The sequence below is a fragment of the Flavobacterium sp. KH_035 genome (assembly GCF_057839565.1).
The window spans coordinates 575,509-633,179 of sequence record NZ_CM174492.1; the positions used below are offsets into that span (position 1 = coordinate 575,509).

The following is a 57,671-nucleotide window of genomic DNA, read 5'->3' on the forward strand; positions in this document are numbered from 1 at the left end:
GTGTGTTTATTCCAATCTGTACCAAAAATGTTTTTCTAAAATATTTTGACGGAAATACTACAGGTAAATGGACAGCAGAAGATATTATAGCTTATAGAACAGAAATAGAAAATACTTTACAAAAGTTTCTTCCAACAAAAAATTTGACAAAATGAACAAGTATAATTTAATAAACTTACTTTCAGATGCAATTGAGATAAGCGAGGGAGAAACAATAAAAAAAGTAAAACTTGACGGAATAAAAATCCCTATAATTCAACGTGATTATGCTCAAGGACGAAAAAATGAAAATATCATTAGAAATCGTTTTTTAGAAGCTCTCTTCGATGCTTTAGAAAACAACAAAGAACTTGAGTTAGACTTCGTTTACGGCTCTATAATAATAAATAACAATGATGAAAATGTATTTCTTCCTTTAGACGGTCAACAAAGACTAACAACACTTTACCTCTTATATTGGTTTGTTGGAAATAAGGAATTGAAAGATCAAGAATTAACAAATCTTAGAAAAAAATTATTAGGATTTACTTATGCAACAAGAACAACTGCAACCGCTTTTTGTGAAAAACTAGCTGAAATTACTTTTAACGAAGATCCATCAAAAGAAATAAAAAAATCTTATTGGTTCCATAAAAGGTTTGAAAAAGATCCAACCGTTATTGCCATGCTTAATATGCTAGATGCTATTAAAATGAAGTATGAAAAAATTAACAACCCCCTTTTTAATAATCTTAATAAACTTTGCTTCTATATACTTCCTCTAGATGGCTTTGAACTAACAGATGAGTTATATATAAAAATGAATGCTCGTGGAAAACAATTAACCGATTTTGAAAATCTCAAAGCAGATTTAAATAATTGGATGATTAGTGATTCAAATAAAATGAAAGAGAACTTTCAAAAAGAAATTACTTATAATAATCTTTCAATTCCTTATTACCTTGTTTTACTCTCTAAAATTGATAATACCTGGACGAATATATTCTGGAATCAACTTTTAAAAGTAAAAGAAACAATTAAGGAAAAAGAGAACAGAAATAAGCTGAAGATGGTTATTGATCCATTCTTTATGAATTTCATATCTCGTTATATTATTAATACACATATTTTAGGAAGCACAAAAACAAATTTAGAAATTGAACTTTCGATAATATTTAGATTCTTTTATAATGAGGCGGGTAATCCAAAATATAATTCCTTTGAGTTATATGAGGAGGTCTTTAAGCAAGATAACGTTATTGAAAATTTAGAAAAAATATTAGATACATTAGCTCAGAATTATGAAGAAATAGCAGAAATCATTAAGCCTATTTGGAATAAAGGACCAAATTGGTCACTTACAGACGAAAGAATTAATCAACAACAAAGAATATTGTTTTGCGGAATATGTTTATACCTTGAAAAAAACACCTTTGAACCAACGTACTTTGCTAATTGGATAAGGGTTGTATGGAATTTAGCTATTGATCCTGATATCAGAAGTATTAGCCCGATGATCAATACAATGAAATTAATTAAAGACTTGTCAATCGGAAGTGAAAATATTTATGCCTACTTTGCTACTCAAGAATTTCAAGATATTATAAATAATAGAAAAGATTTTTTCAAAACGCAACTTGAAGAAGAAAAGATTAAAGCTTCATTAATAATAAACCCTAACTGGGAAGAATATATTCTTAAAGGTGAATCGCATCCCTTATTCCTTGGAAACATTGGTTTTTTAATTAATGATAATCCTGATATAGATTTATTTAAAAAAAGAATTGAAAATGCATTTCTGTTATTTGACTATTCTGGGTCAAACAAAAGTTTTAGTAAGCAACACGATTTGTTTAGATACTTGATAAGTAAATTTTCGACTTGGAATCAAATTGAAAATTTTATCTATAGTGATTCTGAAAATAATTGGAGATTAATTTTACGTCGTGATACTGATTATAAAAACAAACACTACATTAAAGAAATCTGTTCTTTTAAATCAATTGATAAAATAAAAGAGCATATTACAGCAGCTTTATTAATTGAATCTTCGGCTACTGGTTGGAATGCTAATTCCCTTTTTAAGGTAAGAAAAGCACATACCAATCTTTACTTTTATGCTGATTTTTGTTGTTGGATGCAAAAAACTGGTGCAAATAAAATAAAATGGCTTCAAGAGCATATATATATAGTACGCCCAGGTGCTTGGTATGACAAAGTAATGATAGATTGTTCTAGAAATGAATTGGTAACTCTTGCCTTGGTTGAATTTAAATTAAACTCTGAGGGTAAACAGTGCGGCAATAGTATGTTTTTCAAAGAAGAAAATATAAAATTTACAAAACATATTGGTGAGCGTCTATTTGTAATAATTTTTGGAGCAACTGGATATTTTACAATTAAAGAAAAAGTTGAAGAAGCTTGGATAGAAATAATTTCTGAAGACTATACCCAAATCAATACTATTGATGAATTGAGAATTTTCATGAATAATTATAAAAATAAATTAGAAACTAATGTTGATAAAGAACTACTTAGATTATTTGAATAAATGATAGATATAGATTACTTTAACCTAAAGCTTTTGTTGTTGAATGTGGTTTATTAAAAATAAGTTGTATTTTTGCTTAATAAAAAAGGATTATAATGTTCTTTAAAACTCAAGAAGTTTCTTGCAGAAGCTTTTTTTAAGATATTGTGAAAAAATGATAATTGTGGCAGATTCATGGCACAGCTATTTTCTAAAAATAAAAAGACGGTATTATTGCGGGTTTCGTCCAATAGGTTCGAACCCCTCATCGCCCACTAAAAAAACTCCTTAAGAAATTAAGGAGTTTTTTTTTTGCGCCAATTTTTCTTCAAAAATTGTATTTACACAATTTCCTCTACAGCCTTGATAAGCAAATCAACTTCTTCAAAAGTATTGTAATAATGCGGAGATACCCTAATAGCCCACTCCACCCCTTTTTCATCAAAATCGATAACTGCAAAATTTCGAAAACTCGGAACAACATTAATCTTTCTTTTAAGTAATTCATCAACGATAAATTTTGGTTGAGAATCTTTAACGGTAAAAGTAACCAATCCACCTAATTCAGGTCCTTTATCCAAAACCCTAACCTTAGGATTTTTTGACAATTCATTTCTCATATATTTCGACAACACTTGTATCTGCTGCCAAATTCTATCCTCACCTATATTCAAACAATATTCAATAGCCACTTTACTTCCAAGAACAAGCGCATAAGCAAACTCCCAATCCTCAAAACGTCTCGCATCGGGTTGTTGCTTATATTCATCCTTTTCAACCCAATCAGCACCTCTCATATCAATAAACAATGGCTCAAGTCCAAATTTTAAAGCTCTGTCCGAAATATAGAGAAAACCAGTACCACGAGGCCCTCTTAAAAATTTTCTGATTGTTATACTCAAAAAATCACATCCTAATTCTTTAACATCCAACTTCATCTGACCTGCAGACTGGCAAGCATCGAGAATATACCAGGTTTTATCACTATATTCTTTTGTATAACGATTGTATATATCACCTACGCTTTTAACAGACTGAACCAATCCCGAATTCGTAGGAATATGCGTTATAGCCAGTAATTTTGGTTTAAGAGTAAATAACTTTTCTTCTAAATCATGCAGATCTACTCCGCCGATTTCAGCATTTTTAATCCGTACTATTTTTACTCCAAATCGTTTTTGACATGAAATAAACTGAATTTGGTTCGAAATAAAATCATCATTATCCGTCAATATAATATCACCAGAACAAAACGGAATGGAAGACAATGCTCGCGTATAAGAATCTGTAGCACTTGCAGTAAAAGCAATATTCGACGGATTACAATTAATCAATTTTCCAGCCTGAATGTAAAACTGCAGTATTTCATCTTTTTTTAATGCAGCCGCCTCGTAACCCCCAATTTCAGATTCTAATTTTATATGTTTCAAAATAGACTGAGTCACCACATCCGGCATAAGACTTGCCCCCGCATTATTGAGATGGATCACAGTATCACATCCCACAGTTTCACTTCTAAACTTTTCAATCTCACCGATTGAAAAAACACTTTGCATTTCTTCCATTTGTATCATTTATTAGCATTCAAAATCATTTTTAAACTCTGTGACACATTCTACTTTGACTAGAAGACCACAAGACAAAACTACTCAAATACAGCTGCTTTATTTCTGCAAATCAATACGATAAATGATTGATTTAAGTTAATTTTACAAGAAAATCAGGCAAAAAATGCAATCACTAGACGAATACGATAAAAAACTTTTACAACTGGTGCAAGAAAATAATAAAATGACCTCACAAGAACTTGGAGACTTAGTAAATCTAAGCAGTTCGGCGGTACAAAGAAGACTAACCAGATTGAGAGAAAACAAAATAATAGAAGCAGATGTCTCAATTATATCACCAAGTGTTATAGGCTTAACAATTACCTGTGTCGTAGATATTATTCTAGAGGACGGAAATTCAAAAGCCTTAGAAAAATTCAAGGCCTCAATGCGAAAATGCAACGAAGTGATGCAATGTTATTTTGTAACCGGCACTTACGATTTTGTCATTATTGTAAATGCAGAAAACATGCAGCATTATGAATCGTTTGCTAAAAAATGGCTTATGGATAACCCAAATGTTAAGCATTTCTACACTCATGTAATAATGGACAAAGTAAAAGTAGGCTACAATGTGACTATTTAAACCGATATAGTTTTATAAAAAAAAACTCATCAACACAAAAGCAACCAAAAGGTTCAAAAAAATACAATCATGTAAAATAGAAGATTTGAGACACTTTTTTACTCCACACAACACAAAGATCATTATAGCACACAAAACTAAAATCTGAGCAATAAATCAATCAAAAACAACAACTCCATTATAACAACTTAAAAAACTAAAATTGACTATATTTTAACAAAAACGGAGTTCATAAAAATAAGTATGGCGTTTCCCTTCGGGTCGGGCTGTACGCTAAATCTTTTGCGATAGAAGTTTTAACTGATTTAAGAAAATGTTTGCTAAACTTTTCTTTTGCTCTCCAAGTCACAAAGACGCGAAGTTCATTTCAATCAGATGCTGTTAAACTTTTTAAAGTAACTCCGCTAGGAGTCTAATATTGGTAACCACAGGTAACACTCACAACCTGCCCATCATAAAGGTGTCCCGTAGGGACTACACTATCAAGTAGCATAAAAAAAACCTCAAGGAATCTCTCAAAATACATAAAACAAAAAACCCTATCCGATTTGGATAGGGTTTTTAAAAGAAAGGCGACGACATACTCTCCCACATAACTGCAGTACCATCTGCGCAGGCGGGCTTAACTACTCTGTTCGGGATGGGAAGAGGTGAGCCCCGCCGCAATAACCACCTTAAGAAGTTATAATTGCTTTGGGCAATTTTTTTTAATTAATAATTGATAATTCACAATTCATAATTAAAATAATATCTTAACATACTGAGATAAAGAAAAGTACTTTTATTTACTATTTTAGAAAGTTTCTTCTCTCCCGATTTGCATCGGGAGAGAAAAGGGTGTACATAAGCTTACGGATTATTAGTACTACTCGACTATGACATTACTGCCTTTACATCTATAGCCTATCAACGTGGTCATCTTCCACGATCCTTAAAAGAAATCTCATCTTGTGGTGGGTTTCGCGCTTATATGCTTTCAGCGCTTATCCCTTCCAAACGTAGCTACTCTGCGGTGCCCCTGGCGGGACAACAGATACACTAGAGGTTTGTCCAATTCGGTCCTCTCGTACTAGAATCAGATCCACTCAAATTTCTAACGCCCACAGTAGATAGAGACCGAACTGTCTCACGACGTTCTGAACCCAGCTCGCGTGCCACTTTAATGGGCGAACAGCCCAACCCTTGGGACCTTCTCCAGCCCCAGGATGTGACGAGCCGACATCGAGGTGCCAAACCCCCCCGTCGATATGAGCTCTTGGGGGAGATCAGCCTGTTATCCCCGGCGTACCTTTTATCCTTTGAGCGATGGCCCTTCCATGCGGAACCACCGGATCACTATGCTCTACTTTCGTACCTGATCGACCTGTATGTCTCTCAGTCAAGCTCCCTTATGCCATTGCACTCTACGCACGGTTACCAAGCGTACTGAGGGAACCTTTAGAAGCCTCCGTTACTCTTTTGGAGGCGACCACCCCAGTCAAACTACCCACCAAGCAATGTCCCCCACAACGCGGGGTTAGGCTTCAGATAAACAAAGGGTTGTATTTCAACAATGACTCCACAACGCCTGGCGACGCCACTTCACAGTCTCCAACCTATCCTACACATCATTTATCCAAAGTCAATACTAAGCTATAGTAAAGGTGCACAGGGTCTTTTCGTCCCACTGCGGGTAAACGGCATCTTCACCGTTACTACAATTTCACCGAGCTCATGGCTGAGACAGTGTCCAGATCGTTACACCATTCGTGCAGGTCGGAACTTACCCGACAAGGAATTTCGCTACCTTAGGACCGTTATAGTTACGGCCGCCGTTTACTGGGGCTTCAATTCAATGCTTCTCCGAAGATAACATCTCCTCTTAACCTTCCAGCACCGGGCAGGTGTCAGGCCCTATACTTCATCTTACGATTTTGCAGAGCCCTGTGTTTTTGATAAACAGTCGCCTGGACCTCTTCACTGCGGCCCTGTATTACTACAGGGCGACCCTTCTCCCGAAGTTACGGGTCTATTTTGCCTAATTCCTTAGCCATGAATCTCTCGAGCACCTTAGGATTCTCTCCTCAACTACCTGTGTCGGTTTACGGTACTGGTACTAATTACCTGAAGTTTAGAGGTTTTTCTTGGAAGCCCTTAGGCGCACTATCTCTTTGTCCGAAGACGCCGAGTACTATCGTATTTCCCCAAGCCGTGTGGATTTGCCTGCACAGCTTATAGGTAGGTACTTCAACGAACTATTCCGTCAGTTCGCGGCGCTTTCATCACTCCGTCACCCCATCACAGTAATTAGTAGTACGGGAATATTAACCCGTTAGCCATCGACTGTCCCTTTCGGGTTCGCCTTAGGACCAGACTAACCCACAGCTGATTAGCATAGCTGTGGAAACCTTAGTTTTTCGGTGTGCGGGTTTCTCGCCCGCATTATCGTTACTTATGCCTACATTTTCTTTTCTAACCAGTCCAGCATACCTGACGATACACCTTCAACCCTGTTAGAATGCTCCCCTACCACTTAGAGTAAACTCTAAATCCATAGCTTCGGTAATACACTTATGCCCGATTATTATCCATGCTCGTCCGCTCGACTAGTGAGCTGTTACGCACTCTTTAAATGAATGGCTGCTTCCAAGCCAACATCCTAGCTGTCTGGGCAGACAAACCTCGTTCTTTCAACTTAGCGTATATTTGGGGACCTTAGCTGATGGTCTGGGTTCTTTCCCTCTCGGACTTGGACCTTAGCACCCAAGCCCTCACTGCTGAGAAACATTATATAGCATTCGGAGTTTGTCAGGAATTGGTAGGCGGTGAAGCCCCCGCATCCAATCAGTAGCTCTACCTCTATATAACTTTACGCTCAGCGCTGCACCTAAATGCATTTCGGGGAGTACGAGCTATTTCCGAGTTTGATTGGCCTTTCACCCCTACCCACAGGTCATCCGAAGACTTTTCAACGTCAACCGGTTCGGTCCTCCACTGTGTGTTACCACAGCTTCAACCTGCCCATGGGTAGATCACACGGTTTCGCGTCTAACACTACTGACTAAAGCGCCCTATTCAGACTCGCTTTCGCTACGGATCCGTGGCTTAACCACTTAACCTTGCCAGCAACGTTAACTCGTAGGCTCATTATGCAAAAGGCACGCCGTCACCCCACGAAAGGGCTCCGACCGCTTGTAAGCGTATGGTTTCAGGATCTATTTCACTCCGTTATTCACGGTTCTTTTCACCTTTCCCTCACGGTACTGGTTCACTATCGGTCTCTCAGGAGTATTTAGCCTTAGCGGATGGTCCCGCCAAATTCAGACAGGGTTTCACGTGCCCCGCCCTACTCAGGATACCACTATCTATTATACTCGTTACCCATACGGGGCTATCACCCTCTTTGGCTCGACTTTCCAGTCAATTCCGGTTCCTTGTACATAAAATATCGTGGTCCTACAACCCCAACATTGCCGTAACAACATTGGTTTGGGCTAATCCGCGTTCGCTCGCCACTACTTACGGAATCACTTTTGTTTTCTTCTCCTCCGCCTACTTAGATGTTTCAGTTCAGCGGGTTTGCCCACCTATCGGTGTACTATGTCTTCAACATAGTGGGTTGCCCCATTCAGGTATCTACGGATCAATCGGTGTGTGCCCGTCCCCGTAGCTTTTCGCAGCTTATCACGCCTTTCATCGCCTCTGAGAGCCTAGGCATCCCCCATACGCCCTTATTTTGCTTATTGTACCAATCTTGTTACTTAAAACAAGACCGTTTTTTTTTGTCTTTTACAATAAATTGTAAAAAACGCTTTCTACTTTTTATTATTTTCTTATCTCAATATGTCAATGAACTTTAACAATTAATAATTATCAATTGATAATTGTCAATTATTTCGTGGAGAATAACGGAGTCGAACCGTTGACCTCCTGCGTGCAAGGCAGGCGCTCTAGCCAGCTGAGCTAATCCCCCATTTCTTAAATCTTAGATTGTAGAATTCAGATTTTAGATTTCTTTTTTCTTCTCTAATTTCTTTTGGTGAATTCCAACTTCCAGAATTTCCTTTTTTAAGCTAACAGTCTTTTTTATTTCCTTAATCTTTAAATAGTTTAATACTTAAAGCTTTCAATCTTTAAAAAGTAGTCCCGGGCAGACTCGAACTGCCGACCCCTACATTATCAGTGTAGTACTCTAACCAGCTGAGCTACGAGACTCTGTTTTACTTAATTTTCATTATTTTTTAAATTAACAGCAAGAGTAAGTGAATGTTGTGATTCAGAACCTTCTAAATTAACATCTTTTTTCCTCAACGTGTGTTTCCACTAACATTTGAGGCTCTAGAAAGGAGGTGTTCCAGCCGCACCTTCCGGTACGGCTACCTTGTTACGACTTAGCCCTAGTTACCAGTTTTACCCTAGGCAGCTCCTTGCGGTCACCGACTTCAGGCACCCCCAGCTTCCATGGCTTGACGGGCGGTGTGTACAAGGCCCGGGAACGTATTCACCGGATCATGGCTGATATCCGATTACTAGCGATTCCAGCTTCACGGAGTCGAGTTGCAGACTCCGATCCGAACTGTGACCGGTTTTATAGATTCGCTCCTGGTCGCCCAGTGGCTGCTCTCTGTACCGGCCATTGTAGCACGTGTGTAGCCCAAGGCGTAAGGGCCGTGATGATTTGACGTCATCCCCACCTTCCTCACAGTTTGCACTGGCAGTCTTGTTAGAGTTCCCGACATGACTCGCTGGCAACTAACAACAGGGGTTGCGCTCGTTATAGGACTTAACCTGACACCTCACGGCACGAGCTGACGACAACCATGCAGCACCTTGTAAATTGTCTTGCGAAAGATCTGTTTCCAAACCGGTCAATCTACATTTAAGCCTTGGTAAGGTTCCTCGCGTATCATCGAATTAAACCACATGCTCCACCGCTTGTGCGGGCCCCCGTCAATTCCTTTGAGTTTCATTCTTGCGAACGTACTCCCCAGGTGGGATACTTATCACTTTCGCTTAGCCACTGAAATTGCTTCCAACAGCTAGTATCCATCGTTTACGGCGTGGACTACCAGGGTATCTAATCCTGTTCGCTACCCACGCTTTCGTCCATCAGCGTCAATCCATTAGTAGTAACCTGCCTTCGCAATTGGTATTCCATGTAATCTCTAAGCATTTCACCGCTACACTACATATTCTAGTTACTTCCTAATAATTCAAGTTTAACAGTATCAATGGCCGTTCCACCGTTGAGCGATGGGCTTTCACCACTGACTTATTAAACCGCCTACGGACCCTTTAAACCCAATGATTCCGGATAACGCTTGGATCCTCCGTATTACCGCGGCTGCTGGCACGGAGTTAGCCGATCCTTATTCTTACGATACCGTCAAGCTGCTTCACGAAGCAGTGTTTCTTCTCGTATAAAAGCAGTTTACAATCCATAGGACCGTCATCCTGCACGCGGCATGGCTGGATCAGGCTTGCGCCCATTGTCCAATATTCCTCACTGCTGCCTCCCGTAGGAGTCTGGTCCGTGTCTCAGTACCAGTGTGGGGGATCTCCCTCTCAGGACCCCTACCCATCGTAGCCTTGGTAAGCCGTTACCTTACCAACTAGCTAATGGGACGCATGCTCATCTTTTACCGTTGTGACTTTAATAGTGATCTCATGCGAGACTGCTATGCTATGAGGTATTAATCCAAATTTCTCTGGGCTATCCCTCTGTAAAAGGTAGATTGCATACGCGTTACGCACCCGTGCGCCGGTCTCAAGTTCCGAAGAACTCTACCCCTCGACTTGCATGTGTTAAGCCTGCCGCTAGCGTTCATCCTGAGCCAGGATCAAACTCTTCATCGTATATTTTTTATATTATATTGCGATGCTTTATCTATCGGTTCTTTTCAAATCTCTCGATTCATTTACTCTTATTCTTTTGTTTTAACATCTCTGTTAAAACGGCTGTCAATTCAATATGTCTACGAACGTGTATTTCTTTTTATTGTCTCGCCTGTATCTCAAAGCGGGTGCAAAAGTAAAAAACTTATTTCTAAATGGCAAGAGTTTTTTGAAGTTTTTTTTAAGAAAATTTAATTTCCTTTTTCCTTCTTTCTCCTTCCAATCTCTCAATGAGCTTCCCGTGTTTTGCGGGGTGCAAATGTAATATCCATTTTCAAATCTCACAAGCTTTTTCGAATCTTTTTTTGAAAATCTCTTTTCGCTTTTATTCCTTTGCTTGTCAGTATTTCAGTGAACGTCTATCGCTGTTGCGGGTGCAAAAGTAGACACTTTATTGAGTTCTACAAGCTTTTTACCAAACTATTTTTGATCTTTTTTTAAACTTTATCTTAACACTCTGATAACACCTCTTTTACAAATTAAACTATTTTCAGCTTTGAAAGGTTTTTCCTTAGTGGATTAGATTCAGCACAATTCCATCTTTCCAAACACCCCGATTTTACTAGTCTCGCAACTTTCCTTAACACTCATATCAAATCATTTCATTTTACCCTCCCAACTATTATACTTCTCTTTCATCCTCTATTCCTCCTTTTCCACCTCTTATTCTTCAGATCAAAACATATTGTTGTAGAGAAATATTAAAACCCACATATGTTACACCTTCCAATTACACACAAATACACAATCCCTTTAAGACATCTTTAAGTTACCAACCTAACAGCTAGATTACTTTAAATATATCTCTTATAAAAAATCAAAAAACACTTCATCTCTATCCAAAAAAAACTAAATCTATTCCTAAAGAATATCTAACATCAAACTTAAAAGAATCCTTAAAGAAAAGCAATAACACAGGATTTTCCTATTTACAATCATCAGGCATATCTTCATATCACCCGCAGAAGACAACTTCTTTTTCCATAAAAAATTCAAAAACCTTCTCCAATATAAAAAACCAGCCTTTCTAACAATAACTCCTATATTATTTTAATCAGTAAAAACAAAAAAGAAACCACAGCAATAATGGCTGCAAAAACCAAGACCAAAAGACGCTTTCAAAACACAACTCAAATTATAAATCACTTTTATACTCAAAAACCAACTAGCGAAGCTTTGCAAGACATCAGAACCAAACATCATTAACAAACCATATACCAACAAAATGAGTCTAATGAGAAATCCAAGAAGCCAAATGCAATTTTTAAAGTAAAAAACATTCCCTAACAGTAACCATTAGCCAATACTTGATTTATAGAAATAAATCTACATAGCCCCCAAACCAAATAAAATATACCTTATTATTATTTGAATTACATACAAATATTTACACACACAAAAACAACCAATAAAATCATTTGTTTTCCAAAATTTACCTAATAGTACAAAAAAAAGCAAATCAATCTAATATCAAGCTTCCAACACAATCTCTCGTACAATTACAAATCACTAGCAAATAAGTTTAAATAATTTTGATAACAGAATTACAAATACACCAACCTAACCATTCAATGTTTAAATAAAAGCATTCCCATAAAGATCAAGAAGTAACCAAAATATAGAATTCTCCTTATTCAAACAACCTATATCTACACTTGCTTTTGTCACTCCACCGCTTCTGGCGTTAATTTTAAATATCCTTCTATCCCTATATTTAAATCATCCAACCCTTTTCCCAAATTTCAATTCTCGAACCTGGTCACTACATAGCTTACAGTTTCAGCCATTGAAACACAATACGTCGCAACAACACCTACCCCACAATTAAAACCATAGACTATATTACACTCAAAATAAAATTTTTGGAATTTTCAACAACAACTTCTTTCTAGAAATAAGAGATTACGTAGAACTTCGCATTTATGGATCAGACTCAAAAGTTGAAGGTTAAGCAAAAAAATGATATACAACCTGCCTTCATAAAGCAAAAGTATTTGAAGTCTATTGCTATGAAATAGCCTTAACAATAACAGAGTGCGAAGTGCCATGACTAATAGTTAGATCTCTAAGCTCTGTAAGAGCGAAAGCCTGACCTAAAAAAGGTCCTCTAATTTTATGTGGCATTTTTTTTAAATAAGCGGTTTTAATTAAAACTCTACACGTTCTTTATAACTACTTATTCCCTTTCAGAGCAATATGACTCATTATCCTAATTCATGGTGAATTACACCATTTTAATGCTTTTGGACTTTCAGTCCTTTTTTAGACATTTCTAATACATATAGAATAAGGGAGTTCCGATTATAAAATCAGCTGTAATAAAACGATCCCTTATTTGTGACAAAGTCTAAAAAATGAAGAGTTGAAATCGTTAATAAACTGAATAGTTTTGATCAATCCCCAACACTTGACATTGATCTACATTTACTGTAAACACAAAACCGGCTATCTCAGACATCGTCAACGGTTTCAACCGTTGGGATCGCAATACAATAATTGAATCAGCATAGAATTCTAGAAGACTAACTAAATACGGTTTTGCAGAAAAAAACACAAACCTATCTAAAACAAAAAACCCTATCCGATTTGGATAGGGTTTTTAAAAGAAAGGCGACGACATACTCTCCCACATAACTGCAGTACCATCTGCGCAGGCGGGCTTAACTACTCTGTTCGGGATGGGAAGAGGTGAGCCCCGCCGCAATAACCACCTTAAGGTTTTTAGTAATTAGTCCTTAGTGCATAGTAATTAGTCCTTAGACTCTTTACTAGCTACTTTTCACTAATTACTGCTCTTGCGCGAGCAAATATCTTAACATACTGAGATAAAGAAAAGTACTTTTATTTACTATTTTAGAAAGTTTCTTCTCTCCCGATTTGCATCGGGAGAGAAAAGGGTGTACATAAGCTTACGGATTATTAGTACTACTCGACTATGACATTACTGCCTTTACATCTATAGCCTATCAACGTGGTCATCTTCCACGATCCTTAAAAGAAATCTCATCTTGTGGTGGGTTTCGCGCTTATATGCTTTCAGCGCTTATCCCTTCCAAACGTAGCTACTCTGCGGTGCCCCTGGCGGGACAACAGATACACTAGAGGTTTGTCCAATTCGGTCCTCTCGTACTAGAATCAGATCCACTCAAATTTCTAACGCCCACAGTAGATAGAGACCGAACTGTCTCACGACGTTCTGAACCCAGCTCGCGTGCCACTTTAATGGGCGAACAGCCCAACCCTTGGGACCTTCTCCAGCCCCAGGATGTGACGAGCCGACATCGAGGTGCCAAACCCCCCCGTCGATATGAGCTCTTGGGGGAGATCAGCCTGTTATCCCCGGCGTACCTTTTATCCTTTGAGCGATGGCCCTTCCATGCGGAACCACCGGATCACTATGCTCTACTTTCGTACCTGATCGACCTGTATGTCTCTCAGTCAAGCTCCCTTATGCCATTGCACTCTACGCACGGTTACCAAGCGTACTGAGGGAACCTTTAGAAGCCTCCGTTACTCTTTTGGAGGCGACCACCCCAGTCAAACTACCCACCAAGCAATGTCCCCCACAACGCGGGGTTAGGCTTCAGATAAACAAAGGGTTGTATTTCAACAATGACTCCACAACGCCTGGCGACGCCACTTCACAGTCTCCAACCTATCCTACACATCATTTATCCAAAGTCAATACTAAGCTATAGTAAAGGTGCACAGGGTCTTTTCGTCCCACTGCGGGTAAACGGCATCTTCACCGTTACTACAATTTCACCGAGCTCATGGCTGAGACAGTGTCCAGATCGTTACACCATTCGTGCAGGTCGGAACTTACCCGACAAGGAATTTCGCTACCTTAGGACCGTTATAGTTACGGCCGCCGTTTACTGGGGCTTCAATTCAATGCTTCTCCGAAGATAACATCTCCTCTTAACCTTCCAGCACCGGGCAGGTGTCAGGCCCTATACTTCATCTTACGATTTTGCAGAGCCCTGTGTTTTTGATAAACAGTCGCCTGGACCTCTTCACTGCGGCCCTGTATTACTACAGGGCGACCCTTCTCCCGAAGTTACGGGTCTATTTTGCCTAATTCCTTAGCCATGAATCTCTCGAGCACCTTAGGATTCTCTCCTCAACTACCTGTGTCGGTTTACGGTACTGGTACTAATTACCTGAAGTTTAGAGGTTTTTCTTGGAAGCCCTTAGGCGCACTATCTCTTTGTCCGAAGACGCCGAGTACTATCGTATTTCCCCAAGCCGTGTGGATTTGCCTGCACAGCTTATAGGTAGGTACTTCAACGAACTATTCCGTCAGTTCGCGGCGCTTTCATCACTCCGTCACCCCATCACAGTAATTAGTAGTACGGGAATATTAACCCGTTAGCCATCGACTGTCCCTTTCGGGTTCGCCTTAGGACCAGACTAACCCACAGCTGATTAGCATAGCTGTGGAAACCTTAGTTTTTCGGTGTGCGGGTTTCTCGCCCGCATTATCGTTACTTATGCCTACATTTTCTTTTCTAACCAGTCCAGCATACCTGACGATACACCTTCAACCCTGTTAGAATGCTCCCCTACCACTTAGAGTAAACTCTAAATCCATAGCTTCGGTAATACACTTATGCCCGATTATTATCCATGCTCGTCCGCTCGACTAGTGAGCTGTTACGCACTCTTTAAATGAATGGCTGCTTCCAAGCCAACATCCTAGCTGTCTGGGCAGACAAACCTCGTTCTTTCAACTTAGCGTATATTTGGGGACCTTAGCTGATGGTCTGGGTTCTTTCCCTCTCGGACTTGGACCTTAGCACCCAAGCCCTCACTGCTGAGAAACATTATATAGCATTCGGAGTTTGTCAGGAATTGGTAGGCGGTGAAGCCCCCGCATCCAATCAGTAGCTCTACCTCTATATAACTTTACGCTCAGCGCTGCACCTAAATGCATTTCGGGGAGTACGAGCTATTTCCGAGTTTGATTGGCCTTTCACCCCTACCCACAGGTCATCCGAAGACTTTTCAACGTCAACCGGTTCGGTCCTCCACTGTGTGTTACCACAGCTTCAACCTGCCCATGGGTAGATCACACGGTTTCGCGTCTAACACTACTGACTAAAGCGCCCTATTCAGACTCGCTTTCGCTACGGATCCGTGGCTTAACCACTTAACCTTGCCAGCAACGTTAACTCGTAGGCTCATTATGCAAAAGGCACGCCGTCACCCCACGAAAGGGCTCCGACCGCTTGTAAGCGTATGGTTTCAGGATCTATTTCACTCCGTTATTCACGGTTCTTTTCACCTTTCCCTCACGGTACTGGTTCACTATCGGTCTCTCAGGAGTATTTAGCCTTAGCGGATGGTCCCGCCAAATTCAGACAGGGTTTCACGTGCCCCGCCCTACTCAGGATACCACTATCTATTATACTCGTTACCCATACGGGGCTATCACCCTCTTTGGCTCGACTTTCCAGTCAATTCCGGTTCCTTGTACATAAAATATCGTGGTCCTACAACCCCAACATTGCCGTAACAACATTGGTTTGGGCTAATCCGCGTTCGCTCGCCACTACTTACGGAATCACTTTTGTTTTCTTCTCCTCCGCCTACTTAGATGTTTCAGTTCAGCGGGTTTGCCCACCTATCGGTGTACTATGTCTTCAACATAGTGGGTTGCCCCATTCAGGTATCTACGGATCAATCGGTGTGTGCCCGTCCCCGTAGCTTTTCGCAGCTTATCACGCCTTTCATCGCCTCTGAGAGCCTAGGCATCCCCCATACGCCCTTATTTTGCTTATTGTACCAATCTTGTTACTTAAAACAAGACCGTTTTTTTTTGTCTTTTACAATAAATTGTAAAAAACGCTTTCTACTTTTTATTATTTTCTTATCTCAATATGTCAATGAACTTTAACAATTAATAATTATCAATTGATAATTGTCAATTATTTCGTGGAGAATAACGGAGTCGAACCGTTGACCTCCTGCGTGCAAGGCAGGCGCTCTAGCCAGCTGAGCTAATCCCCCATTTCTTAAATCTTAGATTGTAGAATTCAGATTTTAGATTTCTTTTTTCTTCTCTAATTTCTTTTGGTGAATTCCAACTTCCAGAATTTCCTTTTTTAAGCTAACAGTCTTTTTTATTTCCTTAATCTTTAAATAGTTTAATACTTAAAGCTTTCAATCTTTAAAAAGTAGTCCCGGGCAGACTCGAACTGCCGACCCCTACATTATCAGTGTAGTACTCTAACCAGCTGAGCTACGAGACTCTGTTTTACTTAATTTTCATTATTTTTTAAATTAACAGCAAGAGTAAGTGAATGTTGTGATTCAGAACCTTCTAAATTAACATCTTTTTTCCTCAACGTGTGTTTCCACTAACATTTGAGGCTCTAGAAAGGAGGTGTTCCAGCCGCACCTTCCGGTACGGCTACCTTGTTACGACTTAGCCCTAGTTACCAGTTTTACCCTAGGCAGCTCCTTGCGGTCACCGACTTCAGGCACCCCCAGCTTCCATGGCTTGACGGGCGGTGTGTACAAGGCCCGGGAACGTATTCACCGGATCATGGCTGATATCCGATTACTAGCGATTCCAGCTTCACGGAGTCGAGTTGCAGACTCCGATCCGAACTGTGACCGGTTTTATAGATTCGCTCCTGGTCGCCCAGTGGCTGCTCTCTGTACCGGCCATTGTAGCACGTGTGTAGCCCAAGGCGTAAGGGCCGTGATGATTTGACGTCATCCCCACCTTCCTCACAGTTTGCACTGGCAGTCTTGTTAGAGTTCCCGACATGACTCGCTGGCAACTAACAACAGGGGTTGCGCTCGTTATAGGACTTAACCTGACACCTCACGGCACGAGCTGACGACAACCATGCAGCACCTTGTAAATTGTCTTGCGAAAGATCTGTTTCCAAACCGGTCAATCTACATTTAAGCCTTGGTAAGGTTCCTCGCGTATCATCGAATTAAACCACATGCTCCACCGCTTGTGCGGGCCCCCGTCAATTCCTTTGAGTTTCATTCTTGCGAACGTACTCCCCAGGTGGGATACTTATCACTTTCGCTTAGCCACTGAAATTGCTTCCAACAGCTAGTATCCATCGTTTACGGCGTGGACTACCAGGGTATCTAATCCTGTTCGCTACCCACGCTTTCGTCCATCAGCGTCAATCCATTAGTAGTAACCTGCCTTCGCAATTGGTATTCCATGTAATCTCTAAGCATTTCACCGCTACACTACATATTCTAGTTACTTCCTAATAATTCAAGTTTAACAGTATCAATGGCCGTTCCACCGTTGAGCGATGGGCTTTCACCACTGACTTATTAAACCGCCTACGGACCCTTTAAACCCAATGATTCCGGATAACGCTTGGATCCTCCGTATTACCGCGGCTGCTGGCACGGAGTTAGCCGATCCTTATTCTTACGATACCGTCAAGCTGCTTCACGAAGCAGTGTTTCTTCTCGTATAAAAGCAGTTTACAATCCATAGGACCGTCATCCTGCACGCGGCATGGCTGGATCAGGCTTGCGCCCATTGTCCAATATTCCTCACTGCTGCCTCCCGTAGGAGTCTGGTCCGTGTCTCAGTACCAGTGTGGGGGATCTCCCTCTCAGGACCCCTACCCATCGTAGCCTTGGTAAGCCGTTACCTTACCAACTAGCTAATGGGACGCATGCTCATCTTTTACCGTTGTGACTTTAATAGTGATCTCATGCGAGACTGCTATGCTATGAGGTATTAATCCAAATTTCTCTGGGCTATCCCTCTGTAAAAGGTAGATTGCATACGCGTTACGCACCCGTGCGCCGGTCTCAAGTTCCGAAGAACTCTACCCCTCGACTTGCATGTGTTAAGCCTGCCGCTAGCGTTCATCCTGAGCCAGGATCAAACTCTTCATCGTATATTTTTTATATTATATTGCGATGCTTTATCTATCGGTTCTTTTCAAATCTCTCGATTCATTTACTCTTATTCTTTTGTTTTAACATCTCTGTTAAAACGGCTGTCAATTCAATATGTCTACGAACGTGTATTTCTTTTTATTGTCTCGCTGTATCTCAAAGCGGGTGCAAAAGTAAAAAACTTATTTCTAAATGGCAAGAGTTTTTTGAAGTTTTTTTTAAGAAAATTTAATTTCCTTTTTCCTTCTTTCTCCTTCCAATCTCTCAATGAGCTTCCCGTGTTTTGCGGGGTGCAAATGTAATATCCATTTTCAAATCTCACAAGCTTTTTCGAATCTTTTTTTGAAAATCTCTTTTCGCTTTTATTCCTTTGCTTGTCAGTATTTCAGTGAACGTCTATCGCTGTTGCGGGTGCAAAAGTAGACACTTTATTCACTTAAACAATAGCTTTTTCAAACTATTTTTGATCTTTTTTTAAACTTTATCTTAACACTCTGATAACACCTCTTTTACAAATTAAACTATTTTCAGCTTTGAAAGGTTTTTCCTTAGTGAATTAGATTCAACACTACACCTGCCTTTGAAACATCCCGATTTTACTAGTCTCGCAAAGACACCAAGACGCCAAGTTTTGCTTCTTTGCCTTATTTTCTTTTGAAAACCCATGCCCTAGCCCCGATAGAAGTGGAAATCCTTTTGCTTTTTCCTTTAAAAAGCAAAAGATTGAAACGCATAGCGGGAGAAAGCTCCTAAATACTAAAATTCCAAACTTGAAAGCTTCGACTTCACTTTGCTTGATAAAATGACTCCTTAATATAATAAGAACAAAAACTACAAACCCGACAGGTTTTAAAACCTGCCGGGTTGTATATATAATAGAACAACAAAATTACTCGAAACGAATGGCTTTAACAGGAGAGATCTTTGTGATTATATAGGAAGGAATTAACAACACTATGAAGCACACTCCAATCGTAAGCAAATTCAACAAAACAATATACCCCCAATTAAAATAGACTGGAGCCTCATTCACATAGTAGTTCTCAGGATTCAAACGAATTATTCCAAAGTGCTGTTGAATTAACAATAAAACAATACCAATTAGATTACCCCAAAACAAGCCTTGAATAATAAGATAAAAAGCATTATACAAAAACACCTTTCGAACCGTCCAGTTATTTGCCCCCAATGCTTTAAGAATTCCAATCATCTGAGTCCGCTCCAGAATCAAGACCAATAAAGCCACAACCATATTAATAGTAGCAACCAATATCATTACACCTAATATAACAATGATATTAAAATCAAAAAGCTGTAACCAATCAAATATATAACTATACTTTTCGATTATCGTTTTAGTATCTAAATTAGAAGAGGTCTGATCGTAAATTTTTTCTCCTGTTGCTTTGATAGCATCAAAATCATTAATAAACACTTCAAAAGCACCAATTTGATCGACACTCCATTTGTTTATTCTTTGAATATGCCTAATATCTCCGAATATATAGGTCGCATCAAAATCCTGAAATCCTGAACTAAAAATACCAGCTATCTTAAATCGACGACTATTAGGCATCTTACCCTGCTCTTCTTTTATAAAAAAGGCATTAAAACTATCTCCTACTTTAAGATGAAGCCGATTCGCAAGAAATCTGGAAATTAAGACATCCCCGTTAAGAGTTTTAGCATAATCCGGCAACCTGCCTTCCACAAGATACTCTTCAATGTTCTTCCAGTCATAATCTGCCCCAACCCCTTTGAAAACTATACCTTCAAAAGAATTTTCTGTTCTGATAATTCCAGCCTTAGTAGCGATTGCCTGAATATGACTAACCTCAGGAACCGATTTAAAATTGGGATAAAAGTCTTGTTTTTTCGAAATTGGAATCAGTGTAACCTCTGAATTGTTATTATCGAAATTTGATATTACAATCTGCCCATTGAAAGCAGAAACTTTATCTCGTATTTTTTTCTGTAAGCCAATACCCGTTGCAACAGAAACAATCATCATTATCATACCAATAGCGATAGCCGAAATAGCAATTTTAATGATAGGTGCCGAGATACTGCTTTTAAAATCTCTGGCAGTAATAAGTCTTTTTGCTATGAAATATTCTAAATTCAAATTTTAAGTTGTCTTGAAATTAATTAATTGGATCCGTCTTGGATTCATTCGAATCAAAATTACATTTAAAAAAGCAAAAAAAATGCTTTTAAAAACAATTACGAATTATTTAAGGCCTTACAAGGGAAGTTTCTTTTTCATTTCTTCTACTATATTGTAAGCAGCAGGACAAATCGCAACATTTTTTAATGTTAAGTCCGCAATCTGATGAAATTTTTTACGATCTGTATGCGGAAACTCCCTGCACGCCTTTGGGCGAACATCATAAATCATACAATAATTTTCACTATCCAAAAAAGTACAAGGCACGCTTTTTAACACATAATCTTTATCCTCATCAATCTTGAGATATTGTTCAATGAATTGCTGCGGCTTTTGTCTGAATGATTTTGAAATCCTTTCGATATCAGCCAAAGTAAACAAAGGCCCGGTCGTTTTACAGCAATTAGCACATTGCAAACAATCTGTTTTCCTAAATTCAGCATCATGCAAATCCTGCATCACGTAATCCAAATTCTTCGGTTGTTTCTTTTTAAGCTTATCAAAATACTTTTTGTTTTCGATATGCTTATCTTTGGCTAACTTATTTAAGTTGTTTAAAATTTGCTTCAAGTTTAAAATTTAAAGTTGATGTGCAAAATTAAACAACTTTAAACTTGAAACCTTAAACTTTGAACTAAAATACGATGAAAGATCTTTTCGGGAAAGCCATGTATGATTTCCAAACCAATAATTCGCCGGAGGACATTATTACTGAAACTTCGATTTCTGAAGAAGACGAAATGAGCGTGGATTATCTATTCCGTTCCTATAGTGAAATGCCTAAACTCGAACAAAAAGCACTACAATTAGCTTTCGGAAAAACCCTGGATGTAGGCTGCGGGGCAGGAAGCCATAGTTTGTCTTTACAAAATGATCGCAATCTGGAAGTTACAGCAATTGACATTTCACAAAAAGCAATTGAAACCTGTAGGCTGCGTGGTTTAAAAAATGCCAAGGTTAAAAACATACTTGAACTTGACGAAGAGAAGTTCGACACCATAATTTTACTAATGAATGGCGTTGGAATTTTTGGAAAATTAGATAACTGTAATAAATACTTATCCAAACTAAAGTCATTATTGAATCCCGGCGGACAAATATTACTGGACAGTTCAGACATTATTTACATGTTTGATGAAGACGAAGATGGAGGAAAATGGATCCCATCAAGCAATAATTATTACGGGGAACTTATTTTCAACATTTCATACAAAGGAGACAAAGAAGAACCCTTTGACTGGTTGTACCTAGACTACAATACTCTTCAAAATGCAGCTAATGCCAACGGATTAAAATGTGAATTGATTCTCGAAGGTGAACATTATGACTATCTAGCCAAACTTTCCTTGTAAAACAGATAAACCATGAACGAAACAGATTTAGAAAAGTTAAAATATCCAATTGGAAAGTTTCAAAGTCCAAAAGATTATAATGCTGAATATATTTCCACTAATATCATCATCATCGAATCCTTTCCGGATAAATTAAAAAAGGAAACGATTCATTTGACTGAAGAACAGCTCGACACACCATACCGTCCTGACGGATGGACTGTTCGACAAGTAATTCATCATTGTGCAGAAAGCCACATGAACTGTTTTATCAGACTAAAATGGGCATTAACAGAAAACAATCCCGTAATAAAGGCTTACGATGAAAAATTATGGTCTGAACTTCCGGATAATCTAACTATGCCGATTGAACCAACCTTACAATTATTAGAAGGATTGCACTTTAGACTAGCTTATGTTATGAAAAATCTAAACTGGTCAGATTTAAACAAATCCTTTATCCATCCCGAAAACAACTCCGAATACTTATTAAAACAAATCATCGGAATGTATGCCTGGCACTGCAACCACCATCTGACTCATATCACCTCTTTAAAAAAGAGCAGAAACTGGGATTAAAAACAAACATTACCCTTTATTATACAGCTATTAACTACTATATAAAACAAAAAATCTCTTCAATTGAAGAGATTTTTTGTTTTTACAATGATTTAAGGAATGTTCAAATATTTATGCGTTTGAAGCGAAACTCTCCATTTCGGATTGTTCATCACATAATCAACAATCAGAGGTGTCATTTCTTCTTTCTTACTCCATTCCGGCTGAAGAAACAATATCGCATTATCATTTACCAAATCTGCTTGCTCTTCTGCAAAAATAAAATCGTGTTTATTATAAATAATTACTTTTAACTCGTGCGCATTATCATATACGGTTTGAGTTGGCAGTTTATTCTTTTTAGGTGAAAGGCAAATCCAATCCCAGGTTCCGGTTAACGGATACGCGCCCGAGGTTTCAATATGAACTTTCAATTTTTTATTCTTCAACTCCTGAGTCAACAAACTCATATCCCAAGTTAAAGGCTCACCACCAGTAATCACTACAGTATCAGCTTGACTTGACGCATTATTTACAATTAAATCAATACTCGTTGGCGGATGTAACTCAGCATTCCAACTTTCCTTCACATCACACCAGTGACAACCAACATCACAGCCTCCAATTCGTATAAAGTAAGCAGCTGTTCCGGTATGAAAACCTTCCCCTTGAATGGTATAAAATTCTTCCATCAAAGGCAACATAGCTCCTTTATTTACTTCTAATTGTATTTCTTTTGATAACATTATTTTATTTTAAAGTGCAAAGATAGTCAATTAAATACGGAACAAAAAAAACCGATAGTTCAAAGAAACTATCGGTTATACATTTAATTAAAAACTTATATTATTTTAAAGCTTTTACAGATTGTGTAGCGTAAGCATTTGCAGGATCTAAAACTAAAGTTTTATTGAAATACTCAACAGCTTTTACTTTATCCGTATTAGCATAACTAGCACCGATACTGTTGTAAGCTTCCACTACTTTTTTCACTGTAGCCGGTTTAGCTAATTCTTCAGCTCCTTTAGCAGTGATACTTGTAACGTATTCTTCGTAGTTTTTAATGATCAAATCATCTTTCTCCAACAAGTTATTGATTCTTCCTTTGTACAAATAAGCTTCACTATAAGATGGAGAAGCTTCTAATATTCTATCAAAAGCAGCTTCAGCTTTCCCTAAAGCAACAGCATCTGCAGCTCCATTCGTTTTATTTGCGTTCGCATAATAAAGAGAAATACCGTAGTAAATATTATCATCTAAGTAATTTTTAGACTCTTTATTAGTTGTTCCAAGCTCTAAAACAGCAGCTGCCTGAGTAAATTGTTTCTTTCCAAACAAAGCTTTTCCTAGATCAGAAAGCTCTTCCACTACTAAAGGCTCTAATTCAATAGCTTTTTTGATATCTGCTAAACCAGCATCAAACGAAGCCTGATCTACAGTTCCGTCTGCAGCAGTTCCTTTTTTAATTTTAGACAAACCTAAATACAAATAATCTCTACCAATTACTTTATTAGAAGGTACTTTAATATAATCTTCAATAGATTTGATAGCTACATCAACATTTCCGTTCTCATAAGCAGCATAACCTAAATATCTAAAAATTCTAGGATTTACTTTATCTTCTGCAATCATCTTGTTCGCAACAGTCTCTAAACTCTTATAATCCTTAACCAGAATTAAGAAATCAGCATGACGCATTTTAGAATCTAAAGAGTAATCCGTAAGATTTAAATACTTCTCATAGTTTGTAATTGCATTTTGCATATTTACTTTAGAAGTAGATGGTTTATTTCTACCCCATTTGTAATAGGTCTCAGCCAACTCTCTGTAAACAGGTCCGTAGTTAGCATTCAAAGCGATTACTTCATTAAAAGATTTGATCGCCTCATCGTAAGACTTAGCCCCTTTCAACAAAACTCCTAATTGCATTTTTGCTCTCAAAAGTGTTGGATCTGCAGTAAACGCATCACGGTATGCTTTGTAAGCATCATTTTGATTGTTTGCCCCATAATACGCATCACCAATAGCCAAAAGTGCAGTTGCATTTTGAGGATCAATTACCAAAGCACGTTTTAAATTTGCAACTGCATTTACATAGTCTGGTGAAGTAGAATTCATATATGCTCTACCGATGTAAATGAACTCCTCTACATCTTTACGCTTCATATCTTTTATCGCCAAACCAAAGTTTGCCTGAGCAGCAGCAGTATTTTTTGCATCAAGATCTAACTGACCTAATCCTATATAACTTAAGTTTTTCTTATCTGATGCCTGTAAACCATTTGCAAAATAAATTTTAGCAGAATCAATAATTGCCTGATTTAAATATACATTACCTAAAACAAAATTAGCTTCTCCATCAGATGGTTTTGCTTTGATGATTGATTTTAGCAATGATTTTGCTTTTTGAAATTGCTCAGCGTCGATTGCCTTTTTAGCTTCTTTGATATCTTGCGCTTTTGCTACAGTAGCTGAAGCAACTAAGGCAAGACTAAAAATTTTAAATTTATTCATCTTTATTTGTAATTAATTTATTCTTTCTCTTTTAATATTTGACTTCTTATTTCAAGCTTTCTTCCAGGTGTTCTAACAGGCAGCAAACCGGACTTTAAAACGATTCTTTGCCCAATATCACCAGCAATAAAGGACGCAAATCCCATTCCTAAACCAGAATATCCCTGACAATTTATAATAAACAAACCTCGTGCCAAAGGGTATTTTTCTTCAGCAAGGTCATTCTGAGTTGGGCTGTAATATTGATCACTTTTTAATCCTTTAACACTCAAAACATTGATTTTCTTTACCACGTTTACCATACTTGGAGAAGGCTGAGAAAGCCAGTTTACGCCAACAACCCCAATCATGCCATCATTCTCAGATACGAATTTAATAACCTCGTCATTACTTTTGAAAGAAAAAACATCTTTTGCAGGAATGTCCTTTACTTTAGCCAATTCTTTCAAATAACGCACTGTACTTGAGTTTGGATTATCAAACACAAGACCTTTAATTCTTGGATCAGACTTACCCTGCATAAAATCGATTACCGTTTTCAACGCAATTAATGTATCATTATTGCCTTTGTTTGAAATAAAAGCAATTGCATCAGTTGCAAAAGGAGTAACTCTTGGGGTTAGCCTACCTTTTTGAAATTTAGCAAACTCTTCTTTAGTTAAATCTCTTGTAGTTATCACCACTTTAGCTTTCTGATTTAACAAATCGTTAATAAGCTCTCCTTCTGACTTAGGTTTAACTGTAATTTTAGCACCGGAATAGGTTCCTTCAAAAACCGCCACCTGATCATCTACAATAGGCTTTACAGTTTCATCAACAGTAATATCAATCGATCCTTTTAAAATTGTTTCTTTGTTAACTTCATTCTTGCTTTTTTGGTTACACATCGCAAACAAAAAAACAAAAACAACCAAGCCTGCAATTTTACTATACTTTAACATAATTATTCTGATTTTGAATTAATTAATCTCAAAAAACGAATTGCCGCATATACGATCAATAATCCCCCAAAAGCATACCTGTATTTTGATTCCATTTCCAACGGAAGTTTCTCCCAAAACATAATCATTAAACCGAGCACAAGATATATTAAAAAAAACAGTATTCCTAAAACAAGAAGAAATCGCTCTTTGAGCGATTTCTTCTGAATATTATTAAGCATATCTTTTAACATTATTCTGCAGATTGAATAGTAATAGGAAGAGAGTAAAGTACCCTAACTTTTTTACCATTTTGCTCGCCAGGAGTCCATTTTGGACACTTTTTAAGAACACGAATTGCTTCTGCTCCTGTACCGTAACCGATATCCCTTAAAACTTTAATGTCGGTTAATGAACCGTCTTTTTCAACTACAAAAGTAACATAAACTTTACCCTTTAAACCTTCTTCTTCCGGAGTTTTGTAATTGTTTCCTACGAATTTGTAGAATTTTTCAATTCCTCCTGGGAAGTCTGGTTTTACCTCGATACCTGCAGTGTTATAAACATTGTTATCTTCCTGAATGATCTCAGTAACCGGCCCTTTACCAACTGGTTCATCAACAGTTAAAACTGCGTCCGGATCTCCTTTGATAGTTTCAGCACCGATTTTCTTATCTTTAAGCTCCACAATTTTTGGCGGTTCCTCAGTAATTTCTTCAGTCTTAGCAACAACAGGCTTCACAAACTTTACCTGATCCACTTTCGGTGGCGGCGGTGGCGGTGGTGGCGTGTTAGGCTTTACTTCCTCTTTTTTAGGAGGTAATTTTATCTTAGTAAGCTTAATCTCGTTCGCTACCACATCATCTTTAGATTCTGGTATTAAACTCACAATAAGAGGAGCTGCAACTGCTAAGCTAAATATAACAGAACCAATGATAAGTGCTCTTACCGTAGTTTTATTGTTTGCTTTTCTTAGCTCATATGCACCGTATATCTTATTACGCCCTTCGAATACGATATCAAGCCACTGATTTTTTATAATATCTAATTTCATTTTTCTCGATTATTAGGTTATTAAAAAAATAAAAAAATTATTTTTTCTCTAACAATTCTTTTTCTTTAGGAAGAAAATCATTAACAATAGCATAAGTTTCAACTCCAGTAATTGCCATTTCATCCAAAATGTCAACTAGATTCTTATACTTCGATTTCTTACCTGGCTTGATGATCACAATAATCCCTTTAGCTTTAGTTCCAGTATATTCAATTACTGATTTTTTACGAGCTAATAATTCTCTACGAATTCCATCTTTACCATATGCTATATCTTTCGGTCCAGCAATAGGACTATCAATCAATCCCATATAGTAGATAAGCTTATTATTCTCACCCATCATAACAGTCAAGGTTCTCTTCTCATCGACTTTTATGTCTTTGTTCTTAGTCTCGTCTTCATCTTTATCTGGCAAACCTAAAGGCATCGCTTGAGGTTTAGACAACGTAGTGGTCAACATAAAGAACGTGATCAATAAGAAAGCCAAATCTACCATTGCCGTTAAATCGACTTTAGAATTTTGCTTTTTACTTCTTACTTTACCACCTTTTCCGCCGCCACCGTCGCCGGTATTTAATTCAGCCATTTTAGTGTATATTTTTTAATTAAAAGTCTTTTCCTCTCATACCTGTAACCAAGTTAAAGGTATTGATTTTTTGATCTTGCAAAATATCCATAATCTTTTTAATTTGTGGATAATCTTCTTTCGCATCCCCTTTTATAGCAATTTGCAATTCTTTGGTTCCTCCGCTAAGATCAATCGCTGCTCTTCTAGAAACCAACAACCATTCTTTCAACTGATTATCTAAAGAATCTATAGGAATTCCCGGCTGAGGAGCTTTAGTTCTATCAGCAGCTTTCATTTGAATGATTTGCTGCAAATTAGCCAACGGCACACCAAAATCATCCATTAATGCAAATTTCGCTTTATCATCGTCTGAAAATTCCACACCTAATTTTGCCCCCATACCAGTAAGAGTTTCTTTACGTAACTCTCTTCCTTTTAGGTCAAAAAACACTTTACTGATTCCATCTTTTCCTTTACCAATAGTAATAATTGCTAAATCTGAATCTGGCAACTTAGTTAGTACTGTAGAAGAAGGCGTATCAACAGGAAGTGCCTCAGGCACTTTAGCGGTAGCAGTCAAAATAAAGAACGTAAGCAAAAGGAATGCAACATCACACATCGCAGTCATATCTGTCGATGTCGACTTTTTTTTCATTTTTAATTTAGCCATTCTCTTTTATTTTATTTTGATATAATTAATTGTACTTATTAAATATTCAAAAATTAATTATTGTTTCAAACTTCCTCTGAATTTTCTGTAAGTGTTTACAATAGTAACACCAGCCTCATCGATAGAATAAGTTAAATCGTCAATTTTACCTGTAAAGAAGTTGTAAGAAACAATTGCGAAGATTGAAGTAGAGATACCTGTTGCAGTGTTGATAAGTGCCTCAGAAATACCTGTTGCAAGAGCAGCCTGGTCTGGAGTTCCAGCAGAAGCTAACGCACCAAACGCTTTAATCATACCTGATACAGTTCCTAATAATCCTCCTAAAGTTCCTAATGATACTAAAGTAGAGATGATAGTCAAGTTTTTCTCTAACATTGGCATTTCTAATGAAGTTGCTTCTTCGATTTCTTTGTGAATTACTTCTGAAGCTTCTTCACTATTGAAACCTTCTTTTTTAACGTCTTGGTATTTAATCAACGCAGATTTAATTGCATTAGCAACTGAACCTTGTTGTTTATCACATGCAGCGATAGCAGCCTCAATGTTTCCTTCTTTAATATTTCCTTGAACATTTTTCATAAATGTATCTAAGTTAGCTTTACCAGCAGCTTTACCGATAACAATGAATCTTTCAATAGAAAAAACAACAACCATTAAAAGCATACCTAATAATATTGGTACAATAAATCCTCCCATGTATACCATTCCTAAAGTATTGATTGGGTGTGGGTGCTCACTATTGAAAGTTCCTGCTTCGAAGTTAGCCTCAGCTCCCATAACGAATTTCCAGATTAACCAACCAACAAAAACACATGCTACAATAATGATTCCTGAAATCATTCCTCCCCCATTTGAAGTGCTTTCTTTTTTAACTTTAACGTTTGCCATTTTTTTTAATTTTAATAGTTTTAAATAATTTTATTTTTTAGTTATATTTAACTTGTAGAGGAGCAAATTTATACGTTTAGTTTAAATAAAAAAACTTTTTTTAATTTAATTGAAGGAAATTTAACGTCAATTTAAAAAATATCTCATTAAATTGCTGACTATGTTTTTTAGATAAAACAAAAAAAAGGACTAATAATGGGAAAATTACAACGTTTTAGTAAATATTCAAACAATCCTTTGATATCTTCTTAAAAAGTTGCGAAATTATTTTTTATATAATTTTCAACCAAAAAAGGCTTTTTCTTACTAAAAATAAAGAACCAAAAATGTTAAAAAATCAAGCAATACTCTTATAATCATCTAAATTACAAATAAAAACATGAATAAAAAAGACAATTTCATTCAAGATATAAATAATGGCTATCTTTCTAAGGGCGACAGCATCATTCTTGGCAGTGCCATTCTGGACGGGGAAACACTTGGGGAAGCTCATGTCAAAATCCCACTGAAAACATTAAACCGTCACGGATTAATTGCCGGCGCTACCGGAACAGGAAAAACCAAAACCATACAGGTTCTCTCTGAACAACTTTCGAATGTAGGAATTCCTGTTTTGATGATGGATATTAAAGGTGATTTTAGCGGAATTGCCGAAGAAGGTAAAGAAGAGGGTTTTATAACCGAGCGTCATGCCAAAATAAACATACCTTATAATGTAGCTTCTTTTCCTGTTGAATTAATGTCACTTTCGAAACAAAACGGAGTTCGTTTAAGAGCCACTGTTTCTGAGTTCGGCCCCGTTCTTTTCTCCAGAATTTTAGATCTGAATGATACACAGACAGGTGTAGTAGCCGTTATTTTTAAATATTGTGACGACAATAAAATGCCACTGCTGGATTTAAAAGACATCAAGAAGGTTCTCAATTATATCACCGAAGAAGGCAAAGATGAAATAGCCTCCAATTATGGCAAAATCTCAACCGCAACGACTGGCACGATTTTAAGAAAAATAATCGAACTGGAACAACAAGGCGGTGATTTGTTTTTTGGAGAGCTTTCGTTTGAAATTGATGATCTGATGCGAATTAACGAAAATGGAAAAGGATATGTAAACATTATCCGATTGACGGATATTCAGGACAAACCTAAATTGTTCTCGACTTTTATGTTGAGCTTACTGGCTGAAATTTACCAGCAAATGCCGGAAAAGGGAGATGTTGTACAACCGGAACTGGTTATTTTTATTGATGAAGCGCATTTGATCTTTAACGAAGCCAGCAAGGCACTACTGGAACAAATTGAAACGATTGTAAAACTAATTCGTTCTAAAGGTGTCGGAATTTATTTTGTAACCCAAAATCCGATGGATGTTCCGAGTGGTGTATTGGCACAATTGGGGTTGAAAATCCAGCATGCGTTAAGGGCTTTTACTGCCAATGACCGTCAGGCGATTAAAAAAACAGCAGACAATTATCCTACTTCACCTTATTATAAGACCGATGAGCTATTAACGAGTTTAGGAATTGGAGAAGCTTTGGTAACAGCCTTGAATGAAAAAGGTATCCCTACTCCTCTTGTTGCCACGATGATGCGTGCTCCAATGAGTCGAATGGATGTTTTAACTCCGGACGAAATTGACGCCATCAACAGCAAGTCAAAAATGGTGAAAAAGTATGTTGAGGAAATAGATCGCGAAAGTGCCTACGAAATTTTAAACAAAAAAATTGAAGAAGCCACGCAGGCTGCTGCACAGCAAGAGGAAGAAACACCGACAAGATCATCTAAGTCCGAGCCAAGCACCGCAAGTGTTGTTGGAAAATCGGTTTTAAAAGTGGTTACAAGTGCTACTTTTATAAGAGGTGTATTTGGAGTTCTGTCCAAAATCTTTAAGAAATAACAATTATCAATGGCAATATCAAAAATCAATGGCAATTACAATGTCAATGCTAATTTTAAATTGATTTTTGATATTAATATTGCAACTGATCTATTTTTGCAATAATTCAAGAATCTTATTCTCTACTTCTGGAGTGTCCCAGATGTTTTCAATATTGTCGATTCCCAATACCTCTTCCATGATTTCGTTTTGGAAATCTCCAATTGCCAAAGCTTCTGTATAAGGACGATCGCTAAAAGTTACGCGACTGTAAAGTGGTATCCATTTATCAGGATGTTTGTCTGAGAATGCTTTTTCAATCTTCTTTTGTAACAAGAATTTCTCATCGGCCGTTTTAGTACTCATTTCCATAAAATTGCGATAGGACAATTCGGCAATTGCATCGGCATTTGGTTTACGCGAAATCTGATATTCAGCAAAGACTTTCTTCCAGTCGTCTCCGTACTTTTCGATCATTTCATTTAAAACCGTAATATCTTCAAAACCTGCATTCATTCCTTGTCCATAAAAAGGAACAATAGCATGACAGGCATCTCCTATCAAAGCAATTTTATCTTCGTATGTCCACGGAAAACATTTCATGGTTACCAAGGTACTTGTTGGATTCTTAAAAAAATCATTTGCCAGTTCTGGAATTACTTCGATCGAATCCGGAAAGTTTTTCGTAAAGAAATCCTCCACCATTTTACGATCTGTAAGCGAAGCAAATGAATTTTTGCCTTCAAAAGGCATAAACAAAGTACAGGTAAAACTTCCATCCAAATTAGGAAGTGCAATTAACATGTATTCGCCACGTGGCCAAATATGGAAAGAATTTTTATCTAATTTATGCGATGCATCAGCATTTGCCGGAATATTCAATTCTTTGTACCCCATATTCAAAAATTCCTGTGAATAATTGAACATGCTCTGACGCTGCATTCTGTGTCTGATTCTCGAAAAAGCACCATCGGCACCAAAGACCATATCGTATTTTTTCTCCTCCCATTCTCCTCTTTCGGTTTCCCCTATGTGCAAAGTAGCATCATTTAGAGTTACGTCCCAGATTTTTTGTTCGAAAAGAAATTCTGCTCCCGCTTCTTCAGCAAGGTCAATCATTTTGCGATTGAGCGTTCCTCTGGAAATGGAATAAATCGATTCCCCTTCCTGTCCATAATTCTGAAAATTGAGTTTATCGACTAAATGAATGGCTCGTTTGTCCATCGGAATAGCGATTTCCCGCACAGCATCTCCTACACCAACACCATCAAGTGCTTTCCAACCACGGTTGGACATTGCCAGATTAATAGAACGACCCGAAAAATTAATTTTGCGAATATCAGGACTACGATCATAAACATGAACGGCATGACCTGCTTTTTTAAGGTAAATTGCCAATAGTGATCCTACTAATCCAGAACCGACAACTGCAATTTTTAGTGAAGTTTGCATCAAGAAAAATCTAAATATAAGATCGTAAAAATAAGTAATAATTCTACAAGAGCTTAAAAATAAAGGAAATATTTATGATTTATATGGGCATGACCCGCCGAAAAAAGCGGGTCGGGCTATTCGCTATATCTTTTATGCCGAACCCCGTCATAAAAGGATACCGCTCCTATCCCTCATGCAGCATTATTTTTCATAACAAATTTATCTTTTTAAAGATTTATTAGAAATCCGAAAAAGGCTACTTTCGCTGAAGAAATAATCTCGCAGAGCCACAAAATCGCAAAATTTTATTATAGCCACAGATTAAAGGATTAAAAAAATCTACGTGAATTTTTTTTGTGTCTTTGTGACTTTCTAGCTAACCTCTAAAACAAAACAATGAAAAACGAACTACTACAATCGAACATTATTCTGGAAAACGAAAAAGTTTTACTACTTCCTTTTGAAAATGAACGAAATATTGAACTCAAAGAAATCATTTTTGACGATGATGTCTGGAAATATATGGGTATGTACGTTCGCGATGAAAAAGACTTTGAAAACTATATTCAAAATACCTTACAGCAAAAGGCTGCCGGTACCTGTTATCCTTTTTTGATTGTTGATAAAACTACCAATAAGGTTGCCGGAAGTACAAGATACGGTTATCTTAATTATGCAAGTCAAAAATGTGAAATTGGCTGGACTTGGTTCGGAAAAAAATTTCAGAGAACAGGTTTGAACAAAGCCTGTAAGTTTGAGCTATTAAATTTCGGGTTTGAAAACATTCTATTCAGAAGAATCCAGCTCAGTGCCGATCTCGAAAACAAAAAATCACAACAAGCGATTGAAAAACTGGGTGCCACAAAAGAAGGTCTTTTCAGAAATAATTATATCGACTCGGAAGGAAGGAGCAAAGATGATGTTTATTATAGTATTATTTTGGAGGACTGGGAGGCCGTTAAAGGGGAATACTTCTCTGAATTTACATAGAAAAACCGCCTCTATTGTGATAGAAAAATGGTATTTTAGCTTATTCTAAAATACTTCTTCTATGACTGATTTACAGACCATATATCAAAGAACCATAAAATTTGCCGCAAAAAGACATGCCGACCAAAATCAGGTAATTCCCGGAACTAATTTACCTTATGTTGTTCATTTAAGTAATGTAACAATGGAAATTCTATTGGCTTCGCAAAACTCAACGGCTTTTAATACTGTATTTGCAATTCAAATTGCATTACTCCACGATATACTTGAAGATACAGAAACTACATTTGAAGAACTTACAGCCGAATTTGATGAAGAAATTGCTCAGGCTGTTCTGGCGTTAACAAAGAATTCTAAAATCCCTAAAGAAGAAAGAATGACTGATAGTCTAGCCCGAATTAAAGAATTATCAAAAGAGGTATGGGCTGTGAAATTAGCAGACAGAATAACTAATTTACAGGTTCCGCCAGAAAACTGGAGTGTAGAAAAAATAAAAGAGTATCATCAACAAGCTGTACAAATTCTAAACACGCTAAAAGGCGGCAACACTTATTTAGAAAAAAGACTCTCAGAGCGAATTCAAAATTATTTAACATATTGTACCGTTGAAGAATTATAGGAAACAACTCATCAAAACATAATCTCAAAATGAATCTATATTCAGAACATTATGTAAGCGAAAAAAGCGAGCGGTTTGTTAATAAAATTTGGTGCCTGGACAATGGCAATGGTGAAACGACAATTGAAAACAAACTCGTTTTACCCAATGGCTGTTTTAATCTAGCTATTGTTAGCGGGGCCTCAATAGAGGTTCACACGAGTAAGCAAAAATATGAGATGAACGAGGGATTTTACTTTTGCTCGCAAATGACCAACAAAGTTTTGGTTCATATAAGACCTAAAACCAAAGTCACCATCATTCAATTACAACCCTGGACGCTTTCGATGTTTCCTCAATATGATTTGAGCCATTTTAGCGATTCTATTATCAAAATCAATCCGGCTGAATTGCCTTTTGCGGCTGAAACAGATTATAACTTAAACAATGACATTTCGGTATTATTGATGATATTAAATACCTATTTTGAGACATTAAGTTTTACAAACCCTGCCAAGAATACCATCGAAAAAATCTGTGAGATTATTAGACTTCGCAACGAAGAAATTTCGGTTTCAGAAATTGGGGAAGATTTAAAAGTCTCTCAGCGTTTATTACAGATTAAGTTTAAAACAGCAACCGGACTTACTATTAAAAAATACATCCAGATTCTGAAATTCAGAAAATCGGTGGATCAAATGGTGCATTCCAATTTAGAAAAACTCAGTCTGACTGAAGTTGCGCTTTATAACAAATATTTTGATCAGTCGCATTTTATAAAACAATTTAAAGGTGTTATGAAAACGACTCCCAAAACATTCAACTCTAGTTTATATTTTCTTTCTAAAAAAAGATAGGATTTCGCATTTGTACAATTTTTAGATTTTAGATTGCAGTACTATTGCAAAATCATCAATCAACCAAACTAATATAAAATGAAAACCAATCCATCTATTTTTCAATTAAAAGTTTTTTTAATTGCAATGTTTCTTTTCCAATTCCAAACCGGATTCTCTCAGGAAAAAAAAGGCTCCGAATTGTACCAAACGATTATGTCAAGAGACAGTCTTCTCTTTAATGTCGGTTTTAATACCTGCGACGTAAAACAGTTTGAAAATCTATTAAGTGATAATTTTGAATTTTATCATGACAAGGATAGTATTCAGGACAAAGCTTTATTTCTAAAAAACATTAGAAAAGGTTTATGTAGTTCGACCAAAACGTATCAAGCCAGAAGAGATTTAGTAAAGGGCAGTACGGAAATATATCCGTTATCCAAGAACGGTTTATTATATGGTGCTTTGCAAATAGGAATTCATCAATTTTTTGAACCTACACCGGAAGGGAAAGATAAATTTGGGAGCACAGCCCGATTTACACATTTATGGATTCTAGAAAAAGGTGACTGGAAATTAAGACGATCCCTTAGCTACGATCACCAAACGGTTAATACCGCAGGTACCAAATCAGATATCTTTGACAATGATGCCGAAATTAAAAAATGGCTAACTCAAAACAATATTCCGGCACTGGGAATTGGTGTCATCAATGATGGAAAATTACAGGAAGTAAAAGTATTTGGCGAACTCAAAAAAGGAGTTCCGGCACCCTATAATTCGATTTGGAATGTAGCCTCTTTAACCAAACCTGTTACTGCAATTGTAACTTTAAAATTAGTGAGTTCCGGAAAATGGGACCTCGACGAACCTCTTTACAAATACTGGACAGATCCGGACATTGCAAATGATCCCAATACTAAATTGTTAACAACCAGAATTATCTTAAGCCATCAAACCGGTTTCCCAAACTGGAGATTCATGAACAAATCTGGCAAACTGGATTTTAAATTTAAACCCGGCACAAAATACCAATATTCGGGAGAAGGCTTGGAGTATTTAAGAAGAGCCCTAGAGAAAAAATTTCATAAAACACTGGATCAATTAGCCGGTGAATTAATTTTCAAACCTTTAAAAATGAATGACACTCAATTGATCTGGAACGATAAAATTGATTTGTCAAGATATGCCATTGGTTACGACAATAAGGGGAATGCTTATGAACCTACTAAAAACAAAACCGCAAATGCCGCTGATGATTTACTAACGACTATTGAAGATTACGGAACATTTTTATGCAGCGTCATGAACAGCGATGGGTTGAGCAAAAAGGTTTTCGAAGACATGACTTCCCATCAGATTCAAACCAAGAAAAATAAATACTTCGGACTGGGTTTTGAAATTTATGATTTAGGAGATAACGATTATCCTTTATCGCATGGCGGAGCTGATCAGGGTGTTCAAACCATTTTCTTATTACTCCCAAAAACCAAACAAGGTCTAATTATTTTCACCAATGTTGATGATGGCTATAAGGCTTATGAAAAGATTGTAACGCATTATTTTGGTGAAAAGGGTCAGAAAATAATTGATATAGAAACGAAATAAATCTATGCTAAAGTTATTTATCCTTATTGTGCAATTTTTAGGTGAAGTGCTATTCGCTTAAACCAACTCAGCCATTTTAGAGATACATTTTGAAAAGGTGGAATTTATCCTCATGCCCGAACAAAAAATAAAGATTGAAAGGTAAAGAAAATTGTTAGTTATGAGCATAGATCTGTAAAATAGTAGCATTCGGTCTGTGCTCTCCCGCTAGTGTGTTAAAAAAAAGATAAAAAAAGGATTGATTCTGAAACTTAATTAAAAACGAGTCGTCTAAATAAAGACGACAACATAATCCTGAACAGATTACGGAGTTTCAATCATCAAATCAAAAATCAATCACTGGTTTACTAACCTTAATCATCAATCAATATGAAAAAACCAATCAAACTAGTTGTTCTCAGCACTATTTTACTCTTTTTTGCTTTAAACATTTCTTTTGCACAGGACAAAGCAAAACAAATTGACCAACTATTAAGCACGTACAATCAATACGGACAGTTTAATGGTTCGGCACTGGTTGCCGAAAATGGAAAAATCATTTTTAAGAAAGGATTTGGTTCAGCTAATATGGAATGGAATATTCCAAATCAGACTAATACCAAATTCAGATTGGGCTCCATCACCAAACAATTTACCGCCTTTTTAATCTTAAAATTAGTTGAAGATGGAAAACTAAAACTAGATGTTCCTATCACTACTTATTTACTAGATTACCCTAAAGAAACAGGCGATAAAATAACGCTTCATCACTTACTTACGCATACTTCGGGAATTCCAAATTATACTTCTTTACCTGATTTTTTCAAAGACAAGAGCAGAAATCCTTATACCCCTGAAGAGTTTGTCAAAACATTCTCTAATTTACCGCTTGATTTTACTCCGGGTGAAAAATTCAGCTATAGTAATTCCGGATATTTTCTTTTAGGATATATTATCGAAAAAGTTACCGGAAAAACATACGAGCACTATTTGCAAGAGACCATCTTTACGCCATTGAAGATGGTCAATTCCGGCTATGATCGTCCCGAAGTCCTCTTGGAGAACAGAGCTGCCGGTTATGAGAAAAATGCCAAAAAAATTAGCAATGCTTCCTATATCGATATGAGTATACCTTACGCAGCAGGTTCTTTATATTCTACGGTGGAAGATCTGTACCTATGGGATCAGGCACTTTATGCCAATAAAATACTTTCTGAGGCATCAACAGAATTATTGTTCAAACCTTACATCAGCACAAGAAAAAATGAGTCTTACGGCTATGGATGGGTTGTCAGCGAAAAAAACAAAGGAAAAGATGCCGCCCAATTAAAAATTGTTGAACATGGCGGTGGAATCAATGGTTTTAACACCAATATCGTTCGTATTGTGACGGATAAAAATCTAATTGTTTTACTAAACAACACCGGCGGAACTGTTTTGGATGAAATGAGCAATGCGATCAGAGCCATTTTGTACAAACAATCATTCAACCAGCCGAAAAAATCTTTGGCGTTTGAGCTTTTGGATGTTTTTACAGAACAAGGGGTTACAAGCGGAACGGCTGCTTATGCCAAATTAAAAAACGATCCTACTTTCGCTATCAAGCAAAACGACATGAATGATGTGGGCTATCAACTTTTACAAAAAAGAAAAATTAAAGAAGCGATCGAGATTTTTAAAATTAACGCCGAAACTTTTCCAAAATCCGGAAATGTGTATGATAGTTTAGGAGAAGCATATTTGGCTGATGGGGATAAAAAACTTGCGTTTGCAAATTATTCCAAATCAGTTGAACTGGATCCCTCAAATGAAAACGGCAAAAAGGTATTAGAAGAAATTTCGAAAAACAATACAAAATAACGCTCAGCAAACTTCTTTAGAAACTCCGCTAAAACAGATTCATAATCTGTTTTAGCGGAGTTTTTTTGTTACAATTTCTAACAATCAGATTCGATAATTAAATATTTAAAATAGTATTTTAGCACCGCCCAAAAAAAAGATAACAAATCCCAAATCAATCTGATTTACAACAAGAAATGTTGTAAACTGTTTTACTTAACCTATGAAAAAATTAAAGAAACAGACTCTTTTAGTGTTCGTACTATGCATGTTTATTCCGCTCATTGGTAATTCTCAAACCTCTGGAAAAACGGTTCCAATGCCTTCTCAGCAAAACAAAATTATAATTGATAAAATTGTGGAAGCAGCACATTACAAAAACTATGTGAGCGATTTTTGCCTGGCAACCATCAACGAAGCCGCACTTAAAGAAAAATGGAATGATCAAAAAACAGTTGAAATAACCGAAAGTATTAACTATAAAAACTTCCGTGATGCTGTTTATAATATGTTTGCTTATTATAATGAAATAGAATTAGAAACATTGTTAAAAACCTACCAAAAAGATACTGTATACCAAACTACAAATGTCATGGTTACCAACGATGCACTGGGCTATAACCTTGAAATATTTGCAAATGATATTGTTCGTGGCAGGTATAAGTAAATTGTTAATTGTTAAATGGGGAACCTGAAACTTGGAACCTGGAACCTGAAACCAAAAACACTACTTCGCTTTTGGTTTCAAAACTAATTTGGTTGATGTTTTAATAATCTCCTCTTTATTCAATTTCATTTTTCTAAATTTTCCGGCATTATACATTTCGGCCTGATCGTCATAATGTTTACTAAACGGATTTCCCGATTGTCCGGTTGGTAAAATACTCCAGCTGTTTTCGATATCTGAAAAATCAATAATTCTTCTGGTTGATGGTCCGCCTTTTACGCGATACTTCCCTTCTTTATTAAATCCAAAAAACTGGTTGTTTATTACCTCGTTTGATCCGGGAGCTGCAAAAGGTCCTACATTAAACAGTCCACGTAAAGCAGCTACTTTTCCCAGAGGATGTTCATGCTCTACTGTGTGTGCTTTCCCCCAATGCCAATCTGCTACCTTATCGCCCAATTGTTCCTGAAGTGCTGTTACAGCTTCATGAAATGATTTCGAAATAATATCACTTCTGGTTTCTTTTATATTTTTGGTTTTGATGTTATCCCACCAAACAGAGTTTTCCTTTTCAATTTGTCTTGCAATAATTTGTTTTCCCAAAGAGGTATCAAGATATAATCTAAAATTATCAGCCCCCATTTCATCTTCGAAAGTATTTTTTAAATACAAATAAACCCATTTATTATAAATCGTTGGTCCAACATCTTCCAGATTATTGGTTCCTTTCCATGATTGTAAAAAGTTTATAGCTTCTTTTTCTTCTGCTGAAAGAGAACTTCCGACTAAAACCGAAACCAGATGTTGCACTACTCCTGGTGAAACGGGTGAGGTATTATCAAAAATCATCTTACTGATTGCTTCTTTGTCCCAATCTGATTTTGCATCCATCAAACCTGAAATTCTTTTCGCACGATCTTCTGGTAAATAATAGCCCGGATATAAAAATCCATCAATGGCTTCTGGTTGATTATTGGCTGAATACACATAACCCCATTTTGGATTCTCGGCAGAAGGGTTTTTCGAAAAATCCAAATATTCTTTAATATCATCTTTGCCGCTCGCGCCATCCAAAATAAGAAAAGTGTTTACGCCTTTATCGTGTTTATAAAGTTTTCCTGTTGCCCACCATGCCACATTTCCTTTGGCATCACCATACATCACATTCAAACCAGGTGCGGCAACCAGCGAAACTGCTTTTCTAAAATCGTTTTTATTTTTAGCATGTGAAAGTCCGTAAACGGCATCTAAAATCTGAATGGGCTGTTGTGTATACACCCATGACATAGCAATAGGATTTTTTTTATCTAAATGATCCAGCACATCATTCATAATTGGCCCGTGTCGGCTTGATTTAACGGTCAAAACCACATCTGAAGTATCTTTTACCTTTATCGTTTTCTTCAGGGACGTATAAGCCGAAAAACCTGTTGGCGTCTGATATTGATTGGAGTCATCACTTTTATTCTTTTCCTGATAAAAATCGATATCATCATTTTCGAACATCGTCAGTCCGTAAGCGTAATTACGGTTGTGCGCCAATAACGGATATGGTGTTCCAGCCAGATAACAGCCATACAATTCAAAATCCGGCGTTGCCAAATGTGCTTCGTACCAAGTTCCAGGCTGCGAAAAACTAATATGTGGATCGTTAGCAAAAATCACTTTCCCGCTTTTTGTTTTGGTAGGTCCGGCCACCCAGCTATTACTTCCTACAAAAGGAGGAACCGGTGAGTTATCCAGCAACGCTGCTACCGACTTTGAAATGGCAGTATACTCTTCTATATTTTCTTTTGAACTTTTAATTTTGGTGGTATTAAACTCGCCCTCGATCCCTAAATCTTTCAAATATTCGACACCATACTTGTCTCGAATAAAGGTTAATAAAGGATCTGTTTTTTGAGCCATAGCGAAACTAAAAGACATGTATCCAAAAATATTGTAAACGTCTTTTATGGTGAATTTTTCTTTTTTCACGCCTACTAGCGTAAACTCAACCGGAGTTGGTCCTTCTTCCAAATATTGGTTTATTCCGTCCAGATAGGCCATCGTCATTTTATAACTCTGACTGTTTGGATCTAATTTCGCAATAGCTTTTGCCGAAGCTTCTTCGATACCAATTCCGGAGAAAAACTTATCATTTTTTAGTGCAACCGATCCAAAGATTTCCGACAATCTTCCGGGTGCAATTCTTCGAAGCAATTCCATTTGCCATAATCGTTCCTGCGCATGGACATAACCTAGTGCTGTCATGGCATCTTTTTCAGAATCGGCATAAATATGGGGAACTCCAAAATCATCAAAATACACTGTGGTTTCCTTTTGGAGATTTTTCAATTCGACTTCGCCTTCATACTTAGGCTTCAAATGAAAAATGTAAGCGCATAAACCGATTCCAAGAATAACGATCAATACCAATAGTACCAGCAGAATTTTTTTAATTTTTCTCATATTTATGAAACGTATAAGGATAAATGATTTTGAAATGATATAACTTAAATTTAAAATCGTGTAAGAAACATCGCTTTTAAAAGTCTAAATTTATGTATTTAAAATCAATCCTATAAATGTCAATCTATAAAAAAATAGCGATCGGTATCATTTCAGTCTTCTTTTTTGTGATTTTACTCAATATTGGTCTTAATATTTGGATAAAAAAACAATTACCTATTATCGTAAACGAGAAAAACACAACCGCTTATGCTATCCATTACGAAAAAATAAAAGTGTCGCTCTGGTCCCGAAGCATTCATGCACAAACGTTATTAATTCATCCCAAAAGCCAACTTAAAAACAGCAAAGCAAAAAACGGAATCTACTCTAAAATCGAATCGATTACGATTCAACATTTCAACATTTGGGATCTGGCATTCCGCGATGTTATTAAAGCCGAAAGTATCATCATCAATAAACCCCGCGTTATTTTATACAAAAAAGATAAAAACCTTTTAAACAACAGTAAAAACATCAAAACGGAGATTATAGAACCCTTCCAAAAAATAGTTGCAGTTTCGAATATTTATTTAAATGAAGGAAGTATTGATGTGGTCTCTCTAACTAATAACAAACCTATTTTTAGCATCAAAAAAATCGTTTTAAAACTCGAAGGGATTTTGGTAACGGCAGCTACCTTAAAAGAAAAAATCCCAATGCATTTTAAAAAATATGTTCTCATTTGCGATAGTCTGTATTATAAACCCAATGCCTTTTATCATATGAATGTAGACCGGATCACTACCGAAAATCACTTTTTGAGGATTACGAATTTTTCTTATCTACCTGAATTTAATCGAAAAGAGTTTGTTCAGAAATTAAAGAAAGAAAAAGACATTTATACAATAAAACTGGATTCTGCCAATATTGAAAAAATGGATTGGGGTTTTAAAAAAGAGCTGTTTTTCTTTAAAGCCAATTCGCTGGTTGCCCATCATATAGAAGCAAACGTGTATCGTAACAAAACACCAAAAGATGATTTGAGTAAAAAATACCTATACAATGCCTTGTTGCGAAAAATTAAATTCCCTTTACAAATTGATACGATACAGATTTTAAAATCAAAATTGGTTTACGAAGAAGAAATTAATTTTTCAAAAGGCCCCGGAATCTTAAATTTTGATCGTTTAAACTTGCAGGCTACCAATCTCAAAAGTGGTTTCGCATTGAAGAAGATGGCTGATGTAAAAATAAAAATCAATTGTTTGTTTATGAAAACCTCTCCTTTGAATATTGACTGGAGTTTTAATGTGCTCGATGAAAAAGACAGTTTTCATATTCAGGGAACCATTTCTAATTTTGATGTTGTTGCAATGGAGCCGTTTACCAAACCTTACATAAACACTTCGTTTACAGGGAAATTCAATAAATATCATTTTGATTTTTACGGAAATGACAATACTGCAAAAGGAAATGCTTCATTAGATTATGAAGATCTAAAAGTGAAATTATTCAAAAAGAAACATCCTGAGAAAGAAGCTAAGTTAAAAACAGCAGTTGCTAATTTATTACTGAAAAATAACTCCGGGGAAAAAACCAAAACCGCCGATGTTGAATTAGAACGAATTCAGGAGAAATCATTCTATAATTTTTTATGGCGAAGCATTGCAGAGTCTTTCAAGAAGATTCTCATTTAATGTGATGCGTTTTTCGTCACGCTTTGTTTTCTTTCGCCACAAATTGCACAAATTAGCCTATCAACTATTCTTAATGACAAATTTTGTGAAATAAGAAACTGCAAACCTGACAATTATCAGGTTTTTTGAGAATTTATTTCCTAACATTTGCTTTTATTTTAATCTAAAAGCAAATGGCAAAACCATCCTTACACACTTTTCATATCCCTGTAATGGGTCTCGCATATACAATTGACAGCCCAATTCGGGTGGCGCAATTTGGTATTTCATCTGTTGTTTCTATTGCTGATGATGATTTAATTGAAAAGATGCGTAATTTTTACAGTATTAAATTTAATTTCCCATACGAAGAAATAAGCCAAAAATTTCAGGACTACAGGGCACAGCGCATCACCTCTTACCTTGATCTAGTAGATAAGATTGTAAAATACAAATTCGAAAATTTTAAAGCTGAACTAATCGAAAGTAAAACCGCATTGGAAAACTACATTGCGATGTTGCCGAATACTTCAGACATCAAAAAAGGCTTTCAGAATTTACTCGACGATGGGATTTCTTTCAAGGAAAACATCCAAAATTACATCGAATCTCATCTTTCACCCGGTTTAATTGATGTAAACATCATGACCAAACTCGATAAAGATAATTTCGAAAAAAACGAACAGCTACCCATCGAATTTAATGATGCCCATGCTGCTTTAAGGGGTTTTGCAAATAGCAATCTTGAATCTTCGGTTGTACTTTCGGCAGGAATGAATCCGAGATTGTATAGCTATTTTGAAAATTTCTCCGATTTTTTCCCTAACAGTAAAAATGAGCTTAAAAAAAGAATTATTCTAAAAGTAAGTGATTTTAGATCGGCTATGATTCAGGGAAATTTCCTGGCTAAAAAAGGCCTTTGGGTTTCTGAATACCGAATAGAATCAGGACTAAACTGCGGTGGACACGCTTTTGCAACTGACGGTCTTTTATTGGGCCCGATTTTAGAAGAATTCAAACAAAAAAAGAATCAGCTTATTCAGTCGGCACATGAACTGATGACAAAGGTATTACAGCAGAAACAAGTTCATACGCCTGAAAATCCATTGCCTCTAAAAATTACAGTTCAAGGCGGCGTAGGAACTGCCGAAGAACATGAATTTTTGCTACAAAATTACCAGGTAGATTCTGTAGGATGGGGATCTCCTTTTTTATTGGTTCCCGAAGCTACATCCGTAGATCAGGCAACCCGCAATTTGTTAATGAAAGCGAAGGAGAAAGATTTGTATTTAAGCCACATTTCTCCACTGGGTGTTCCGTTTAACACTTTGAAAGGCACTACAAATGAAATTCTAAAGCAAAAAAGAATCGAGCAAAATAAAGCTGGAAGTGCCTGCCCTAAAAAATTTCTGGCACTAAGCAAAGAATACGACCCGCATGGGATTTGTACAGCATCGAAAAAATTTCAGGATATTAAATTAGAAGAATTAGCGGCGAAAAAAGATACTTTTTCTGCTGAAGCTTATGAAAGAGCTAAATTTGCGATCACCGAAAAATCCTGTTTGTGTGTTGGATTGGCCAATGCATCTTATTTAGAAAATGATATTAAAATCAAGGGGCAGCCACAGGGTGTGGTTATCTGTCCAGGACCGAATATGGCTTATTTTGATCAAGAAGTTTCCCTGTCAGATATGTTGGCACATATTTATGGGAATAAATCAATCCTGAGAACCAATAGCAGACCTAATTTATTTGTGAAGGAACTGAAAATGTATATCGAGTATTTAAAAAATGAGATCAATACTGTTTCAGGAGAGGTCACGAATGCGCAATTAAAGAAATGGAATACTTTTAAAACCAATCTCTTTGAAGGAATCGCGTATTATGAAGGTTTATTTGAATCTACCTTTTATTTTCAAAATGATATAGAAAAAATGAAATACCAATTCGATTTTTACAAACTGGAACTGGCTACAATAAAAGTCCCAGTCACTGAGTTGGTATAAAGAAACCGCCGATTTAAAATTTAAATCGGCGGTTTTATTTTGAAATCTGTTTTATCCTTTATTCTTTTTTCTTCTTGCTGCCATCGATGATAGCTCCGGTTCCGGCGCCAACACCTGCTCCGGCCAAACCACCTATTATGGCTCCCTGACCTTTTTTCTTACTCACAATGGCTCCAGTCACTGCCCCCACTCCTGCTCCAATTACAGCACCTTTCGCAGTAGAACTCCAGCCTTTCTTTTTAGTTGCAGTTTGTGGCGCTGTTGCTGTACCATCAGCTTGTTGATGCACCACTACAACTTTTTGAGATGCTATTTTTTGAGATGCTACCTTTTGCTCTTCTTTGATCTTTGCCATTTCTGTTTTCATTGAATCAATAACTCTTTGTTTATTAATTTCAACTTTCATCGAATCAATACTAGCTTGTTTCGCTTTATTAATATCCTCTTTTCCCTGATTCTGGCAAGAAATAATAGATAATGCAGCAATTAAAACATATAAGGCTTTCATGATTTTGTAGTTTAAAAATTATTACACTACAAAGTAAAGAAGATCTATATGGTTGAAGTTACAAGATTTAACTCAAAGCTTATACAATTTGAAGATTTTAAGTGGTTTCCGATTTTGACGAGACCGATTATTTTTATAACACTTTTGAAGAAAAATCGCCAAGACGCTAAGTTATATTTAGCCACAGATTATAAGGATTAAAATGATTTTAAAAAACCTTTTGAACCTCTTTGAATATGGCGTGAATTAAAAAACCCTGCTACTTAGCGTCTTGACGAGATTATATTTTAGCTTATTTGCCTAATATTCCTTTTTTAAGTATTTGTCCAAAATCGTACATATCTTCATACGAACAATACAATGGAACGGGTGCCAGACGAATTACATTTGGTTCACGCCAGTCTGTTATAACACCATTTTTCATAAGATAATCAAACAAACTTCTTCCTTCTCCGTGTAAAAAGACTGAAAGCTGGGAGGCTCTTTCGTCAGGATTTGAAGGTGTTATGATCTCAAAATTACCTTTTACTTCCTTATCTATTTCATGTAAAATAAATTCTAAATAGGCGGTAATTTTGTCCCTTTTTGCAATTAAAGTATCCATTCCAACCTCAGCAAACATTTCAACTGAAGCTAAATAAGGCGCTAAAGAAAGTATCGGTAAATTACTAATTTGCCAACCGTCTGCTCCATGAACGGGATCAAAATTTGGTTCCATTTTAAAACGACGTTCCTTGTTGTGTCCCCACCATCCTGCAAATCTTGGCAAGTCGGGATTATTATGGTGTTTTTCGTGCACGAAACAGCCTGAAGCATTTCCCGGTCCTGAATTCATGTATTTATAACTACACCAGGCGGCGAAATCTACATTCCAGTTGTGAAGTTCCAGTTTGATATTTCCGGCAGCATGTGCCAAATCCCAACCTACTTTTGCTCCGGCTTTTTGTCCCGCAGCTGTAATTGTTTTCATATCAAAAACCTGCCCCGTATAATAATTTACACCTCCTATTAACACCAAAGCCAATTCGTCTCCAACTTCTTCAATTTTAGCTAAGATATCTTCGAGACGAATATTGTGTTCTCCGTCACGGCGTTTGATTTCAACAATCGCATCTTCGGCTTTATAGCCGTGAAAATGTACCTGACTCTGAAACATATATTGATCTGAAGGAAATGCTTTTTCCTCACAGATAATTTTATAGCGGGTTAACGTTGGCTGATAAAAAGAAACCATTAACAAATGGAGATTTACGGTCAAAGTATTCATCACCGTAACTTCAGAAGGTAAAGCCCCAACAATTTTACTTAAAGGTTCAGCAAATCTTTCCTGATAATCCCACCATGGCTTTTCGGCATAAAAATGACCTTCAACAGCAAGATCTGCCCAATCGTTCATTACTTCATCAACATAAGCTTTGGAACGTTTTGGTTGTAATCCTAAAGAGTTTCCAGTAAAGTAAATTACTCTTTTGTCATTAACTTTTGGGAATATAAATTGGTTCTGATAGTGATTTAAAATATCCTCTGAATCGAGTTGTTTCGCGAATTCGCGTGTATTTTGAAAAGTCATTGCGTTTGTTTTGAATCGTAAAAATAACAAAAATTGTTTATTCTGTTTCAAGTTTCAGGTTTCAAGTTACCAACAGAACCTGAAACCTAAAACTTGAAACCATTATAAAATAAAAAACCCTACAGGTTTTTAAAACCTGTAGGGTATGTTTATAAGATAAATTCTAATTAAAGAATTAACATTGCATCTCCGTAAGAGTAGAATTTGTATTCTTCTTTGATTGCTTCTTCGTAAGCTCTTTTCATCAAATCGTGACCGCAGAAAGCAGAAATCATCATTAATAATGTTGATTTTGGTGTATGGAAGTTTGTAATCATACAGTTTGCAATACTAAAATCGTGAGGAGGAAAAATAAATTTATTGGTCCAGCCTTCGTAAGGATTTAAAGTATTTTGAGATGAAACCGAACTTTCGATGGCACGCATAGAAGTTGTTCCAACTGCACAAATACGTTTTCTTCCTGCTTTTGCAGCATTTACAATATCACAAGCTTCTTGTCTGATGATCAATTCCTCAGAATCCATTTTGTGTTTCGACAAATCTTCAACCTCGACCGGATTAAAAGTTCCTAAACCTACGTGAAGTGTTACTTCGGCGAAATTTACTCCTTTAATTTCTAATTTTTTCAAAAGGTGTTTTGAGAAGTGTAAACCGGCAGTTGGTGCCGCTACAGCTCCTTCTTCTTTTGCATAAATCGTTTGGTATCTTTCAGCATCTTCAGCAGTTACTTCTCTGTTGATGTATTTAGGAATTGGAGTTTCTCCAAGTTCTGTCAATTTATTTCTGAATTCTTCATAAGACCCATCGTATAAGAAACGTAAAGTTCTACCACGAGAAGTAGTGTTGTCGATTACCTCAGCCACTAACGAATCGTCGTCACCAAAATAAAGTTTGTTTCCTATTCTGATTTTACGGGCCGGATCAACCAAAACGTCCCAAAGGCGTTGCTCTGAATTTAATTCTCTTAATAAGAAAACTTCAATTCTTGCTCCTGTTTTTTCTTTATTTCCGTACAAACGTGCCGGGAAAACTTTAGTATTGTTAAGGATCAAAACGTCTCCATCATCAAAATAATTGATAACATCTTTGAACATTTTGTGCTCTATAGTTTGTTTTTGGCGATCGATTACCATTAAACGAGACTCATCTCTGTTTTCTGCTGGAAATTCTGCTAAAAGTTCTTTTGGTAAATTAAATTGAAAATGTGATAATTTCATATTGACATTGCTGATTTTAGAGTGTAGACTTTAGATTTTTTATCTAAAATTGTAAATCGTGTGCAAATATACGATTGTGAGATAGGCGTTGTCAAGTGTTTTGCTGTTTATTTTCAAAAGTCTTTGGTTTACTGACACTTTGAGTTGCTTAAAAATGAAAGTTTTATCTTTTTTTTTAACGATATAAGAAATCAAAGCACCTTTAATCCTGATTCCTGAAAAATCAACGCCTCTTTTATCTGATCATAGTCAAAAATAAATCCACAAAAAAACCTCCAGTTTCAACCGGAGGCTATTCAATTATATTATGCTCCTGAACGAGCTTCTATTTTTTATAAGGTTTCGACAATTTCAAAGTCTAATGCTTTCAAATCATTCCAAAAATCAGGATATGATTTTGAAACTACTTCGGCATCCTCGATAATAATTGGCACTTTCAAAGCCAATGGAGCAAATGCCATTGCCATACGATGGTCATTATAAGTCCCAATTTTCACATTGTGCTTAATATTTTCTGACGCTGCCAAAGTCAAACTGTCATTGGTTACTGAAATGTCAGCTCCTAATTTTGTAAGCTCGATTCGCAACGCTTCCAATCGGTCTGTTTCTTTAATTTTCAAGGTATGAAGACCTGTTAAATGACAACCTATTCCTAATCCTAAACAGGTTACTACGATGGTTTGTGCGATATCGGGAGTATTGTTTAATTCAAAATTTACGGTTTCAAATTTAAAATTCTCTCGTTTTATCAGCGTCATTTTATTATCCTCAAAAGTAGTTTTCACTCCTAATTTTTCATAAAGTGATACCAATTCAGAATCACCCTGCAAGCTATTTTCTTTGTAACTGCTCAAAGTTATGGAAGCGGTATCAGCCAAAGCTACTAAACTAAAAAAGTACGAAGCCGAACTCCAATCTGATTCTACTACCATTTCTTTGGAAACTACTTCAGATTTTGGATATACTTTAATTACATTTCCTTCAAAACTTGTTTGAATATCCAAATCGTTTAGCAAAGCCAAAGTCATTTTGATATAAGGGATCGAAGTGATTTCACCTTTTAAAGTCAGTTCCAGACCATTCTCCAGTTTTGATGCCACTAATAAAAGTGCCGAAATATACTGACTACTTACATTGGCTGCTAAAGTTACTTTTGAAGCGGTTACTTTTTTTCCTTTGATACGAATTGGCGGATAGCCTTCTGCTTTTTCATAAGAGATTTCAACTCCTAATTGTTCTAAAGCTTCTACCAGGATCTTTATCGGACGCTCCTGCATTCTGCTGGAACCCGTCATCACTACTTCTCTTCCTTCATTTACTGCAAAATAGGCAGTTAAAAAACGCATTGCCGTTCCTGCATGGTGAATGTCTATAATTTCATCATGGCCGATTAGCGCTTTTTGCATTACTTCACTATCATCAGAGTTTGAAGTATTAACCAAAGTAATATTTGGAAACAATGCTTTTAACAACAATAACCGGTTGGTTTCGCTTTTTGATCCTGTTACTGCAATTTGTCCTTGTAAATTATGTTGAGTTGTTTGGAGTAGTAAATTCATTATAGGTAATTAAATTATGCGTTTTTGCAAATTTATTTTAAATAAAGGACACTCCAAAGCTTTACAGTGACTTATCACATTATTTTAATTTATCGTTGTTTTTATGACGATCCTTATCGCGAACTGACTTTAAATCCATTTTTTTATCAAAAGCGGCTTGTAAATCTATTCCGGTTTGATTGGCCAAACAAAGCACTACAAAAACAACATCGGCCAATTCTTCGCCCAGATCTTTATTCTTATCGCTTTCTTTCTCGGATTGTTCCCCGTACCTACGGGCAATAATTCGGGCAACCTCACCTACTTCTTCAGTAAGCTGCGCCATATTGGTTAGTTCATTAAAATAACGAACACCATGTTCTTTAATCCAGGTATCTACGTCTAGTTGTGCATTTTTCAAATCCATAGTTCTATTTTTCAACAAAAATAATTCTAATCTTTTAATACCACTAGATTCTTTTTAAAACAATTTTCTCTGTTTCTTTCGCAATCATACCTTTATAATATTCTTTTAGCATTTCGTATTGTTCTGTTGTAACGATCGCTGCATTGATTTGATGCTGAATAGTGATTTGTAAAAGGTTATCGTTTGCAGCAATATTAAACTTAAAGCTACCTAAGTCATCCTGCATATTAATAACAGCTGGTGCCGGCAATGTTTCTGCCGTAAATCCTTCAGGAATTTGAAGTGTAATATTGTATTTATCCATAAATGGAAACCCAAAATCTACCGGATATTCTCTCACTTCCTGTTTAAATGGATTTTCGTTATTTGCAAAAAACAACATTGGGCTCACATATATTTTTCCACCTATTACTTCACATAAATTGTTTCCTGTAAAAGAATAGGTTTCAACAATAGGCAATAAAATATTCTTTTCATTTGTTTTGGAATACTCACTGATTTCAATCTTGTTGTTTAGATTCTCCAGTTTTTCTAAATATTCCTCTTCTTTAAGCCCCGAAATATTAGCTCTTGTAATCATCGCATTGTAATCTGTACATTGTCTTCTAGTTTTTCCTGTGACCTTACCTTCCGGATCAATAGTATAATTCATAAAAACAATATCATTTGATGTTTTCTTAGGCATCAAATCTACTTCTTCAGAACTTCCGTCTTTTCGAATCAATCGGCCATACCAGTTTAAAGCTCTTAGTGGTAAAACACCAGGAGTCGAAAACTTATCAGAGGCATCTAATAAAACATTTCCATTTGGAGTTTCCACTGCTGCAATTACATAGTTAAAAGCCGTTCTGTTTGGAAAAAGTGAAATCCCGTTAGAACGTGTACTAACTAATACCGGATTTGCGGTTAATCCGGCATAACGCAACATCGCTGTGAGCATTAAGTTAATATCGGCAATATTTCCTGATTTTTCTTTATAGGCTTTCTTAACACCACTGTCACAACTATAGCCTCCATAATCATTCCACTTCACATTAGTTTTTACATAATCTAAAATTGCAAGTATTTTTTCGTCAGGTGTATTTTTCCCAACTAATACTCCTTTTAGATCTTCCTCAAAATATCCCGTTTTATTTAACTCAGGACCAAAATCATCATATTCGTAAATGGTTTTGACAACAGAATTCCAATCTGTCGAATACATTTTTAATTGTGCATTTAAATGTTTTGTCATTGATAATTCATGCTGAATGCTCGATACATAATTATCAATATTATTCACAAAAGCTTCCTCTTTCATAGCCGGAAAATCTTTCGCTACATAAGTTGTTCTTGTTTCAGTATAATTAATTTTATCTGTAGAAAATACTGTCGTACTGTTCATCCCTTCACTTCTTTCTTTACTTCTGAGAGTAATCGTCTTTAAAGCTTTTTCTACTGTTAGTTTAGGAAAGATATATCCTTTTTGCCTTGAATTAAATACATAATACTCCGGAATATAGGTGGTAAACTCGGAATAATTCACAGGAATACTGGTTTGAAATTCCCACTCCCTGATAAGTCGATCGCTCGGACATCTTAAAACATACCGAAATTCAATAACAGAACCTTCTTTAACATTAGGCATTGTAATCTTTTTTTGTGACCTGTTTTTATTGACTGCTTCATCAAACACTCCATCGCTCTTCAGTTTTGTCTTTTCGATTTTCCCTCCGACCAAATTGTAAGTAACAGCATCACTAAATGTTACCTTTTCTTTAAAGCCACTCTCATTACGGTACCATACTTTTTGATTTGCCCAGTCGTATCCTTCCTTTTTATAAATTTTAATTCTGGTTTCGACTTCTGTTACCACAACAAAACCTTCAGCCTCGTCGTATTCAATTCTGGCTATACCTTTTCTATACAATATAGCAGCAGCCGCTGATGAATCCTTAGGATGCACTTTCTCTTCTAATTCAGCAACAGACACCTTTCCTGGTTTAAATTCTTGTGCTGTTACTTTGAACATACAAAGCAACACAATTAAAAAACTTAAAAATTTAATAAATTTCATTTGGTTAGTTCTTGGTTAATATAATTTTGGCGTTATCATTTTTTGACACCTGCTCCATAAAAAGGCGGTAGTCATCGTATTCTTTATTGGAGTATTTTCCTTTATTCAAAAACAGTGAACGTTTGTACAGCAGTTTATTGTTTTCTTTTTTAATGATTTCGGTTTTATATGCTCCGAACTTTCCTTTTAATTCGAAATTTGAGGGCAAAAATTCAATCGTAAAACCCACAGGTAAACTAACTTCAATCTCATCAGTGTCTAAATACCCGCGTTGAATTTGAAATGGATTTTTTCTGTTTCGGATTCTTTTTACATTAGCAGAGCTCTGATTAAAGGCATCTACAGCAAAAATCATTTTATTTCCCGAAATCGCAGCATAATTTAAAGCACTTAGCTGAACGTCTTCGGTAAAACGAATCATTTCTTTGTTATTGTTCAAATTAATTTTACCTAATTTCAGATTGTTGATGTTGTCCCAGTATTCTTTGTAGTGGGCTTCTTTTTCGGTTGGGGATAAATGTTCAGTTCTGGCTTTTGAAGCGTATTGAGATCCTTCTGAATGTATTACAATAGCACCTGAAAAGTGCCCATTTTCATCGATTGTATAAGTCCCCTTTTCATTTTGAGTGTTGCCTTCATCTGGATACACTTTTGTTCGCACAATTTCTGCTCCTTCTGGTTTAATAACTAATACATCTCTGTCATCCGTAAAAGTTCCCTGATACCCGAAAGGATCGTCCTGACTCGTACATTCTAACCAAGTATAATGATTTCCATTCGGAATCGACAAAATCATGTGATTTCCCTGCATTGAAACGAAGTCAGACTCAATGTTTGTTTTATAAGTATCTCCATATAAAACGGTATTGTAAGACGGAACATCTACCGCTTGTAAAAGTGCTTTTGTGTAATTGGTTAAAGCTTTACAGTCGCCATAACCTAAGCGGTCAACATCAGCAGCCAGCATGGGCTTCCATCCGCCAATTCCGACCTGAATACTCACATATCTTGATTTTTTCTGTACAAAATCGTAAACCAGTTTTGCTTTTTTTATCGGATCCTTTTCCCCCCCAACAACAGCTTTTATTTTAGCTTTGGTTTCCTCAGGTAAATCTGTTGTTCCCGAGAGTATCTTTTCAGAATACCATTTACCAAAATCTGTCCAGTTTGTAGCGGTACCGTCAACACCTTCCAAATGAAAATATTCTAACCCCATCATGACTTTAGGAAAAAGATCTTTGTATGCCGGGCTATAATCTTCCTGTTTTTGTGCTAAAATAGTATTTGCAGTATAAGAAAGTTGAGTACTAGTGTCTGTATTTCTCTTTATACTGAAACCTGAAAATTGAATTTCTTTCTTTTTAAAACCTAAATCAGCAGGATAAACAACATTGAGAACTGTTTTTTCAATACTGGTATAAAATCCTCTTAAAGGCATCCAGCTTGGGATAAAAGCAGTTGAAGAAGTCTGAACCTCACTATTAAATTCAACTGTGAAAGGATATGAAATGGGAGTATAATCTAAATATACAACCCGGCTGTCAGAAAATAGAGTACCTCCTCCAACAACGCTCTGATCTTTAAAATCTTTTCTTTTAATTTTTTTGATTTCTTTACCAAGAGCGTCATAAACTGTTGCTTCAATACTTTTGACCGAAGTTGATTTGTCGTAATATTCGTAAGCCTGTATAGCGCTACCCCCTTTTTCGTTTAAAACTGTTACAACCCGATGATTTTTAGTATTCATGCTTCGTTGTGACAAAATAGCCATATCAGTCTGATCCAAACGAACTACTGCATTAGCATTTTCTTTAAGACTATCGGCAATTGCAGCCACAGCATATTCGCTTTTCTGAGCGGAAGAAATAAGGGTAAACAAGCAAAAAAATAACGTAAAAACCAGGCTTTTCATTTAGTAAGTAATTTCGCCAAATATATATTATTTTTAGAAATCCTTAACATTCGTCTAATTTTTTTTTAATCTCTGTTTTTACTGTCTATTAAAATAGTTACCGGTCCATCATTCAAGAGATTAACTTTCATATCGGCACCAAAAACTCCTGCTTGTATTTTTTTATTAAATTCCTTTTCTAAAGACTTTAGAAAATTCTCATACATTGGGATAGCAAATTCAGGTTTTGCAGCTTTTATATACGAAGGACGGTTTCCCTTTTTAGTAGAAGCGTGAAGCGTAAACTGGCTTACTACAATAATATCTCCATCGATATCCTGAACCGAACAATTCATTACATCATTTTCGTCTCCAAAAATTCTCATTTTAATGATTTTCCCCACCAGCCAATCAATGTCCTCCTGATTGTCTGCGTCTTCAATTCCGAGCAGAATTAATAAACCTTTTTGAATATCAGCCACTTTTTGATGATCGATTGTCACTGACGCCTGGGAAACTCTTTGAATTACTACTTTCATTATAATAGAAGATATTTTGGTTTTGCCACAGATTACACGAATTAAAAAGATTCTAAACTCTAACGTTAGATGCACTGCAGTACATCTCTACAATCAAACTCTGTCGATAATTTTTGATTTGAAATTTTAAGAATTTGGAATTTATTTTTTATTTCCTCAATTCATCACTTGCTTTTCGATCCTCGTCATAAGAATCGGTACGATAGTTTTCATCATCTCCTTCGAGAATCTTCAAATAACTATTGTAACGTGACCAAGCGATCTCATCTCGTTCTAAAGCAGCTTTGATCGCACAATGTGGTTCTTCTTTGTGCAAACAGTTGTTAAATTTACATTGATCCTTTAATCTGAAAAACTCAGGAAAATAACCACTGATTTCAGAAGGCTCCATGTCAACAATTCCAAAACCTTTAATTCCCGGTGTGTCGATAATTTTTGCATTAAAAGACAAATCATACATTTCGGCAAAAGTGGTGGTATGCTGCCCTTGTTTACTGGCCTCCGAAATGGTTTTGGTTTTAAGATGCAAAGAAGGCTCCATTGCATTTACCAAAGTCGATTTTCCCACACCGGAATGTCCGGAAAACATACTTACTTTACCGATCATCATTTCTTTTAACTCTTCAACACCTTTCATTTCTGTCGAAGAAACACGAAGACATTTATAACCTATTTGCTGATAGACATATTGCATATACAATTGATCTTCAAGTGTAGCTTCATCAAAAGTATCGATTTTATTAAAAACCAAAATAGTTTCGATATTATACGCCTCGGCAGTAACGAGAAAACGGTCAATAAAGTTAAAGGTAGTAGGCGGATTATTAATCGTAATCAATAAAAACACACGATCGATGTTAGATGCAATAATATGCATTTGATGCGATAAGTTAACCGATTTACGAACGATGTAATTCTTTCTTTCGTGAATATTAAAAATCGTTCCGGTTACAGCATCTGAAGTTTCCTCCAGTTCATAATCGACAATATCGCCTACAGCAATAGGATTGGTACTTTTAATACCTTTCATCCTAAACTTCCCTTTCATACGGCATTCTATAAAATCGCCATTTTCTGATTTTACAGTGTACCAACTTCCTGTAGATTTATATACGAGTCCTGTCATTCTTTAATTTTAGATTGCTGAGTTTAGATTTTAGATTATTCTTTGAACTAAAAAATAAAAGGCAAAATTACGTTTTTAGAATTGAACAACGCAACTTCGCCTTTTAAAATTAAAGACTTACTCTTAATTTGAAAGATTTACCAGATAATTTCGGCTAAAATTTCATTTTCTTTGATTTTTCCTAACTGAATCGTTTTTAAAGTTTTTATAGTTTTCCCAGCTCTTGTAGTATATATTTCTACCATAACGGTTGCAGGACCACTTTCAGTTAATTCTCTTTCGCCAAAATAATTGGTTTTTATTTGATATTTTCCTTTAAGAGCATTTCGAATTAAATATTGTTCAGGTCCGTAACCTTGCGTGAAATCTTTAGAGAATCTCGCGCCGGCTTGTGTTTCTTTATGTGCATAATAACATTCTTCGCCATTTGGCTCAATAATATGCAAATCAAGATCGACATCCATTAAATTCCAGTTCATAATTATTCTGATATCAACCGGCATTTTTGCCAAATATTTTTTATCGAGTTTGCCCGTTTTCAAACCTTTGTGTTCAATTGTCAAACGGTTAATATCCATTAAAATAATATCTTCTACACCTTCATATTGTCCGCTCATTTCTCCGTAATAATTTACCTCCAAAGCTTTAATCAATTGATCAAAAGCTTCCTGATACATTCCTGCATCTTCAAGAGCCAAAGCATAATCTCTTAAACTTTGTGGTTCGTGCACTCTCCATTTTGCAATTTGTCTTGCAGTAAATAATGCATCTTCATAATCCTGCCATTGGCGTAAAGTATAGGTAAGTGTTTTATAAAGCTGATGGTTTTCTAAACCTAAATCGGCAATAGTACTAATGATTTGTAATGCTTTTCTAACATCACCCTGATTGTAGAAAAAATGTGCTACATCAAAATAAAAACTTGGGTTTCTTTCCTGCCCGTTTCTAAGTTCAAAATACAATTCGTATTGTTTTTCTTTTGGTGCCGATGCCAAAGCTTTTAAATACAAACGATCCGGATTCCAGGTTTTAGGTTCACTTTCGATTCTGTTTAATCCTCCATCCTCATCGTCGTCCTCGCTATCTGAATCTTTTTTAGAATTGAAATTAACCTCACTTTCGCTACCTACAACCTTATCACTACTTATTGATGGGGAGATTTGAACTCCAACCACTTTACCAGCAAGAGCCTCCTGAATATCATTATTTTTAGAAATACTTTCAGCCGCTACTGATTGTGAAGAATAAGAAACAGATCTTTTTTGTGTTGTCGCATATCCTGTAACAACAACCTCATTTAGTGATTGCGAATATTCTTTTAACTGAACTCTAATTTGATTGTTTCTACCCACATTTAATTGATAAGGCTCAAATCCAATATAACTAAAGTTAAGAGTACTATTCTCGGCTGCTCTAATTACAAATTTACCATCAAAATCAGCAACAACTCCTTCTCTTTCTCCTCCTATTGTTACAGTCACACCTGGTAAAGGTATTCCTTCCTGATCTACAACAATACCTTCAACTTTACCTGCCGCAACATTTGTGCTTCTGGTTGAAACTGCACTTGAACTTCTGCTTGAACTTTCGCTTACTGCATTATTATCTGATCGGCTAGGTTTTTTAACTTTTGGCTTCGGTAACGGTTTTGGAACAGAATATTTTACATCTTTTTTCCACCAATTATTTAAACCTTCAAAATAGCTTTCAATACT

The 57,671-nt window shown here is 36.4% G+C and carries 37 protein-coding genes, 4 tRNA genes and 6 rRNA genes (2 of these 47 only partly in view); 14 read left to right on the forward strand and 33 right to left on the reverse strand.

Translation table 11 applies throughout. The annotated features are described in order from the left end of the window. Window positions 1-155 carry the 3' portion of a DUF262 domain-containing protein gene (locus tag AC3IS6_RS02690; RefSeq protein WP_073410542.1) on the forward strand. Its footprint begins 1,744 nt before the window's first position, so the window shows 155 of its 1,899 coding nt (coding positions 1,745-1,899); its start codon lies beyond the left edge, outside the window; the stop codon is at window positions 153-155. Beyond that, a complete protein-coding gene (locus AC3IS6_RS02695) occupies window positions 152-2,530 on the forward strand; it encodes a DUF262 domain-containing protein (RefSeq protein WP_489163361.1) in 2,379 nt (792 codons plus the stop codon). Before AC3IS6_RS02690 ends, AC3IS6_RS02695 begins: the two co-directional genes overlap by 4 nt. Before the next feature lie 320 nt (window positions 2,531-2,850). On the opposite strand, the gene AC3IS6_RS02700 is transcribed toward AC3IS6_RS02695, so the two are convergent. Beyond that, a complete protein-coding gene (locus AC3IS6_RS02700; protein ID WP_489163363.1) occupies window positions 2,851-4,074 on the reverse strand; it encodes an aminotransferase class V-fold PLP-dependent enzyme in 1,224 nt (407 codons plus the stop codon). A gap of 166 nt (window positions 4,075-4,240) precedes the next feature. Between AC3IS6_RS02700 and AC3IS6_RS02705 the strand changes: the two genes are divergently transcribed. Further along, window positions 4,241-4,702, forward strand: coding sequence for an Lrp/AsnC family transcriptional regulator (locus AC3IS6_RS02705; protein ID WP_489163365.1), 462 nt, complete (start codon window positions 4,241-4,243; stop codon window positions 4,700-4,702). Between the two features lie 567 nt (window positions 4,703-5,269). Here AC3IS6_RS02705 and rrf (AC3IS6_RS02710) read toward each other — a convergent pair. From rrf (AC3IS6_RS02710) to AC3IS6_RS02765, 12 genes are all read right to left on the reverse strand, one after another. Next, window positions 5,270-5,379 (reverse strand): 5S ribosomal RNA (rrf, locus tag AC3IS6_RS02710). 162 nt (window positions 5,380-5,541) lie between these two features. Then, a 23S ribosomal RNA gene (locus AC3IS6_RS02715) occupies window positions 5,542-8,427 on the reverse strand. Between the two features lie 153 nt (window positions 8,428-8,580). Further along, window positions 8,581-8,654 (reverse strand) — tRNA-Ala (locus AC3IS6_RS02720). A gap of 168 nt (window positions 8,655-8,822) precedes the next feature. After that, window positions 8,823-8,896, reverse strand: a tRNA-Ile gene (locus AC3IS6_RS02725). Between the two features lie 127 nt (window positions 8,897-9,023). Then, window positions 9,024-10,537 (reverse strand): 16S ribosomal RNA (locus tag AC3IS6_RS02730). The 16S, 23S and 5S rRNA genes sit together here with 2 tRNA genes alongside, the layout of an rRNA operon. Before the next feature lie 2,644 nt (window positions 10,538-13,181). Continuing rightward, a 5S ribosomal RNA gene (gene rrf, locus AC3IS6_RS02735) occupies window positions 13,182-13,291 on the reverse strand. A 184-nt stretch (window positions 13,292-13,475) separates the two neighbouring features. Then, window positions 13,476-16,361: ribosomal RNA gene (locus AC3IS6_RS02740) — 23S ribosomal RNA — on the reverse strand. A gap of 153 nt (window positions 16,362-16,514) precedes the next feature. Next, window positions 16,515-16,588 (reverse strand) — tRNA-Ala (locus tag AC3IS6_RS02745). A gap of 168 nt (window positions 16,589-16,756) precedes the next feature. Further along, window positions 16,757-16,830, reverse strand: a tRNA-Ile gene (locus tag AC3IS6_RS02750). Between the two features lie 127 nt (window positions 16,831-16,957). After that, window positions 16,958-18,471: ribosomal RNA gene (locus tag AC3IS6_RS02755) — 16S ribosomal RNA — on the reverse strand. Window positions 18,472-19,361: 890 nt separating this feature from the next. Beyond that, the gene (locus AC3IS6_RS02760; RefSeq protein WP_489163366.1) at window positions 19,362-20,597 is read right to left on the reverse strand and encodes an ABC transporter permease; all 1,236 of its coding nucleotides are present in this window, start codon (window positions 20,595-20,597) and stop codon (window positions 19,362-19,364) included. Window positions 20,598-20,714: 117 nt separating this feature from the next. Next, window positions 20,715-21,209 (reverse strand): YkgJ family cysteine cluster protein, encoded by a 495-nt coding sequence (locus AC3IS6_RS02765; RefSeq protein ID WP_173965911.1) that lies wholly within the window; start codon window positions 21,207-21,209, stop codon window positions 20,715-20,717. A 74-nt stretch (window positions 21,210-21,283) separates the two neighbouring features. Between AC3IS6_RS02765 and AC3IS6_RS02770 the strand changes: the two genes are divergently transcribed. Further along, on the forward strand, window positions 21,284-21,991 hold the full coding sequence (locus AC3IS6_RS02770) for a class I SAM-dependent methyltransferase (RefSeq protein ID WP_489163367.1): 708 nt from the start codon (window positions 21,284-21,286) through the stop codon (window positions 21,989-21,991). Window positions 21,992-22,003: 12 nt separating this feature from the next. Then, window positions 22,004-22,549, forward strand: a complete 546-nt coding sequence (locus tag AC3IS6_RS02775) for a YfiT family bacillithiol transferase (protein ID WP_489163369.1) — start codon at window positions 22,004-22,006, stop codon at window positions 22,547-22,549. A 92-nt stretch (window positions 22,550-22,641) separates the two neighbouring features. On the opposite strand, the gene AC3IS6_RS02780 is transcribed toward AC3IS6_RS02775, so the two are convergent. The 8 genes from AC3IS6_RS02780 to AC3IS6_RS02815 all read right to left on the reverse strand — a co-directional run bounded on the left by AC3IS6_RS02780 (window position 22,642) and on the right by AC3IS6_RS02815 (window position 29,142). Then, on the reverse strand, window positions 22,642-23,274 hold the full coding sequence (locus tag AC3IS6_RS02780) for a 7-carboxy-7-deazaguanine synthase QueE (RefSeq protein ID WP_263362014.1): 633 nt from the start codon (window positions 23,272-23,274) through the stop codon (window positions 22,642-22,644). A gap of 100 nt (window positions 23,275-23,374) precedes the next feature. Beyond that, the gene (locus AC3IS6_RS02785) at window positions 23,375-25,042 is read right to left on the reverse strand and encodes a tetratricopeptide repeat protein (RefSeq protein WP_489163370.1); all 1,668 of its coding nucleotides are present in this window, start codon (window positions 25,040-25,042) and stop codon (window positions 23,375-23,377) included. A gap of 17 nt (window positions 25,043-25,059) precedes the next feature. Beyond that, complete coding sequence (locus tag AC3IS6_RS02790; protein WP_489163372.1) at window positions 25,060-25,983, reverse strand: PstS family phosphate ABC transporter substrate-binding protein; 924 nt, start codon at window positions 25,981-25,983, stop codon at window positions 25,060-25,062. Between the two features lie 2 nt (window positions 25,984-25,985). Further along, complete coding sequence (locus AC3IS6_RS02795) at window positions 25,986-26,216, reverse strand: hypothetical protein (protein ID WP_489163374.1); 231 nt, start codon at window positions 26,214-26,216, stop codon at window positions 25,986-25,988. After that, window positions 26,216-27,016 carry an energy transducer TonB gene (locus tag AC3IS6_RS02800; RefSeq protein ID WP_489163375.1) on the reverse strand — a complete coding sequence of 267 codons (801 nt, stop codon included), beginning with the start codon at window positions 27,014-27,016 and terminating at the stop codon, window positions 26,216-26,218. The genes AC3IS6_RS02795 and AC3IS6_RS02800 overlap by 1 nt, the downstream gene beginning before the upstream one ends. A gap of 37 nt (window positions 27,017-27,053) precedes the next feature. Further along, window positions 27,054-27,602 (reverse strand): ExbD/TolR family protein, encoded by a 549-nt coding sequence (locus tag AC3IS6_RS02805; RefSeq protein ID WP_489163377.1) that lies wholly within the window; start codon window positions 27,600-27,602, stop codon window positions 27,054-27,056. Between the two features lie 19 nt (window positions 27,603-27,621). Then, window positions 27,622-28,254, reverse strand: coding sequence for an ExbD/TolR family protein (locus AC3IS6_RS02810; RefSeq protein WP_489163379.1), 633 nt, complete (start codon window positions 28,252-28,254; stop codon window positions 27,622-27,624). A 57-nt stretch (window positions 28,255-28,311) separates the two neighbouring features. After that, on the reverse strand, window positions 28,312-29,142 hold the full coding sequence (locus AC3IS6_RS02815) for a MotA/TolQ/ExbB proton channel family protein (protein WP_489163381.1): 831 nt from the start codon (window positions 29,140-29,142) through the stop codon (window positions 28,312-28,314). A 379-nt stretch (window positions 29,143-29,521) separates the two neighbouring features. On the opposite strand from AC3IS6_RS02815, the gene AC3IS6_RS02820 reads away from it, so the two are divergent. Beyond that, window positions 29,522-31,039, forward strand: coding sequence for a helicase HerA-like domain-containing protein (locus AC3IS6_RS02820; protein ID WP_489163383.1), 1,518 nt, complete (start codon window positions 29,522-29,524; stop codon window positions 31,037-31,039). A gap of 90 nt (window positions 31,040-31,129) precedes the next feature. Here the strand turns inward: AC3IS6_RS02820 and AC3IS6_RS02825 are convergent, their stop codons facing one another. After that, complete coding sequence (locus AC3IS6_RS02825; RefSeq protein ID WP_489163384.1) at window positions 31,130-32,470, reverse strand: FAD-dependent oxidoreductase; 1,341 nt, start codon at window positions 32,468-32,470, stop codon at window positions 31,130-31,132. A gap of 378 nt (window positions 32,471-32,848) precedes the next feature. Here AC3IS6_RS02825 and AC3IS6_RS02830 point away from each other — a divergent pair, with 378 nt between their 5' ends. The 6 genes from AC3IS6_RS02830 to AC3IS6_RS02855 all read left to right on the forward strand — a co-directional run bounded on the left by AC3IS6_RS02830 (window position 32,849) and on the right by AC3IS6_RS02855 (window position 38,969). Next, a complete protein-coding gene (locus AC3IS6_RS02830) occupies window positions 32,849-33,442 on the forward strand; it encodes a GNAT family N-acetyltransferase (protein WP_489163385.1) in 594 nt (197 codons plus the stop codon). 61 nt (window positions 33,443-33,503) lie between these two features. Then, window positions 33,504-34,061 (forward strand): HD domain-containing protein, encoded by a 558-nt coding sequence (locus AC3IS6_RS02835; RefSeq protein ID WP_489163387.1) that lies wholly within the window; start codon window positions 33,504-33,506, stop codon window positions 34,059-34,061. Window positions 34,062-34,090: 29 nt separating this feature from the next. Next, window positions 34,091-34,897 carry a helix-turn-helix domain-containing protein gene (locus AC3IS6_RS02840; RefSeq protein WP_489163389.1) on the forward strand — a complete coding sequence of 269 codons (807 nt, stop codon included), beginning with the start codon at window positions 34,091-34,093 and terminating at the stop codon, window positions 34,895-34,897. A gap of 78 nt (window positions 34,898-34,975) precedes the next feature. After that, window positions 34,976-36,484, forward strand: a complete 1,509-nt coding sequence (locus tag AC3IS6_RS02845) for a serine hydrolase domain-containing protein (protein WP_489163390.1) — start codon at window positions 34,976-34,978, stop codon at window positions 36,482-36,484. 369 nt (window positions 36,485-36,853) lie between these two features. Then, window positions 36,854-38,323 (forward strand): serine hydrolase, encoded by a 1,470-nt coding sequence (locus tag AC3IS6_RS02850; protein ID WP_489163392.1) that lies wholly within the window; start codon window positions 36,854-36,856, stop codon window positions 38,321-38,323. A gap of 202 nt (window positions 38,324-38,525) precedes the next feature. Continuing rightward, on the forward strand, window positions 38,526-38,969 hold the full coding sequence (locus tag AC3IS6_RS02855; RefSeq protein WP_489163394.1) for a hypothetical protein: 444 nt from the start codon (window positions 38,526-38,528) through the stop codon (window positions 38,967-38,969). 60 nt (window positions 38,970-39,029) lie between these two features. Here AC3IS6_RS02855 and AC3IS6_RS02860 read toward each other — a convergent pair whose 3' ends face one another. Next, window positions 39,030-41,420, reverse strand: a complete 2,391-nt coding sequence (locus AC3IS6_RS02860; protein WP_489163396.1) for a penicillin acylase family protein — start codon at window positions 41,418-41,420, stop codon at window positions 39,030-39,032. Window positions 41,421-41,536: 116 nt separating this feature from the next. Between AC3IS6_RS02860 and AC3IS6_RS02865 the strand changes: the two genes are divergently transcribed. Then, window positions 41,537-43,099: a hypothetical protein gene (locus AC3IS6_RS02865; protein ID WP_489163398.1), complete on the forward strand. Its 1,563-nt coding sequence runs from the start codon at window positions 41,537-41,539 to the stop codon at window positions 43,097-43,099. Between the two features lie 173 nt (window positions 43,100-43,272). Then, complete coding sequence (locus AC3IS6_RS02870) at window positions 43,273-45,084, forward strand: hypothetical protein (RefSeq protein WP_489163399.1); 1,812 nt, start codon at window positions 43,273-43,275, stop codon at window positions 45,082-45,084. A 58-nt stretch (window positions 45,085-45,142) separates the two neighbouring features. Here the strand turns inward: AC3IS6_RS02870 and AC3IS6_RS02875 are convergent, their stop codons facing one another. The 10 genes from AC3IS6_RS02875 to AC3IS6_RS02920 all read right to left on the reverse strand — a co-directional run. After that, complete coding sequence (locus AC3IS6_RS02875; RefSeq protein WP_489163401.1) at window positions 45,143-45,592, reverse strand: glycine zipper family protein; 450 nt, start codon at window positions 45,590-45,592, stop codon at window positions 45,143-45,145. Between the two features lie 292 nt (window positions 45,593-45,884). Then, window positions 45,885-47,162, reverse strand: coding sequence for a kynureninase (kynU, locus tag AC3IS6_RS02880; RefSeq protein WP_489163403.1), 1,278 nt, complete (start codon window positions 47,160-47,162; stop codon window positions 45,885-45,887). Window positions 47,163-47,329: 167 nt separating this feature from the next. Continuing rightward, window positions 47,330-48,379: a tRNA preQ1(34) S-adenosylmethionine ribosyltransferase-isomerase QueA gene (gene queA, locus AC3IS6_RS02885; protein WP_173965934.1), complete on the reverse strand. Its 1,050-nt coding sequence runs from the start codon at window positions 48,377-48,379 to the stop codon at window positions 47,330-47,332. A gap of 332 nt (window positions 48,380-48,711) precedes the next feature. Next, window positions 48,712-49,938 (reverse strand): 3-phosphoshikimate 1-carboxyvinyltransferase, encoded by a 1,227-nt coding sequence (gene aroA, locus AC3IS6_RS02890; protein WP_489163405.1) that lies wholly within the window; start codon window positions 49,936-49,938, stop codon window positions 48,712-48,714. A gap of 79 nt (window positions 49,939-50,017) precedes the next feature. After that, on the reverse strand, window positions 50,018-50,344 hold the full coding sequence (locus AC3IS6_RS02895) for a nucleotide pyrophosphohydrolase (protein WP_012022600.1): 327 nt from the start codon (window positions 50,342-50,344) through the stop codon (window positions 50,018-50,020). A 43-nt stretch (window positions 50,345-50,387) separates the two neighbouring features. Further along, window positions 50,388-52,400 (reverse strand): transglutaminase family protein, encoded by a 2,013-nt coding sequence (locus tag AC3IS6_RS02900; RefSeq protein WP_489163408.1) that lies wholly within the window; start codon window positions 52,398-52,400, stop codon window positions 50,388-50,390. A gap of 4 nt (window positions 52,401-52,404) precedes the next feature. Further along, entirely contained in the window at window positions 52,405-54,312 is a 1,908-nt protein-coding gene (locus tag AC3IS6_RS02905; protein ID WP_489163410.1) for a DUF3858 domain-containing protein, read from the reverse strand. A gap of 65 nt (window positions 54,313-54,377) precedes the next feature. Continuing rightward, a complete protein-coding gene (gene dtd, locus AC3IS6_RS02910; RefSeq protein ID WP_173965938.1) occupies window positions 54,378-54,830 on the reverse strand; it encodes a D-aminoacyl-tRNA deacylase in 453 nt (150 codons plus the stop codon). 148 nt (window positions 54,831-54,978) lie between these two features. Further along, a complete protein-coding gene (gene rsgA / locus AC3IS6_RS02915) occupies window positions 54,979-55,956 on the reverse strand; it encodes a ribosome small subunit-dependent GTPase A (protein WP_173965939.1) in 978 nt (325 codons plus the stop codon). Between the two features lie 137 nt (window positions 55,957-56,093). Then, window positions 56,094-57,671: the end of a DUF2135 domain-containing protein gene (locus tag AC3IS6_RS02920; protein WP_489163412.1), read on the reverse strand. It continues 1,743 nt past the right edge of the window; only the last 1,578 of its 3,321 coding nucleotides appear in the window; the start codon falls outside the window, past its right edge; it ends in the stop codon at window positions 56,094-56,096.

Coding starts and splice junctions, on each gene's coding strand:
- AC3IS6_RS02695 (WP_489163361.1), top strand. CDS start 152: ATGAACAAGTATAATTTAATAAACTTACTTTCAGATGCAATTGAGATA.
- AC3IS6_RS02700 (WP_489163363.1), bottom strand. CDS start 4,074: ATGGAAGAAATGCAAAGTGTTTTTTCAATCGGTGAGATTGAAAAGTTT.
- AC3IS6_RS02705 (WP_489163365.1), top strand. CDS start 4,241: ATGCAATCACTAGACGAATACGATAAAAAACTTTTACAACTGGTGCAA.
- AC3IS6_RS02770 (WP_489163367.1), top strand. CDS start 21,284: ATGAAAGATCTTTTCGGGAAAGCCATGTATGATTTCCAAACCAATAAT.
- AC3IS6_RS02775 (WP_489163369.1), top strand. CDS start 22,004: ATGAACGAAACAGATTTAGAAAAGTTAAAATATCCAATTGGAAAGTTT.
- AC3IS6_RS02780 (WP_263362014.1), bottom strand. CDS start 23,274: ATGTTATCAAAAGAAATACAATTAGAAGTAAATAAAGGAGCTATGTTG.
- AC3IS6_RS02785 (WP_489163370.1), bottom strand. CDS start 25,042: ATGAATAAATTTAAAATTTTTAGTCTTGCCTTAGTTGCTTCAGCTACT.
- AC3IS6_RS02790 (WP_489163372.1), bottom strand. CDS start 25,983: ATGTTAAAGTATAGTAAAATTGCAGGCTTGGTTGTTTTTGTTTTTTTG.
- AC3IS6_RS02795 (WP_489163374.1), bottom strand. CDS start 26,216: ATGTTAAAAGATATGCTTAATAATATTCAGAAGAAATCGCTCAAAGAG.
- AC3IS6_RS02800 (WP_489163375.1), bottom strand. CDS start 27,016: ATGAAATTAGATATTATAAAAAATCAGTGGCTTGATATCGTATTCGAA.
- AC3IS6_RS02805 (WP_489163377.1), bottom strand. CDS start 27,602: ATGGCTGAATTAAATACCGGCGACGGTGGCGGCGGAAAAGGTGGTAAA.
- AC3IS6_RS02810 (WP_489163379.1), bottom strand. CDS start 28,254: ATGGCTAAATTAAAAATGAAAAAAAAGTCGACATCGACAGATATGACT.
- AC3IS6_RS02815 (WP_489163381.1), bottom strand. CDS start 29,142: ATGGCAAACGTTAAAGTTAAAAAAGAAAGCACTTCAAATGGGGGAGGA.
- AC3IS6_RS02820 (WP_489163383.1), top strand. CDS start 29,522: ATGAATAAAAAAGACAATTTCATTCAAGATATAAATAATGGCTATCTT.
- AC3IS6_RS02825 (WP_489163384.1), bottom strand. CDS start 32,470: ATGCAAACTTCACTAAAAATTGCAGTTGTCGGTTCTGGATTAGTAGGA.
- AC3IS6_RS02830 (WP_489163385.1), top strand. CDS start 32,849: ATGAAAAACGAACTACTACAATCGAACATTATTCTGGAAAACGAAAAA.
- AC3IS6_RS02835 (WP_489163387.1), top strand. CDS start 33,504: ATGACTGATTTACAGACCATATATCAAAGAACCATAAAATTTGCCGCA.
- AC3IS6_RS02840 (WP_489163389.1), top strand. CDS start 34,091: ATGAATCTATATTCAGAACATTATGTAAGCGAAAAAAGCGAGCGGTTT.
- AC3IS6_RS02845 (WP_489163390.1), top strand. CDS start 34,976: ATGAAAACCAATCCATCTATTTTTCAATTAAAAGTTTTTTTAATTGCA.
- AC3IS6_RS02850 (WP_489163392.1), top strand. CDS start 36,854: ATGAAAAAACCAATCAAACTAGTTGTTCTCAGCACTATTTTACTCTTT.
- AC3IS6_RS02855 (WP_489163394.1), top strand. CDS start 38,526: ATGAAAAAATTAAAGAAACAGACTCTTTTAGTGTTCGTACTATGCATG.
- AC3IS6_RS02860 (WP_489163396.1), bottom strand. CDS start 41,420: ATGAGAAAAATTAAAAAAATTCTGCTGGTACTATTGGTATTGATCGTT.
- AC3IS6_RS02865 (WP_489163398.1), top strand. CDS start 41,537: ATGTCAATCTATAAAAAAATAGCGATCGGTATCATTTCAGTCTTCTTT.
- AC3IS6_RS02870 (WP_489163399.1), top strand. CDS start 43,273: ATGGCAAAACCATCCTTACACACTTTTCATATCCCTGTAATGGGTCTC.
- AC3IS6_RS02875 (WP_489163401.1), bottom strand. CDS start 45,592: ATGAAAGCCTTATATGTTTTAATTGCTGCATTATCTATTATTTCTTGC.
- kynU (WP_489163403.1), bottom strand. CDS start 47,162: ATGACTTTTCAAAATACACGCGAATTCGCGAAACAACTCGATTCAGAG.
- queA (WP_173965934.1), bottom strand. CDS start 48,379: ATGAAATTATCACATTTTCAATTTAATTTACCAAAAGAACTTTTAGCA.
- aroA (WP_489163405.1), bottom strand. CDS start 49,938: ATGAATTTACTACTCCAAACAACTCAACATAATTTACAAGGACAAATT.
- AC3IS6_RS02895 (WP_012022600.1), bottom strand. CDS start 50,344: ATGGATTTGAAAAATGCACAACTAGACGTAGATACCTGGATTAAAGAA.
- AC3IS6_RS02900 (WP_489163408.1), bottom strand. CDS start 52,400: ATGAAATTTATTAAATTTTTAAGTTTTTTAATTGTGTTGCTTTGTATG.
- AC3IS6_RS02905 (WP_489163410.1), bottom strand. CDS start 54,312: ATGAAAAGCCTGGTTTTTACGTTATTTTTTTGCTTGTTTACCCTTATT.
- dtd (WP_173965938.1), bottom strand. CDS start 54,830: ATGAAAGTAGTAATTCAAAGAGTTTCCCAGGCGTCAGTGACAATCGAT.
- rsgA (WP_173965939.1), bottom strand. CDS start 55,956: ATGACAGGACTCGTATATAAATCTACAGGAAGTTGGTACACTGTAAAA.